This window comes from Nonomuraea sp. NPDC050451 (assembly GCF_044458585.1).
The window spans coordinates 1-52,573 of the sequence record NZ_JBITHZ010000059.1 but is presented as its reverse complement, the minus strand read 5'-3'; the positions used below and the strand labels follow the sequence as shown (position 1 = coordinate 52,573).

Below are 52,573 nucleotides of genomic sequence, written 5' to 3'. Positions count from 1 at the left end.
CCCGTCCCACACTCAACGAGAAGGCGATCGTCCTCCGAGGTCAGAGCCTCGAGAAACTGAATCATCGCCGAGGAACCCTCTTCTTCACCGCTGCGGCAGTAAAAGGTCAGGCAATATGCCACGGTCACGATTCTCAACTTGCACCGAAGAGAGCGCAACTGTAACGACCCTATCCACGGTCAACCTTCCGCCTTGGATCCAGTCTCACGGCGCTCACCAGTTGACGTGCCATTGCTTGCCCGGTCGTTCAGCGGTCAACGGGATCCTGGGCTTGAGGCCTTCTTTGACGATCTTCCGATCCCGACCCTTCGCGACGTGCAGGGCTCTCGGGCCTTGTCGAGGTTGTGCCGCCGGAGAGCACCGCCGCGCTGCGCGTAGGGGATAAGGGTCGTTTTCGCGGGGCATTGGCCGAAGCATCAGCACGTCGTACCACCGAACTCGCCGACCGAGCGCCGCACCGCCGCTCACCCGCCAGGGCGCAGCTCCTCCACGGCCAACTCGACCGTCTCGCGGAACGGGAACGCCCGATCCAGCCTTATCCGTCGGCAGTGCGCCCGCAGGTCGGCGGGAGCTGCCGCGACGACCAGGGCTCCACCACCTGTCATCACCCGCTTCACGCTCGAAAGAACCGCTCCGATGGTCCAGCTGTCCCAAGAGACAACGCCGGCCAGGTCGAGGATCACATGGGGCGGATCCGGCATGGGCAGTCCCGCCATCGCGTCGCGAAGACGAGCCCCCAAGCGAGCATCGCCGCAGAACTCACCTCTCACGTGCAGGACCGCATACCAATCGTGCAGCGCCCCACGAATATCCAGCGCAGCACCAGGTTGCTCGATCATGCTGCAACCCCTGTCTCTGGCGGTTGCCCTCCATTCTGCCTCCGGCGGGGCGCTCCAGCTCCGGGGTGGTAGGCGTCAGGTCGTAGGTGGCTGAGGCGGAAGTCTGATCATCCCGCCCGCCATCAACCTGGACAAGCCGAGCAGGCCAGGGTCATGGGGCCAAGGTTGTTCAGTGTGATGAGCGGCCGAATCCGATGTCTGAAAACCACGCGTAGCGCCCTGGTCGGGGTTGATGAACATGGGCTTGGCCGTGTTCACATCACCGGACGAGCCTGACAGTACGGCCACTGCCGACTCGGTCGGGATCGCAAGCGCGAGGTCCGCCCGGCCGTCCTTACGACAACTGCAGTGAAGCGCCGAACGACCGAACGTGCTGCGCGTCGAGCACATCGCCCAATGCGACTCCTGCAGCAAGGCCGCGCCCTTGCCGGATGCGTTCCTGTCAGGTTTTACGTGGAGCCGCAGGTGCTCTTTGAGAGCCGGGATTATCGCTTGGGGGGATGCCGATGATGCGCCCGTCTGCCTGAGAGCGTCCCCCTGTGCCGCTGAACCGGATGCGACACTCCTGTCGGCCCAGTCCTTTACCGCCTGGCTGTCGAGCATGCGGACGGTGACCCGGTCGGCCCGGTCGCCTGAAGAGCATCGCCGTGTCGGGGATGGTGGAGACGATGCGGTGCGGCTCATCGCCAGACCTCCTTTTGAAACAGTACGCTGGAGCCCTTCCAACCATGTCGCGTGAGTGGAAGACCGGGGCCGCCGGAAGTTGCTGCTTCCTGCGGCCCCGCTGAACATCCAGCCGCCTCGCCAAAGTGTCCTTGGCTGCTGGTGAGCGCTCGGAATGCAGCCGGTCGCAGTCGGTCAGCTATCGAGCGGCCGCGTTGAAGATCTCGCGAACCTTGATCGAGTACGCCGGACTCTTGGCCTGGTTGATGTACGGCGTGACGGCCATGTGCGAGCAGGAGGAAGCGGCTGCGTCGGGCTGGAGATCTTGACGGAGAGGGCCCTTTTGAGAGACAGGTCCACGTCGATGGCACTCGCCTGCCAGACGAACTCACCGCTCTGTTGCAGCGCCATGAGTTGTCGCGAAGGTGCGTCCCGGCTCCGAGCGCTCGACAGACAAACGGGAGATTGTCGTACGGGACGGCTACGGTTCTGGGCGTGGCGTATCCCGAGGTCATTCCGATTTCATATGAGCCCGACTATCACACCGACCGCATCGGCCAGTGGCGCGAAGGTCAGTTCCTTGGCGGGGTTGTGCCTGCCTTCCGGGAGGGCTACTCAAGAACAGAGGATTGGTTGTCCCACAAGCGGTGGTATGCCGTCCTTCACCGCTTCAGTCCTGAAGGTCACTACCTTGACTCGCGCATCGAATGTACCGGAGCCGATGACAGGCACAGGGAGTCGGTAGATGCCGCCGATCGGCGTCTGAGCGAATGGCTCGTGGAACTGCCCGATCTAGAGTTCGGCGACATTGCCATTCGTCCGTTTCAGTTGGAATTCGATGGCGTGGTGTTCGGCCTGATGCTGGAAGACCACGAGGGCGAGGAGTGTGCGGAGCTGTACCCCGACAACCTTGGGTTCTATGCACCCTGGGACGGCCTCTACGACACCTGATCAGCCGAGTATGCCTCGAGACCGCTCTCCGGCGCACGTCAGCGCCGCTACGAGCCAAGGTCCTGCGATTTCCGCGCTGGCAGCGGGGGTTCGATGCTCAGGCGCACCGCTTCGGAAAGCATGCGGGATGTCTCCCGATCTGGTGAGGCGGTCTTTCGTCGCTAAGGAGAAATGTTCATGAGTGGTGCGACGGCGGCCGACTATGCGTGGCTGGCGGAGGAGTGCACTGATGGCTGTGGCGAGTCGGGACTGTGCCTGACCTTCGTACGGGGGTTACCTCCCGACGAAGCCTTTCGGCGGATCGGGGCCGTCCATGGAAATACCGGCGAGTTCGGAATCGCGGCCTATGCCGTACAGGGCGGGACCGTTCTTGAGTACGGATGGGCGAGGATGTTATGGGAGCAGTCGGTTCCCTTGTCCGCCGGCACCGTCGTGGCCACCGTATTCGTTGACGTCATGCACGATGACTTCTTCTATCTGGTCGACGGCCGGCGGATCAGCTCATTCAGCTGGTATGCCTACTCCCTTCGAGACGGTCTCGACCCTGATCCGCTCCTGGCCGACGTACACGAGTTGGGGCTCGACCTCGACGATGGCACCGAAGAACCGCTGGCGAGCGCGCTTGCGCTGGCCGAGCGTGCCACCGGAGTGCGGTTGCACCGCGCCGACTACATCAGACCTTCCCTGATCGGCTCGGTTGGTCAGGCCTGAGTGCGGTGCGAGGAGATCGCGACCGTCTGCACAGGAACCGACGACGGACGCTCATCGAATCCCGATGGCCTTCCAGCGACTCGGCGCGGTGGGCGAGGTCATCGGCGGACGCGGTAGCGGAGGTGTGTGGCTTCCCGTCCTCGGATGACCTGGATGGTCTCCAGTTCGATGTGGTCGGCGCCGAGGTGTTCGAAGAGCCGTCGGCCCTCACCGAGCAGGACCGGGACCAGGTGGATCTGTATCTCGTCGAGGAGCCCCGCCAGGAGACAACCCTGGGCGGTACCTACGCCATGGACCAGCACGTTCTTCTCGCCGGCGGCCTCCTTGGCGCGGCGTACGGCGTCCTTGAGATCGCTCAGGTAGGTGACGTTGGGCCACTGCGCGAATTGAGGGGCGGGCTGATGGCGGCTGAGGATGAAGATGGGCACGCCCTCGTGATGGTCTCCGCCCCAGCCTCCGGCCGGTTCGAAGGTGCCGCGGCCGGCGAGCACTGCTCCAGTGGACAGAAAATCGTCAAGGACCTCACGATCGGCCCCGTCGCCGACGCCTCCGGTCCATTCGTGGAGGCGGTGTCCGCCGTCACCCAGGCCGTTGTCGGGTCCCTCATTGGGGCCGGCGACGAAGCCGTCGAGGGACATGGACATGTAGAGGACGGTCGACGACATGACGAGGTTCTCCTTTGTTCGACGTGGTCCCTTACTTGCAGCGCTCGGGGATGGCGCAAATCTGATATCGCTTCACCGCCGGGCCGCGCACAGCGCCGTGCGACGCCAGGTGTGATTCTCTTCGCGATCGGTGGCGTTCAGAACGAGCTGAAGGGGCGTGCGTCTGGAAGGTTGGGATCCTTGTCGGCCTTGCTGGTGTCGGGTGCCCGTTCGTAGCGGGATCAGGGCCTCTCTCAGCATGAAAACCCAGGTAGAGCGATGATCGCCGCCCAGACGCCCAGACGCCCAGAGGCTCGAAGAGCGGTCGCTTGCCAGGCCGGGGGCAGGTCAGGCCATTCGCCAGGTTCGTCGAGGTTTGTGGTGTGGGCGTCCGGGGATGCCGGGGCGTTGTTGCCATGGGCGAGGGCCATCGGGTGGGCGGTAGGCGACCCCCAGCGCGTCCAGGCGGGCGTAGTGTGCCGCGTTCATCCGGCGCTCGAAGTCGTCGAAGTCGCGTTCGTCGGGAGCCGGCAGGTCCGACCAAGCCACTTCGGCGAACGCGACCAGCCGGGGAAACGCCTGGTAGTCCACTCGCCCGCGACTTTCGACGACTTCTGTCCACAGGTTGGCCTGGGTGCCGATGACGCGGGCCGCGTGAGCCGTTCCCGCCAGCCGGGGCGGTACGGGCTCGAACCGGTAGACGTCCTCCAGCGTGTGCACCCATCCGAACGGCACGGGCTCCCGGGCATCGTGGGACTGGACGTGGTCGAGGTAGACCTCCTGCTGAGGGCACATCACCACGTCGTGCCCGGCCTCGGCAGCGGCGATGCCGCCCGTGTACCACCGCCAGCACGCGACGGCGGCGCCCTCCGCCAGGCCGCCCTCCAAGATCTCGTCCCAGCCGATGAGGCGACGGCCACGTTCGGCGAGCCAGCGATCGAAGTGGCCGATCAGCCAGGACTGGAGCCCGTTCTCGTCCTTGAGTCCCAATTCCCTGATGCGTGCCTGCGCTGTGGGTGACTCGCGCCATTGGCCTTTGAGGCACTCGTCGCCGCCGATGTGGATGAACAGGCTGGGGAAAACCTCCAGCACCTCTTCCAGAACACCCTCATAGAAACGCAGTACGGCGTCGGTGGGGGCGAGCACATTGGGGCTCTTTCCCCATTCGGTCCACACCTCCAGCGCGGTGGTGTCGATGACGTCGGTGTTTCCCAGTTCGGGATAGGCGGCGATGGCCGCCTGCGAATGACCTGGGATATCGATCTCCGGGACGACCGTGATGTGCCGCTCCCCGGCGTACGCGACGATCTCGCGCAAGTCATCCTTGGTGTAGAACCCGCCGTGCGGCCGTTCCTCCCAGATCGCCGGCTCGCCCCAGCCCATGCGGGTACGCGGTCGCCACGCGCCGACATCGGTCAGCCTGGGATACCGTTCGATCTCGACGCGCCAGCCCTGGTCATCGGTCAGATGCAGGTGGAACACGTTGAGTTTGTGAGCGGCCAGCAAGTCGACGTACCGCATCAGGTCTTCCTTGGGCAGGAAATGGCGCGCGACGTCGAGCATGAATCCCCGCCAGGCGAAACGCGGCTCGTCGTGCACGGTCACGTACGGCACCGTGACCGGCTCTCGTGCGATGGGGGCACGGCGAAAGGCGTCCGGACCCTGGATCTGCCGTAAGGTCTGACGCCCCCAGAAGACACCGGCCTCGTCACCGCCCACGATCTCGGCGCCGTCGGCCGACACGGTCAGTCGATATGCCTCAGGCCGGAGTGACGGATCGAGGCGGGTACGCACGACCCCTGTGAACAGCCCGTAACCTCCGGCCCATTCGAGCCGGCTCGGTGCGGGAATCAAGCCCAGTTCGATGGTCACCGGCCCATTCTGCGCTCGGCCGCCGGCATGAGGAAGGCAGCCGGCCCGGGCAGAGATATCCACTGGAAATTTCGCCACCGGACCGCGAATCTGGCGAGCAGCCATTAAGGCCACGGCGAAAAAACCTCTGGAAGGCGTACCCGATGACACAGACCTCCCAACGGCAGGCCGAGCATCCGGACCTGCTGGTAAAGGGGCATCCTTTCCGGCAGTGGAAGACATGGCGGATCCCCGGCACCGCGTTCACCCTCACCGGCTACTCCCGGGCGAACGACAAGACCTTCTTCCACATACCGGAGTTGCGATGCGCCCTGGACGCCGGATTGTGCGAGGGGCGGCAGCCCGAGACGGTCTTCTTGACGCACACGCACCACGACCACGCCAAGGATCTCGACTATCTCGCCGCCAGGGCATCCGGCGCCGACATCTATCTGCCGGCCGAGGCGCTGCCTTATGTGGAGGCTTTCCTGCGCGCGTCCGCCGAACTGAATCACGCGGCGCCGTACGATCCGGCGCTGGCCCCGGCCTATCGCCTTCACGGCGTGCGGCAGGACGACGAATTCACTTTCGGCCCGCGTGGCCACCACGTCCGCGTGGTGCGATGCGAGCACAAGGTGCCCTGCGTGGGTTACGCGTTCAGTGAGAACGTCAAGGAACTGCTGCCCGAATTCCAGGAACTGCGGGACGACCTCGTCCGGGACGGACGCGGCGAGGCGTTCGGGCGGATCATGACCCAGAAACGGCGAGAAGGCGTGGAGGTCGACCGGCAGGTGCGCCGCCCTCTTTTCGCCTTCCTCGGCGATACGCATGTGTCGGTGTTCGAGCGGAACCCCTGGCTGTTCAGCTATCCGGTCATCATCACCGAGTGCACCTTTCTCCACGACAGTGAGCTGCCTCGCGCCGACCGGGTCGGGCACACGGTCTGGAGCCGGCTCAAACCCGTGATCGAGGCGCACCCGGAGACGCTGTTCGTGCTGACCCACTTCAGCCTGCGCCACTCCGACCAGGAGGTGGTCGCTTTCTTCCAGCGGGAACGGCACGACAACGTCCTGGTGTGGGCGCACTCGGAAAGCCATCTGCCCGAGCAGCACCAGTCCGTATCCGCCGATCAGTAGACGGGGAGTCCCGAAACGTTCATCAGTCCGGCAGGGCTTCAGGGGGAAGGCGAGAGCGGTCTGCGGGCAACAACAGGTGACCGATGTCCCGCTAACCACAAGGCATCTGAATGAATGAGCCATATCTGGCCGATCCCCCGGGCGTCGTCCCGCCGCCGCAGGACGACGCCGAGGTGATCGAGCGGTCGTGGGACGAGCCCGAACGCTTCGGCGCGGTCTTCGACGCGCACTACGCGGAGATTCACCGGTACGTCTCGCGCCGGCTCGGTCCGCACGCCGCCGACGACGTCTCCGCTGACACGTTCGCCCTTGCCTTCCGTCAGCGTCGGCGCTACGACACGAGCCGTCGCAGCGCCCGCCCCTGGCTCTACGGCATCGCGACCAACCTCATCAGCCGATACCACCGCGACGAGGTGCGTCTCCTTCGTGCCATGGGCCGGCTGCATCCGGAGGCCGAGCCGGCCCCGGGCCACGAGGACGAGGTGACGGCGAAGGTGAGCGCGCAAGGCGTCAAAGGCGCGCTGGCCAGGGCCATCGCCGGCCTGTCCGCGGACCAGCGTGACGTGTTGCTGCTGGTGGCGCTCTCGGGGCTGAGCTACGACGAGGTGGCGCAGGCTCTGGACGTGCCCTTCGGCACGGTGTCCTCGCGGCTCAACCGGGCTCGCAGGAAGCTGCGCAAGGCGCTGGGCGGCACGAATCCCCTGCTTGATGAGGAAGAGACACATCGATGAACGAACTGCATCTCGTACGTGGGGTGTACGACGACCCGCCCCCGCCGTCCAAGGAGGTCGCGGCGGCCGCCCGCGACCGGATGTTGAGCCAGGACGACACCGCGCGGCCGCGTCCTCGCCGTACGTGGCGCATGCCCATCGGCCTGGTGGCCGCCGCCACGGCCGCGGCCGTGGTGGCGGGCATGGCGCTCACCACCGACGACCCCGCGCGACCCCGGACCGGCGTGGAGGCCGCCCCGCCTGCCCTGTCGCCCCGCGGCATGATGCTGGCCGCCGCCTCCCAAGCGGAGCTGCAGCCGCAGGGTCGCTACTGGTACACGCACCAGCGCACCGCCTACGCGGCGCTCGCGCTCGGCAGGACCGGCGGGTACGTCGTGGAGGAGCGCGACGAGTACTTCAGCTGGACGGGAAGAACCCGCGGCGACGGCGAGTCCTTCTACGGCCGCACCTTCGCGGGTAAGCCCCAGACCCGCGCCGACGCCGACGCCTGGCGCGCGGCGGGCTCCCCCTCAAGCTGGACGGTACGCTCGTCGGGAGTGACCAGGACTCTCAGGACGAAGTCGGGCGCCTGGGAGGTGGACGATCCGAGCGAGAACGGCGGCGGCACGTTCGCCATCGCCGGCGTCGGCCTTTTCAGCTACCAGGAGCTCCAAGAGCTCCCCACCGATCCCGAAGAGCTGCGCAAGCTCCTGTGCGAGGGCTCGGTCAGGCTCGCGTCAGGCCGGACGGGAGCGCCGAGACACTGCGACGGCCCCAAAGACGTGCTGGACCGGGTCTTCTACGTCCTCATGGACACACCCGTGCCGCCCAAGGTACGAGCCGGCCTCATGCGCCTGATCACCGATTATCCCGGCGTGCGGCAGCTGGGCACCGTCACGGATCCGCTCGGCCGCACCGCGGTCGCCCTCGCGGCCCCGTTCAAGAGCGCCGACGGCCGCGGGACGATCCAAAATGAGGTGTTCTTCGACCAGCGAACCGGCAAGGTCCTGGGCAACCGGGATGTCCAGCTCAAACCGGGCCCCGACAGCGAGAAGTGGCAGGTTCCCGGCAGGATGCTGGACTATTGGATGGTCGTGGACTCTGGCTGGGACGACGCCAGGCCCGACCTTCCCGACTGACCCCGAGCCGGCTCGAGCGTCTGCCCGGCGGGAGCAACGGCGTTCACGCTGTCCGACGTCACTTCGCCGTGAAGTACTTCGCCGCGATCCGGGTGTGCAGCGGGAACGCCAGCTCCTGCGGCCGGTCGATCGCCAGCCACTCCGTCGTCTCGGCCGTGGCCGTCATCGGTGGGAGGTCGGCCGAGCTCGTACGCGGCCCCAACCCGAAGATCAGCACCGTGCCGTCGGGGGCGCTGAGCACGTCGAACAGCCGGACGTCGTCCGCCTGGACGATGATGCCCGTCTCTTCCCGGAGCTCTCGGGCGGCCGCTTGCTGCCAGGATTCGCCGATGTCGATGAAGCCGCCGGGGAGGGCGAGCTCGCCGCGGCGAGGCTCGACGTCACGGCGGATCACCAGCAGGCCCTCGTCCACCGGCAGCACCATCACGGCGACGGGCAGCGGGTTGAGGTAGCTGGTGTTGCCGCAGCCGGCGCAGGTCCGCGGCCATTCCTGGTCCGGGAGGTAGGCCGTGCCGCAGAAGGAGCAGTGCGAGTTTCTGGTCGTCACGATCATGAGGCTAACGCTGTGACCGGAACGGGCCGATGGCGAGTGGGTGACCGCAAGGCGCTCCGGGCCGCCCGGCTCGCGGCCGGCGGGCCGACCACCGTCGAGAACGCCTCCCACCTGCTGCCGGCCGAGCAGGACGACGCGCTGCAGGGGTTCACCTACCTGATCGCGCAGCCCGGCGGCCGGGTCCTGCTCGACAACCTCCACGTCCGCCCTGCCCGCAAACGCTCGGGTATCCGCGCCTTCGGCTGGGCGGCCGCCCACCACCCCGGCAAGGCGGTCCATCTGGAGGTGCTCAGGGACAACGCCCCGGCCGGCGCTAAATGCGTTGCCCGCCCGAGCGGTGGCCCGGCAGGATCGCGACTGATGCCGGAACGAAGGAGGAGATCATGAACGAGGTCTTACTCGATGCGATCCGCCACAACAATTGGGCGACAAAGCGGCTCGTCGAATTCTGCCAAGGACAAGACCTCTCGGCGGAACAACTCGAAGTTCGCGGCGTCGGCACCTTCGGCGGCATCCTTTCGACTCTCCGCCATGTCATCGCCGCAGACGGGAGTTACGTACGGCGCCTGGCCGGAGCCGAGCCGGCCTGGGTCGACAGCGACGAGGACGCCGACCTGCGGAAACTCCTCGGCTGGGCGTCGGAGGCCGAGCAGCTCTGGGAGGAGGTGCTGGCCAAGCCGATCGACGTCGAACGCGTGGTCGTCGTGGACGACGGAGACCGCGAGGTCCGCGCCGGCATCTTCGTGGCTCAGGCCCTCAACCACGCCAACCATCACCGCGAGCAGGTCTGCGCCATTCTGACCGGCCTCGGCATCGAGCCGCCGGACATCCAGGCGTGGGAGTACGCCTGGGCCACAGGGCGGATCCGGGACCGGAACTGACACCGGGTTCAGGGGCTCAACCAGGAGAACCCTGTGTTGACCAATTCCGCGAGCGCCTGCGGTCGGGTGAGAACGAGGAACCCGATGAAAAGGAATGCCGGTACGACCACGACGTAGCCGAGGACGAGGCCCGCCACGGCCATTCCGTGGCCCGGCCTGATGCCGCGTTTCGTCTTGCCGGTGGCCGCATGGCCCAGAACGATGGCCGTGATGGACGGGATGCCCAGCAGGAACCAACTGCCGAGGAGCCCGATTATCCCGAAGACGAGGCTGGCGACGGCGAGACCTGACGTCGGCGCCGGATTCCCCAGCGGCGGAAGGTGGCGCTCGCTGCCTTGGTGCGGAGGCTGCATTTCGTCTCCGTCCTGAATGGGCTTCGAGTCGCCACGATCTCCCACTTCTCCTCGCCAATCAAGAACCGCTATTCCTTGATGACGTTGTCGCGCGGACCGCCGTAGACAGGGTTTCTGTCGTAACGCTTGTCGGTGACGAGCAGGCGGATCACTCGGGGCTCGCGGATGGACTCCTCCGCCTCCCACACGACCCAGTCGTCGCCCACGGGAGTGGTCTGTGTGGGGCCCTCGCCGAAGCCGCCGGGGTTACCCGGCGCGATCTCCATGATGAGGAACGTGACCTTCAGCCCGCGCTTCCTGAGCTCGGGCAGGACCTCGCCGACGGTCTTCTCGTCCACCCGGAGCCCGTCGAGCGAGCTGGGCCATCATTTCGCGTCAGAGCGGAGAATGTTCAGCTGAGAGGGAGCGAAAGCCGGCCGGGGAAGCGATCGGCGAGACCCGCTAGGAAGGCGATCCGTTCGCGCGGTCGAAGGCGCTGAGCACGCGGGCGGTCGGGTCCGGCGCACCCTCGTCTCTGAGGCGGTCGGTGAGGAGGAAATCGGTCAGCTCGAACTCGGCGGCGTGCTCGTCCTCGCTCAGGAAGAAGACCCCGCCGCCGGCGTCAGGGTCCCAGCCATGCGTCAGGGCATGGTCGATGACCTCCCGCACGTCCTTCGGCGTCGGGTAGGAGTTGTCGCTCGCGCAGCCCCACGGCAGGACCGCCTTCGACAGCAGGTCCGCCTGGAGCACGCGGCTGTTCTTCCCGGCGCCCCAAACGCGCAGGCGGACGCATCTGTGGCAGTCTCGCTCGCCGGACACGTGGTGGAGCTCGCCCTTCCACACGAACTCCCGCCCGCCCGCGCGGAGCTTCCGCAACCTCGTTCGTATGGTGCCCACCTCCGCGTCGAAGCCTAGCCGCGCGCGGGCCCTGGCGGTCATCCTTCGAAACGGATCGTCGCCCCCTGGTCGGTGATCGACAACACGCGGAAGTTGAGAGTGCGCTTCTTTCCGTACCGGAACTCGCCCCTCGCGCCCTCCCCCAGTGACGAGGTGAGGCCGGGGGCCCGCACGACGACCATGTCCTGGTTGAACATGCCGCCCATGTACTCCTTGGAGACGTAGACCCTGCCGAGGCCGTACCTGCTGGAGACGCGGAAGCTCACGGGCCTCGTGAACGTGAACTTGCACTTCCCGTCGTAGCAGGCCCGCAAATTGGGTTTGGCGGAGGCGGCGGCCGGGGCCGCGGTGAGGACCGGCGGCGCGACCATGGCGCAGGCGAGGGTCAGGGCGGTGATGGCCTTCCGGGGGTGCATGGTCTCCCTTTCGTCGGCTGTTGCGGCCCGGTACGCCGTGCTCGCGTAGCTCGGCCGCAGGGGGTGAGGCCTTTGTACAAGCCGTGCGCCGGGAGGGGTCCCGAAAGGAGGCACTAGCGTCGGCGGGCGAGGTCGTACACGGCGGCCGACAGGGCGATGAGGATGAACAGCAGGACCACCATCAGGCCGTGACGGAAGGCGGTCGCCCAGCCCGCGCCGAGCGAGCCGAAGAACGTGGAGCCGGCCGTCGCGATGCCGATCGCCGAGCCCAGCCGCTGGCCCGTCTGCAGGACCCCCGCCGCGCTCCCGCCACCCTCGGGCGGGACCTCCGACAGGGTGATGGCCTGGTTGGGCGAGATGACCAGGCCGCTGCCGATGCCCGCGACCAGCAGGGGCAGGGCGGTGGCCAGGCCCGCGCCGGGCCCCGGCACCAGTGCGGTGGCGGCGATGGTCGCCGACAGGCCGGCGACCACCGTGATCAGGCCGATGACCACCACGAGACGCCCCGCGCGGGACACCAGCCGCCCGCCCACCACGCTGGCCGAGGCCGAGCCGAGGGCGAACGGCGTGATCGACAGGCCCGCCAGCAGGGGGCTGTAATGGAGGCCGCTCTGCAGGTACAGGGTGAAGATGAAGAAGATGCCGGTGAATCCGGCGAAATAGAACAGCCCTATGGCCGTGCCGAGGCGATAGGAGCGTTTCCTGAACAGCGCCAGGTCCACGAGTGGCTCACGGCGGTAGAACCGCTCCCACGTCACGAAGCCGGCCAGGATCAGCAGCGAGACGGGGATGAGCAGCCATCCGGCGTTCCCCTCCCACTGGTGGCGCTGGATGAAGGGCAGCAGCACGCCCGCCACGCCGACGCCCAGGAGGAGCACGCCCACCGGGTCCATGCTCTCCCGCCGCCGCGGCACGTCCTGCCGCGGGGCCGGCAGGACCCGCCAGGCCAGGGGCAGCAGGGCCAGCCCGATCGGCACGTTCACCAGGAACACCCACCGCCACCCCAGCTCGGGTCCGGACAGCGTGACCAGGGCGCCGCCGATCAGCGGCCCGGCGGCCGTCGAGAGGCCGATGGTGGCGCCCAGCGCGCCGAACGCCCGGCCCCGCTCGTGCCGCTCGAACATCTGCTGGATCAGCCCCGACACCTGCGGGTTCACCGTTCCGGCCGCCATGCCCTGCACGAGCCTGGCCGCGATCAGCACCTTCATGTCCCAGGCGAGGCCGCACGCCGCGCTGGCGAGCGTGAACAGCGCCACGCCCCACATGAACAGCGTCCTGCGGCTCCTGGCGTCCCCTATGCGCCCGGCCGGGACCAGCAGCAGGCCGAACGTCAGCGCGTAGCCGGAGACGGTCCACTGCAGGCCGTCCTCCGTCGCGTGCAGGCCCGCGCGGATGGACGGCAGCGCCACGTTGACGATGCTCACGTCCAGGCCGGTCATGAACGCCGACACCAGGCACACGGCCAGTGCCTGCCGCCGCCTGGCGAACCCGGTCTCCGCGCTCATCCCGTCCAGACTCTCACCGCCCTCTGAGGGTTCTCTTACCGGGTATGGGGCGAGTAACGTCCGATCATGGACACGATGACCGTCGAGCAGAACGGCATCAACGCGGTCCCCGAGGCCGAGCGGCGCGGCCGGCCGGGGGACCTCTTCTGGCCCTGGGCCGGCTCCAACCTCTCCTTGTTCGGTGTCGCCTTCGGCGTGTACATGGTGGGTCTCGGCCTGGGCGTGATCCCCGCGATCATCACCGGGGCGGTCGGGTACGCGCTGTCGTTCCTGCTCGTGGGCCTGGTCGCGGTCGCGGGGACGCGGTCGGGCGTGCCGACGATGACGCTGGGGCGGGCGCCGTTCGGGTACCAGGGGAACAAGCTGCCCGCCGTGTTCTCCTACATCTCGAACGTCGGCTGGGAGATCGTGCTCGTCACGCTCTCCGCGCAGAGCGGCGCGGCGATCCTGGCGCGAATCGCGCCCGGCGTCCCCGCCGCCACGGCCACCGCCGTGTGCTTCGCCGTCGCGGCCGTCGTGGTGATCGCGGTCGGCGTGTACGGCCACGCCATGATCATGGCGGTCCAGCGGTACCTGACGTACGCGTTCGTCGTGCTGACCGTCGTCTACATGGCCCTCATGCTGCCGAAGCTCGGCGGGTCGCTGAAGGGCGGCGCGGGTCCCGGCGAGTGGGTCGGCGGGGTCGTCTTCGCCATGACGCTGCTGGGCCTGGGCTGGGTCAACTGCGGCGCGGACTACTCCCGCTACCTGCCCGCGAACTCCCGGGCGAGGTCGGTGGCGCTGTGGACGACGCTGGGGGGCGCGGTGCCGCCGATGGTGCTGCTCGTGTTCGGCGTGCTGCTGGCGGGCGGCGATCCGAAGCTCGCCGAGGCCGCCGGGGGCGACCCGGTGGGCGCGCTGGCCCAGGCGCTGCCGACGTGGTTCCTGCTGCCGTACCTGCTGACCGCCATCGGCGGTTTCCTGGCCGGGGCGATCATGGACATCTACTCGTCCGGGCTGTCGATGCTGGCGCTCGGCGTCCCGATCAGGCGGCACTACGCGGTGCTGATCGACGGCGTGCTCATGGTGCTCGGCGGCTACTACCTGCTGTTCGTCTCCAGCAGCTTCCTCGGCACCTTCCAGGCGTTCCTGGCGATCATCGGGGTGGTGATGGCGGCCTGGGTGGCGATCTTCCTGGTGGACATGTGGCGGCTGCGCGCCGGCGGCAGGTCGTACGACGAGCGGCTGCTGCGGCCGGGCGCGCCCGCGCTCAACTGGGCCGGGCTGGTCTCGCTGGTCGTGGCGTCGGCCGTGGGCCTCGGGCTGATCACGTCGGGCGACCCGAACATCGCCAGAATCGTCGGCTTCCTGATGAGCGACGAGATGAAGGCGGGCACGTTCGCGGGGGCGAACATCGGCGTGGTCATCGCCCTCGTGCTGGCCGGGCTGCTGTACTTCCTGATCACCGTCTTCACCGGGCGGCGCCGCCAGGCGTGACGGCGCCGAGGTCTTGTGGTTACTCTTGGTGAGTAATGATGGACATTCCGTCGCGGTTGCTGCGGTGGGCGGTGCATGCCACGGCCTGCGGGCTTCTCGTGCTCGCGGTGGTGAGCTCGCTGCGCGAGGACCGGGTGGCCGTGGCCGTCGGGGGGCTGGTGCTCGGCGTCGTCTATGCCGCCGGTCCGGTGATGTCCGGAGGCCGGCGGGTCGTGTGGCTCGCGCTCGTGACGGCCGGATGGGTGGTGCTGGCGGTGGCGGCGCCGCCGTTCGTGTGGCTGGCGTTTCCGCTGCTGTTCGCGTATCTGGACGTGCTGCCGCTGTGGGGGGCGATGTTCGGGGTGGCGGTGCTGACCTCGGCGGCGATCCTGGCGGCGGTGTGGCACGCCGGTGAGCTGACCCTGCCGCTGGTGCTCGGGCCGGGCGTCGGGGCCGCGGTGGTGACGCTGCTGGCGCTGGCCTGCAAGGCGCTGCACCGCGAGGTCGAACGGCCGGAGTGAAAGATCTCGATCAAGCCGTCACGATGGCGAAGTCGGGCGCCGGGCGGTCGAGCACGGCGACCAGCCGCTGCAGCGCCCCCGTGTCCCCCTCGCGCTCCACGCCCCCGACGCCCTTGCCCGCCAGCAGCCCCACGAGCTGGTCCTTCGTCAGCCGGAGCGTCAGGTCCGCGCTCTCGTCGGCAGGCTCCCGCTGCTGGATGAGCGCGCCGTTCGAGAGCGTCGTACGGTAGCGCTCCCCCAGGTCGGTCAGGTACCAGTCGATCGACAGCCGCTCGTGCCAGGCCCGCGGCCCGTCCACGCGGATGGCGAGCGAGTCGAAGATCTGCTCGACGGACAGCGCGGCGAGCAGGTCGAGCGAGGCGGCGTCCACGGTGGCGGGCACGATGCCGTCGGACAGCTCCAGGGCGCCCATGAGGTAGAAGTTGCGCCACACGGCGTTCTCGGCGCCGTGGCCGAGCCGGGTGTAGACCTCGGCGAGCAGGTCACGGGCCTCCTTGTTGCCCTCGTCGGCGAAGACGGCGTGGTTGAGCAGCTGGGCGGCGAAGCGCAGGTCGTTCTCGTCGATGTAGCGCCTGGCGAACGCGACCACGGCCGAGCCGCCGCCCAGGCAGTCGACGTACCGGACGGCGCTCTCCCGTGGCGGGTGCTCCCACAGATGCGCCGGGTTCCCGTCGAACCATCCCAGGTAGCGCTGGTAGACGGCCTTGACGTTGTGGCTGACCGAGCCGTAGTAGCCGTGCGTGTGCCAGGCCTGCTCCAGCTCGGGCGGCATGTGCATGGCCTCGGCGATCTCGGGCCCGGTCAGGCCCTTGTTGAGCAGCCGCAGCGTCTGGTCGTGCAGGTACGCGTACATGTCCCGCTGCTGTTCGAGGAAGCGGACGATGCCGCCGCTGCCCCAGGTGGGCCAGTGGTGCGAGGCGAAGGCGACGTCGGCGCTGTCGGCGAACAGCGTGACGGCCTCGTTCAGGTAGCGCGCCCAGGCGCGGGCGTCGCGGACCATCGCGCCGCGCAGGGTGAGGACGTTGTGCTGGTTGTGCGTGGCGTTCTCGGCCAGGCACAGGGCGCGGCGGTCGGGGAAGAGGAAGTTCATCTCGGCGGGGGCCTCGGCGCCGGGCGTGAGCTGGAAGACCATCCGGATCCCGTCGACGGTCTCCTCCTGGCCGGTACGGGTGACCTCCACCGTGGGCGGGATGAGCGACACGGTGCCCGTCGAGGTGGTCATGCCGAGGCCGCAGCCGATCTGGCCCTCGGGCGAGCGGGGCAGGGCGGGGCCGTACATGTAGACGGCCCGGCGGGTCATGGCGGGGCCCGCGTAGACGTTCTCCGACACCGCGTGCTCCATGAACCCCTCCGGGGCCAGGATCGGCACGCCTCCCCCGGTGACGCCGCGTACGCCGCCGAAGTGGTCGACGTGCGAGTGCGTGTAGACCACGCCGGTGACCGGGCGGTCGCCGCGGTGCCCGCGGTAGAGCCGGAGCGCGGCGGCGGCGCACTCCGTGGAGATCAGCGGGTCGATCACGAGGACGCCGCGCTCGCCCTCGACCAGGGTCATGTTCGACAGGTCCAGGCCGCGGACCTGGTAGACGCCCTCGGCGACCTCGTACAGACCTTGCCTGGCGCACAGCTGACCCTGCCGCCAGAGGCTGGGATGGGCCGTTGCCGGGCACTCCCCCTGGAGGAAGCCGTAGGAGTCGTTGTCCCAGATGACCCGGCCGTCCACCGTTTGGATCACTGCCGGACTCAGCTTCGCGATGAACCCGCGGTCCGCGTCCGCGAAGTCGTCCTTGTCGTGAAATGGAAGGTCTGCCATGCCTAGCCGAGTGCCCGGGAATCACTCCACATAGCTCAACAAACACCCCTAATAGGATGAATCTCGGGCAATAGGGACAGGTCTGGCTCGGCTCCTCGACGCCGTGTGGTTGGCTTGTCGGGTGGAAGCGTGCGTGTTCGACCTCGATGGCGTGCTGGTGGACTCCGAGCCCGTGTGGGAGGAGGTGCGCCGGGCGTTCGTCGCCGAACACGGCGGCACCTGGCAGCCCGACACGCAGTCCAGGCTCATGGGCATGAGCACCGGGGAGTGGGCCGCGTACCTGCACTCGCTGGGGGTGTCGCTGCCTCCCGACGAGATCGCGCGGGGCGTGGTGGACCAGATGGCCGCCCGCTACCGCGACGGGGTGCCGCTGATGCCGGGGGCGGTGGAGACGGTGCGGCGGTTGTCCGACGCCGTCACGCTGGGGCTGGCCAGCTCGTCCCCGCGCAGACTGATCGACGTGGTGCTGGACGCGGCCGAGCTCAAGGAGTGCTTCGCGGCCACGGTCTCCACCGAGGAGGTCGACCGCGGCAAGCCGGCGCCCGACGGCTACCTCGAGGCCGCCCGGCGGATCGGGGCGGACCCGCGCAAGTGCGTGGCGGTGGAGGACTCGAGCAATGGGCTGCGTTCGGCGCACGCGGCGGGCATGCGCGTGATCGCCGTGCCGCACCCGCACTACCCGCCCGCTCCCGACGCGCTGGCCCTGGCCTGGCGCGTCCTGCCCGGCCTCGACGAGCTGACCTCCGATCTGCTGCTCGTTTGACCGCACCGCCGGGTCGCTCTCGTGAATGCCAAGGTCGGGTGGCTATGCTTACGGAATCGTGCGAGACATCACGGTTTTCAGCGGTAGCGCCCATCCTGAGCTGGCCGAAGAGATCTGCAGGCATCTGGGTACGCCACTCCACCCGGTACGCATCGAGCGCTTCGCCAACGATGTCCTCGAAGTACAGCTCCAGGCCAACTGCCGTGAACGCGACGTGTTCCTCATCCAGCCGCTCGTGCCGCCCGTACAGGAGCATCTGGTCGAGCTGCTGCTGATGCTGGACGCGGCGCGGGGCGCGTCCGCGGCGAGGACCACTGTGGTTCTTCCGCATTACGCCTATGCGCGGTCGGACAAGAAGGACGCCCCGCGCATCTCGATCGGCGCGCGGCTGGTCGCCGACCTGATGGTGTCCGCGGGCGCCAGCCGGGTGCTGGCGATGACGCTGCACTCGCCGCAGGTGCACGGCTTCTTCAGCGTCCCCGTCGACCACCTGCACGCGCTGCGCGAGCTGGCCGCGCACTTCCGCCGGTACGACCTGTCGAACACGGTCGTCGTCTCCCCCGACCTCGGCAACGCCAAGGAGGCCGCCCACTTCGCGCGCCTGCTCGGCACCGGGGTCGCCATGGGCGCCAAGCAGCGCTTCAGCGACGACCGCGTGGTGATCAGCTCCGTGATCGGCGACGTCACGGGCAAGGACGTGATCATCCTGGACGACGAGATCGCCAAGGGCAGCACGGTCATCGAACTGCTCGACCGGCTGCGCGAGCAGGGGGCCCGCTCGGTGCGGGTGGCCTGCACGCACGGGCTGTTCGCGGGCGGGGCCGTGGAGCGGCTGAGCGCGCTGCCGGAGGTCGAGGAGATCGTCTGCACCAACACCGTGCCGTCGCCCAAGCCCAGCGACAAGCTCACGGTGCTGTCGATCGCGCCCGCGCTGGCCGAGGCCATGCGCCGCATCCACGACGGGGAGTCGGTGAGCGCGCTGTTCAACGCGTTGTGACGACCTGACCGGAGCCGCGTAGACCCGCTGTGATCTGCGCGGCTTTCCCACCCGGCGGTTTATCGATCATAGTTGCCAGTATGCACGCGGCGACCGAACGACTGCTGAGCGACTTTCTCCGGGGCGTCGAACCGGCCGTGCCTTTGGTCGCCTTATGGGCACACGGTTCGCTCGCCACCGATGACTACCAGCCCGGCCGCAGCGACCTGGATCTGATCGCGGTCGTCGACACGCCGGTGACGATGGAGCAGTGGCGCCGGATCAAGGCCGCCCACCGGGCGCTCGACGGGCCGCTGGCCGCCCAGCTGCACTGCTCGTACATGGCCAGGCAGGAGCTGGCCGACCCCTCGGTCGAGCACGTGACCTGGGCGCACTCGCGCATCTTCCGCCGTCCCGTCGGCGCGGTCACCCGCCGCGAGCTGCACGAAGGGGCTCTGGAGCTGTACGGCCCGCCGCCCGCCGGGCTGCTGCCGCCGGTGTCGGACGAGGAGCTGACCGACTTCGTACGCGGCGACCTGCGCGACTACTGGCTCGTCAAGACGCGGGCCCGGCGGCGCTGGCTGCGTGACATCTGGGTGGACCTGGGCCTGCTCACGGTCGCCAGGGCCACGGTCACGCTGCGGGAAGGGCGGATGATCAGCAAGCGGGAGGCCCTCGACGTGCTCGCCGAGCTGGGGGCTCCGGAGAACGTGGTGGCCGACATCCGGGCGCGGAGGTACGGCACGGCGAGGCCGGTGCTGAGCCGGTTCAGGAGGGGCAGACTGGCCCGCGCGTTCGTCAGGTCCGCCATCAGGAAGGCCCTGACCTGAGGGTCGCCGTGAGCTTGGCCAGCGCCTGCGCGATCTGTTCCGGGGTCAGGCCGAGCGCCGAGCGCTGGTAGCCGTACACCTCGGGGGCCAGGGGCGCGAGCAGGACGTCCACCAGCGCGTCGGGATCCGGGGTGCGGGCCGCGACCAGGAGCGCGCGCACGTGCGCCCGCCAGAAGCCGTACGCGCCCGTCTCGAAGCGCGAGCGGCCCACTTCCGAGCCGAGGACCAGGTGCCGGTGGTCCTCCAGGAGGCGCACCATCGCGGCGTAGAAGGCGGCGAGCCGCTCGCCGGGCGGCGCTCCAGGGCCGAGCGGCGGGTCGCCGCGCAGCAGCCGCTCCTGCAGTGCCCGCTCGTGCTCGTCGAGGAGCGCGACGGCGATCGAGGCCCGGTCGGGGTAGCGGCGGTAGAGCGTGCCCCGGCCCACCCCGGCCTTCTTCGCGATGTCGTCCATCGTCACGTCCTGCGGGAGCCGCTCCGCGAAGAGCTGCGCGGCCGCCTCCAGGATGCGCGCGCGGTTCCGCGCGGCGTCGGCTCTCTCCATGCGTCCGATTGTATGTGGACATGGCGTCCGGTTATATTGAAGTGGACAGTGTGTCCGGTTAACGCCTTCAAGGAGAGATCATGCTGCTGCATCTGGACGCGAGCGCGCGCCGGGCGTCGTTCTCGCGCAGACTGTCCGCCGTGTACGCCGACACGTGGCGGGCGGCGCATCCCGATCGCCCGTACGCGTACCGGGACCTGGCCGCGCGGCCGGTGCCGCACATCGGCGAGGCGTGGACCGAGCTCTGCGACCACATCCTCGAACACGAGATAACCGACATTTCGAGATATCGGGAGGCGGTGCGGACGCCCGCCCAGCGGCAGGCGTGGGCCGTCGTGGAGCCGCTGCTCGACGAGGTGGTGGCGGCCGAGGTGATCCTGATCGGCACGCCGATGTACAACTACTCGATCCCCTCCTCGCTCAAGGCCTGGCTCGACCAGATCACGTTCCCGAAGATGTCGCTCGAAGGCCGGTCGTTCGTGGTGACGAGCGCGCGGGGCGGCGCGTACGGGCCGGGCACGCCGCGCGAGCCCTACGACCACCAGGAGCGCTACCTGCGCGACTTCTTCAAGGGGCACTTCAGGGTCGAGGACGTGACGTTCATCCACGCGGAGCTGGTCAACGCGCTGCTCGACCCGGCCCTGGCGCACCTGCGCGACAAGCACGAGGAGTCCCTGGCCGCGGCGCTCAAGGAGGCGGCCCGGTGAACTGGATCGTCCTGCTCCTCGCCGGCCTCGTGGAAGTGGCGTGGTCGCAGAGCATCAAGCCGACGCAGAACTTCACCCGGCCCGTGCCCACGCTCGTGTCCCTCGTCCTGATGGCCGCCGCCGTCTGGCTGCTGTCCCAGGCGATGAACACGCTGCCCGTCGGCACCGCGTACGCCGTCTTCACCGGCATCGGCGCGGTCGGCGCGATCACCCTGGGGATCGTGCTCAACGACGACCCCGTCTCGATCGGCAGGATGGCGGCGCTCGCCCTGATTGTCGGAGGGATAGTCTTGGCGCGAGTTACCACCTAAACCAGGGGAAGGGCGGCAAATGGGGGAAATCAGGCAGTCCTATCTGGTGGCCGCGACGTCGGCGGTGTCACTGCTGCGCGATCCCGCCGTGGCGGCGGCCTGGGACAAGCCGAGCGCGCTGACCGAGTTCAGCGTCGCGGGACTGGCGGGGCACCTGGCCCACCAGCTCGTCCGCGTACGTGACGTGCTCTCACCGGACGGGGCGGCCGGCGAGCCGATCGGGCTCCTGGAGCACTATTCGAGGTCGCCGTGGGTGCAGGCGGGGCTCGACCACGAGAGCAACGTGAGCGTCAGGCGCGGCGGCCAGGCCGCCGCCGCGGACGGGCCCGCGGCGCTGGTGGACCGGACGCAGGCGCTGCTCGACCTGCTGACCGCCGCCCTGTCCGCCGAGCCCGACGACCGGGTCGTGGGCCTGCCGTGGACGGGCTGGTCGCTGCGGCTCGACGACTTCCTGCTCACGCGACTCGTGGAGCTGGTCGTGCACTCGGACGACCTGGCGGCGAGCGTGGGCCTGGACACGCCGGAGCTGCCGTCCTCGATCATCGATCCCGTGGTCGAACTCCTGGCCCGGCTGGCCGTCCACCGGCACGGGGCCACGGCGGTCATCCGCACGCTCAGCCGCACCGAACGCGCCCCCGCCACCATCAGCGCCTTCTGACCCGCACCGGCCCGGCCGGCACCCCAGGACGGCTCGCGGACGCGGCCACCGTAGCGCCACACGCCCACCACCCTCGTGACACCGCACCGCCGGCCGAGGGCGCGCCGACAGGGCGGCCGACCGTCGCATCGGCGGGTGCCGACCGGGGCTCAGGGGCGGGCGGAGGGTGTCAGGAGGCGAATGAGCGTAGGGCCGTGACGACCTCGCGGCCCGAGAGGGCGCTGTCCGGGTCGAGGAGCCACTGCGACAGGAAGCCCGTCAGCAGCGCCTGGTAGAGCGTCCCCGCCAGCCGCTCACGCTCCGGATCGCTCCCCAGCTCCACCCCCTCGAACAGCTCGGCCAGCCCCAGCCGCGCCTCCCCGGTGGCCTGCACCAGTTGCTCGCGCACCTCCGGCAGGTGGTCGATCTGCCCCAGCAGCTCGAACTGGGTCAGCCACAGCGGCCGCAGGCGGGTGAACGACTCCACCACCCGGTCCCAGGCCGCCTCGAACCGCTCCAGCGGCGTGGCGCCCGGTTTGACGTCGGCCGTCAGGGTCGCCGCCAGGTCGTCGCCCCACTCCCGCATCGCCTCGAAGAGCGCCTCGTTCATCAGCGCCTCCTTCGACTTGAAGTGGTAACCGATGCCCGCCAGGCTCACCCCGGACGCGTTGGCGATGTCGCGCGCCGTCGTACGCGAATAGCCCTTCTCGATCAAGCATCGCTTGGCCCCGGCCAGCAGATCTTCCCTGTTTCCCATGCTCGGAGCCTAGCACAAATGTCTTGAAAATCCGTCCTAGACAAGCGTCTGAGACATGTGTACCGTCATGGCCATGACGAAGAGCATCCTCATCTCAGGCGCGAGCATCGCCGGCACCGCTACCGCGTACTGGCTCAGGCGGCACGGCTTCGACGTGACCGTGGTCGAGCGGGCCCCCGCGATCCGCGAGGGCGGCTACAAGGTGGACATCCGGGGCGCGGCCCTCAAGGTCATCGAGCGCATGGGCCTCATGGAGGCGGTCCGCGCGGCGAGCACGGACATGCGGATCGCCACCCACTACGACGCCAGGGGCAGGAAGGTCGCGACCATGGACGCCGACCTGTTCGGCGGGCGCACGGGCGACGACGCCGAGATCATGCGCGGCGACCTCAACGAGCTCCTGTACGACCTCACCCGCCACGACGTCGAGTACGTCTTCGGCGACTCCGTCACGGACATCGCGGAGGACGGCACGGTGACGTTCGAGCGCTCGGCGCCCCGCAGGTTCGACCTGGTCGTCGGGGCCGACGGCGCGCACTCCAACACCAGGAGGATCGCCTTCGGCGAGGAGTCCGAGTACGCCCGCGACCTCGGCTACTACATCTCCATCTGCACCGTCCCCAACACCCTGGGCCTGGACCGCGAGGAGGCCGTGCACGCGGCCCCCGGCCGGACCGCGAACGTCTACAGCACCCGCCAGGACACCCGCGCCAAGGCGCTGTTCATGTGGTCGTCCGAACCGCTGGCCTACGACCACCGCGACACCGAGGGCCAGAAGGAACTGCTGGTGAAGGCCATGGCGGGGGCCGGCTGGGAGGTGCCCGCGCTGCTGGAGTCCGTACGCGACGCCGAGGACTTCTACTTCGACTCGGTCACCCAGATCCACATGGACCGCTGGTTCAAGGGACGCGTCGTGCTGGTGGGCGACGCCGCGTACTGCGCCTCCCCGGCCTCCGGGCAGGGCACGAGCCTGGCGCTCGTGGGCGCGTACGTGCTGGCGGGCGAGCTGGCCAAGGGCGGCGGGGCGGAGGGCTACGAACGCGAGATGCGCGGGTTCGTCGAGGCCAACCAGGCGCTCGGGCCGGCCAACGTCAAGGGCATGGTGATCGGCTCGCCCGTGGCCATCTGGTTCCAGACCAGGATGATCAGGCTGCTCCCGCACCTGCCCGGCCGCGACCGGATGATCGACAGGATCGCGGGCCCCATCCACCGCGCCGCGAACGCCATCTCGCTCAAGAGCTACATGGAATGAAGCGTTCCGTTCTGCTATAGTAAGAGCAGAACGTTCCGTTCCGAAGAAAAGGGGTTCGCCATGACCATCCTCGTCACCGGAGCCACCGGGACCGTCGGCCGTCTCGTCGTCGAGGAGCTCCTCGCGGCCGGGCAGCACGTACGCGCCCTGAGCAGGAACCCCGAGAAGGCCGGACTTCCCGAGAGCGTCGAGGTCGTCGCCGGTGACCTCGCCCGGCCCGAGTCGCTGAAGGACGCCTTCGAGGGCGTCACCGGCGCGCACTTCATCAACTTCGCGGGCGACGACTACGCGCCCCTGCCGGACGGCGCCGCGATCGTGGAGCTGGCCGTCAAGGCGGGCGTGCGGCGGGTCACCGTGCTGGGAGGCCGCGAGGACGGCCCGCTCGAGCAGGCGCTGGCCGCGACCGACCTGGAGTGGACGCTGCTCCACCCGGTCGAGTTCATGTCCAACACGCTGCGCTGGTGGGCGCAGACGGTGAAGACGGAAGGCGTCATCAAGGAGCCGTTCGGCGACCGGCTGAGCGCCCTCGTGCACGAGCGCGACATCGCCGCCGTGGCCGCGACGGTGCTGGCCGAGGGCGGCCACGGCGGCCGGACGTACGTGCTGACGGGTCCCGAGGCGATCACGCTCAGGCAGAAGGTCGAGATCCTGGGGACGTCGATCGGCCGCCACGTCGAGTACGTGGAGCTGACCGTGGACGAGGCGCGGGCCAAGTGGGCCGCCGACGGCATGGGCGAGCAGACCATCGAGTTCCTCGTCCAGGCCCTGGGCAACACCCCGGAGGTCGGCTACACGGTGGTCCCGACCGTACGCGAGGTCACCGGCCGGGACGCGCGCAGCTTCGCTCAGTGGGCCTCGGAGAACGCCGACGCGTTCCGGGTGTGATCGGTGACCTCGGGATAGTCCTCGACCGGGGTCCGCTTACCGAGCAGGTGCCGGTCGAGGAAGCTGACCAGGTGAGCGCGGGTGATCCGCAGCGCCCGCGCGCCGTCCAGCTCCTGCGCGGGGAGGCCGAGCGCCGGCCTGAGCACGGCGTAGTCGACGAACGCCGAGTGGTCGGTCCCCGCCACCGTGATCCAGCGCTTCCAGCCCTTCAGATTGACCCAGGCCTTGTCCCAGGAGCCGTAGCCGGGCGCGTGCCCCGGCGCCCCGACCAGCATGAACGGCCGGTCGAGCGGCTCGTCCAGCGCGAACGTGCCGTCCAGGTTGACGCCGGCCTTGATCCGGGTGTCGGCCAGCATGGTCTGGGCGGTGGCGTACCCGCCCATGGAGTGGCCGGCCATGGCGATCCTCGACCGGTCGATCACCTTGCCCCACCGGCCCTTGACCAGCTCGCCGAGCACGAACCGCACGTCCTTGACCCGGCTGGCGGCCACCTTGACGTTGTCCTGGCCCTTCACGCAGGCCAGGCAGGTGGTGGTCCGGCCGTCGGGGAACGTGGTCGCGACCGACTCGTACGTGTGCTCCACCGCCGCCACCAGGTATCCCCTGCTCGCCAGCTCCTCGGCCAGCGAGGTCAGGGTGGCGCGCGGGAAGGAGAAGCCCGGCGACATGACGACCAGGGGCAACCTGCCCCCTCTCACGGGGGCGTCGAGCCTGGCGTACGTCCTGGTCTTCGTGAGCGCGTCCGGGGAGACGTCCGGGAAGCTCTTCAGGATGGCGGCCGACTCCTGGGGCGTCACGTACGGCGCGGGCCGCCCCACGGCCTTCCTGGCCGGATACCAGAGCGAGACCATCAGCTCGCGCCGGGACGCTTCGGGGTTCCAGGGGTCGGGGCGGCTCGAGTCCACCAGGTGCAGGCTGGTCGTGCCGACGGACCTGGGCCCGGTCGGCTTCGGAAGAGCGAGGTCGGCCGCCTGCGCCGGAGCGGCTCCGGCTCCGGCGAGGACGGCCAGTGACATCACGACTGTCGCAAGGGTTTTACGCATGGGCCCAGGCTGGTGCCGGGGACCGCCGACCCGGACGCCCCGATCGTCGATCGGCTCTTACTACTTTCGTCGTAATGTCCCTTTCCGGGTGGCCCATACGCTGTGAGGCATGCGGTTCGTGCTGCTCGGCGCAGGTGTGTTCGCGGCCTCGCTGTTCGTGGTGAAGGGGCAGGCCGGGGTGCCGTCGAGCCTGCCACTCCCGGTGCTCGCCGCGGTCGCCGCGGTCGCGGGCCTGGCCGCGTGGCAGGCGCGGCGGTCCTGGTGGCCGCTGGCCGCGGTGGGCGCCGTCGGCTACGTGTGGCTGGTGATGTGGCCGCCGCTGCTGGTGGCCTCCTACTTCGCGGGCCTGACCCTGAGCGGGCGGCGCCTGGCCGCCTACCTCGGCGGCTGCCTGGCCGTGTGCGGGGTCGCCGCGCTCGTGGGCGCGCAGCGGAGCGGCCCGTACGAGCTGATGACCGCCACCACGGGCAACGCCCTGTTCCTGGCGCTGGCCGTGATCGGGCTGCCGCTGGCGCTCGGCCTCCTGGTGCGCGCCCGCCGGGACGCGGCCGGGGAGCGCGCGGAACGCCGCGAGCACGAGCAGGTCATGCGGGCCGAGCAGGCCAGGGCGCAGGAGCGGGCCAGGATCGCCAGGGAGATGCACGACGTGGTCGCGCACCGGGTCTCGCTCATGGTGCTGCACGCGGGGGCGCTGGAGATGCGGGCAGCCGACGAGGAGACGGAACGGGCCGCCGCCCTGATCGGCGGGATCGGGCGGGAGGCGCTGGCGAACCTGCGCGACGTGCTGGGCGTTCTGCGGACACCCGAGAAGTCCGCGCTGCGGCCGCCGCCCACCCTGGAGGACCTCGACCGGCTGCTCGACCAGTCCCGCGCCCTGGGCATCGCGGTGACCAGGCACGACGAGGGCGCGGCGCGGCCGGTCGAGCCGGCCGTGGAGCGGACCGCGTACCGGGTGGTCCAGGAGGCGCTCACCAACGTGCACAAGCACGCGGGCGACGCCGCCACGGACGTGCTCATCCGTTACGGGCCCGAGGAGCTGGAGGTGGAGGTGCGCAACCGGGCGCCGGGGTCGCCGCCCACGGAGCTGCCCGGCGCGGGCTGGGGCCTGGTGGGGCTGCGGGAACGGGTGGAGCTGCTCGGCGGCACGCTCCGTACCAATGTCCAGGACGGCGGCGGCTTCCTCGTGAGCGCCAGGATCCCGGCATGATCAGGGTCCTCGTCGTGGACGACGAGGAGCTCGTCCGTTCGGGGCTGCGGCTGATCCTGGAGGCGGCGGGCGACATCGCGATCGCCGGCGAGGCCCGCGACGGCGCCGAGGCCGTCTCCGCCGTGCGGCGGCTGCGGCCCGAGGTCGTGCTGATGGACGTCCGCATGCCGGGCATGGACGGCCTGACCGCCGCCGCGCGGCTCCTGTCCGAGCCGGACGCGCCCAAGCTGATCATGCTGACCACGTTCGACCTGGACGAGTACGTGCACGAGGCGCTGCGCCTGGGCGCGGTCGGGTTCCTGCTCAAGGACACCCCGCCGAGAGAGCTGGCCGCCGCCGTCCGCACGGTCGCCGCCGGCCAGGCCATGCTCTCGCCCTCGGTCACCAGGCGCCTGATCGCCTCGTACGCCGACCGCGCCCCCTCCCGCGCCGAGGTGGCGCGCAGGCAGCTCGACCGGCTCACCGGGCGGGAGGAGGACGTGATCAGGGCTCTCGCCCGCGGCCTGTCCAACGCCGAGATCGGCCGCGAGCTACGCCTGACGGAGGCGACGGTGAAGGCGCACGTCAGCCGCGTGCTGGCCAAGCTGGGCCTGGCCAACCGCGTCCAGGCCGCCATCCTGGTCCACGACGCCGACCTGGGCTAACCGCCGACGGCGTCCGCGTAGTAGCAGGCCGCCTGGGCCTCGGGCACGGCCGGCAGGATGTCCAGCAGCTCCGAGCGGCACCTGGCGTCCACCCCCGCCTCGGCCGCCTTCCCGGAGGCGAGCACCTGGCAGCGGGCGTGGAAGCGGCACCCGCCCGGGATCCTGGTCGGGTCCGGCGGCTCGCCGGTCAGCACCACCCGCTCGGGAGACTCCGGCAGCACCGACATCAGGGCCTGCGTGTACGGGTGCCGCGGCGCGGTCAGCACCTGCTCCACCGGCCCCGACTCGACGATCCTGCCCAGGTACATGACCGCCACTCGGTCGGCGATGTTCCAGGCCAGACCCAGGTCGTGGGTGACGACCAGCGCCGACAGTCCCAGCTCGTCGCGCAGCCGCAGCATCAGGGCCAGGATCTCGCCGCGTACGGAGGCGTCCAGCGAGGCCACCGGCTCGTCGGCGACCAGCACCTTCGGGTTCAGCGCCAGCGCCCCGGCGATCACCACGCGCTGCCGCTGCCCGCCGGACAGCTCGTGCGGGTAGCGCAGGAAGAACCGGTCAGGCGGCCGCAGCCCCGCCCTGGACAGGGCCTCGGCCACGATCTCCCGCTCGTCCGGCAGGCCGTGGATGCGCGGCCCCTCGGCGACCGCCTCGTACACGGTGTGCCTGGGGTTGAGCGAGCCGGTCGGGTCCTGCAGGACGAGCTGCACCTGCCTGCGGTACGCCTTGAGCGCCTTGGAGCCGTAGTCCAGGGCGGCGCCGCCGTAGCGGACCTCGCCCGAGGTGGGGCGTTCGAGGCCGAGCAGCGTGCGCGCCAGCGTGGTCTTGCCGCAGCCCGACTCGCCGACCAGGGCCACGATCTCGCCCTCGCCGATGGCCAGGTTCACGCCGTCCACGGCCTTGGCGCGGCGGCCGCGCGAGGGGAACTCCACGCGCAGGTCGCGGGCCTCCAGCAGGCTCGGCCGGGCCGTCGAGACCGTCTCGGCGGTGGTCTGCGTCTCGGTCATGAGGCCCCCTCCTTCTCGCGTACGTGCACGCAAGCGGCGGTACGGCGCTCACCCGCGGGCCACAGCTCCACGTCCAGCGTGGCGCATTCGTCCAGCGCGACCGGGCAGCGCGGGTGGAACGAGCAGCCGCCCGGGAGCCGCATCGGGTCGGGCGGGTCGCCCCCGAGGCCCTTCGGCGCCAGCCGCGAGGCCGGGTCGCCCACCGTGGGGAACGCCGCCGCCAGCGCCCGGCTGTAGGGGTGCTTGGCGTCGTGGAACACCTCTGCGGACGGCCCGTACTCGACGACGCGGCCCGCGTACATGACCGCGAGCTGGCCGCACACGTCCGCCAGCACCGACAGGTCGTGCGAGATCATGATCAGCGAGATGTCGTGCTCGGCGACCAGCTCCTTGATCAGCGTCAGGACCTGGGCCTGCACCATCACGTCGAGCGCGGTGGTCGGCTCGTCGGCGATGATCAGCCGGGGCGAGCAGGCCAGCGCCATCGCGATCATCACACGTTGCCGCTGCCCGCCGGACAGCTCGTGCGGGTAGCTGCGGGCCCGCCAGGCGGGCAGGCCGACCTGTTCGAGCAGCTCGGCCACGCGCTTGCGGGCGGCCTCCGGCTTGGCCAGGCCGTGGACGAGCAGCGGCTCGGCGATCTGGTCGCCGATCCTGCGCACCGGGTTGAGCCCGTGCTGCGCGCCCTGGAACACGATCGAGGCCTCGGCCCACCGTACGGCGCGCATGCGGCCCCACTTCATGGTGAGCACGTCCTCGCCGTCGAGCAGGATCCGGCCTTCGACACGCGCGTCGCGGGGCAGAAGCCGCAACAGCGCCATGGCCAGTGTCGATTTGCCGGATCCCGACTCGCCGGCGACTCCGAGTGCCGCTCCGGAGTCGAGCTTCAGCGACACACCGCGTACGGCGGGCACCTCGCCCGAGGCGATGCGGTACGTCACCGACACATCGTCGAGTTCAAGCAAACTCATGCCGCCCTCCTGAGCCGCGGGTTCAGCACGGCCTCCAGCGCCCGCCCGACCAGTGTGAACGCCATGACGACGACCAGGATGGCGAGACCGGGGATGAGGATGTACCACCACGCGCCGTGCGTGGCCGCGCCGTAGTCGTAGGAGGAGCGCAACATGGTCCCCCATGACGTCTTGTTCGCGCTGGCGCCCAGGAAGGCCAGCGTGGACTCGGTGACGATCGCGCTGGCCACCTCCAGCGTGGTGCTGGCCAGCAGCAGCGGCGCCACGTTGGGGAGCACGTGCCGGGTGGTGATGTGCCAGTGCCCGCCGCCGAGCGCCTTCGACCGCTCGATGTACGGCCGGGCCTCGACGGCGAGCGTCTGCGCCCTGATCAGGCGGGCGGTGGACGGCCAGGAGGTGACCGCGATCGCCATGATCACCGTGAACGTGGTGCCGCCCAGGATGGCCGCCAGCACCAGCGCGGTCACCAGCGAGGGCAGCACCAGGAACCAGTCCGTGACCCGCATCAGCACGCCGCCGACCCACCCGCGGAAGTGTCCCGCGGCGATGCCGATGACCGTGCCGATGACGATGCTGAGCAGGGCGGCGAGGAAGCCGATGAGCAGCGACGTGCGCGAGCCCCACCAGACCATCAGCAGGATCGAGCGGCCGGACTCGTCGGTCCCGAAGGGGAAGTCCAGGCTCGGCGCGGCGAATTTGTCGCCAGTGGCATCGACGACGCTGGTCACGCCCTCGTCGATGAACAGCGGCGCGATCAGTGCGAGCACCACGGCTACGAGCAGGACCACCGTCCCGGCGACGCCTGCTCTGTGAGTGCGGAAATCGGCCCAGAACCGGCTCAGGGCGAGCCGCCTGCGGGCCGCGGCGACGCTGGTCATGCCGACCTCACTCTCGGGTCGAGCATGTGGTAGACCACGTCGGCCAGCGTGTTCATGAGGATCACGGCCACGGTGATCAGCAGGAACGTCCCTTGCATGAGGGTGAAGTCAGGCACCTTGATCGCGCGGTAGAACAGCTGCCCCAGGCCGGGCCAGGTGTAGATCGTCTCCACGGTGACCGCGCCGCCGACCACGAAGCCGATGCGCATGAACACCAGGGTCACCGTGGGCAGCAGGGCGTTGGGCACCGCGTGGCGCCGCCGGACCTCGTCGTCCCGGAGCCCCTTGGCCCTGGCCACGGTCACGTAGTCCTGGCTGACCTCCTCCAGCAGCGACGAGCGCATGATCAGCAGGTACTGGGCGTAGACCACGCCCACCAGGGTCAGGCACGGCAGGACCATGTGCGAGGCCACGTCCAGCACGTACGCGAAGCCGTCCGGCGCGTCCACGCTCTCGATGCCCCTGAACGGGAAGAGGCCGGGAATGGGCCCGATGCCGACGCCGAGCACCATCATCAGCAGCAGTCCCAGCCAGAACGTCGGCACCGACCAGAGCACCAGCGACACGCCGGTGGAGACGCGGTCGGACCTCGTGCCCGGCCGCCATCCGGCCCGCGTGCCCTGCCAGATCCCGAGGCTGACGGCGATGACGAGACCCGTGCCCGCGAGGAGCAACGTCGGGCCGATGCGCTCGCCGATCAGGTCCAGGACCGGGCGCTTGTACTCGTAGGAGGTGCCCAGGTCGAGCCTGAGCGTGTTGCCCACGAAGTCGAAGAACTGCTGGAGCACCGGCTTGTCCAGCCCGAGCCGGTGGCGTTCGAGGTTGAGCTGCTCCGGCGTCATGTTGCGGCCCTGCGCCAGGTTGCGCACCGGGTCGCCGGGCAGCAGCCGGAACACGAAGAACGTCCCGACGATCACCATGGCGATGCTGAACAGCGCCCCACCGGCCTTGGACAGCGCGTACTGCAGCGTGCCGCGGTGGGTGGGGCGCTCGTCACCAGGGCCCGCCGCCTGGACGGCGGGCTCTGCTGCTTCTAGCGGAGTGGTCATTCGCGCTCGTCGGCGACGCTCTTACGCCGCCTGCTCAGGAGGAAGCCCGCCAGTCCGATGACCACGACGCCGCCCACGATGCCGGCGATGAGGCCGGTGTTGGAGCCGCCGCCGCTGCCGCCGCCGCTCGCCGCCGCGGCCTTGACGTCCACGGTGTAGAACGGCCAGTAGCCGCTGCCGCCGTACAGGAGGCCCTTGTCCTCAGGAATCGGGGTGATGCTGGTGATCCGGTCCTTGCGGTAGCCCTCGAGGTCGTTCGGGTAGTAGATCGCGATTACCGGGGCCTCGGTGTAGAGCCGCTCCTCCATCTTCTTGATGGTCTCGGCGCGCTTGGGCCGGTCGAGCTCCTTCAGCTGCTCCTGGTAGAGCTTCTCGAAGGTCTCGTCGCAGAAGAACGACTCGGTGCCGCCGCCCTCGCCGCCCGGGGCCGGCCTGCGGCTGCACAGGTGCGTGGCCAGGACCTCCTCGGGGTCCGGGTTGACCGACCAGCCGCTGATCGCGATGTCGAAGAGACCGGTGACGCCCGTCTCCTCGGTGAACTTGCTGGAGTCGAGCTTCTTGGTGGTCAGCGTGATGCCGACCTCCTTGAAGAAGCCGGTCAGGTACTCGGCGAGCTTGTCCTCGACCGGGGTGTCGGTGTGGATGCTGAAGCGGAGCTCCAGCTTGCGCTTGCCGTCGGGCATCGTGCGGATGCCGTCGGAGCCCTTCTTGTAGCCGGCGTCGTCGAGGATCTTGTTGGCCTTGGCGGGGTCGTAGGTGACCTTCCCGTCGCCCGTGGCCTCCCAGAAGAAGTCCTTGTACATCGGCGGCACGATCGAGCCGTCGGCGGGCTTGGCCAGGCCGTTCTGGACCTCGTCGACCAGCTTCTGCTTGTCGATGGCGTAGTGCAGCGCCTGGCGGACCTTGACGTCCTTCAGGGCCGGGTGACCGTCACCGACGGGCTTGTTGTCGGTGGTGGTGGCGCCGTGGTTGATCTGCAGGTACGCCGCGCGGCGGCCCTGGGTGTTCCACGCCTCGATGTTCGGGTCGTTCTGGACGGCCTCGAACTCGGCCGGGGCCATGCGGCCGAGCAGGTCGATGTCGCCGTTCTTGAGGCCGGCGACGGCGGCCTGCGGGTTGTCGTAGAAGATGACCTGCAGCTCGTCGATCTTGGGCTTGCCCCGCCAGTAGTTGGGGTTGGCCTGCAGCTTGACGTACTGGTCCTTCTTGTGCTCGATCGCGATGTACGGGCCGCTGGTGACGGCCGGGTACTTCTCGGCGTCGTAGTTGGCCATGTCGGTGACCGACTCCCAGACATGCTTGGGCATGATCGGGATCGGGTTGTCCAGCATGGACGCCTGCGGCGACTTGAGCTTGATCGTCAGGTCCTGGCCGCTGGCGGTGACGCTCTCGAAGTTCTCGACCGCCGGGCCGTTGGCCGTCTTGGCGGCCTCGTCCGTCATGATCTTGTTGAACGTCCAGGCCGCGTCATCGGCCGTGATCGGCTTGCCGTCCGACCACTTGGCCGCACGGATCTTGAAGATCCACGTGAGCCCGTCGGGCGACGTGGTCCACGACTCGGCGAGGTCCGCGCTCGGCTGCAGCGTCTTGGAGTCGGGCACCGTGAGGAAGCCGTACATCCAGCGGTGGATCGACGTCGAGACCAGGCGGACCGCCAGGAACGGGTTCATCGAGTCCATCGACTGCGTGGCCCCGACGCGCAGTGTCTTCTTCCCCGCCGCGGGCTCCTGGGCATGGGCCGCTGTCGCGCCCTGACCCGCCACTAACAGCGCGACACCCAGCGCTGCCAGGCGCGCGATCCATTTGCTCATATGTGCCTCACCTTCAGGCGGGGGTTTTCCTGTGTAGAGAAAGGCACACCATAGGGAGTCCGCGTGTCAACGCGCTGCGGAAAATTGTTTCATTCTCGTTTCCTTTTGCGGTGTAAATTTTCAGTCCCCTTGGGGCTGCCGTGATGCGGCACCCCCGAGGGGACGATGAGGCATCCTACGGGGCGGTCAGTGGCAGCCGCCGGAGCCGCAGCACGAACCCCCCGCCTGCGGCAGCAGCTCGATCGTGCCCGCCAGCTCGTAACCGGCCTCCACCACCGCCGCGTCGATCAGCTCGCGCTCGATCGGCGCCTCGCTCGTGACGGTCACGGCCTTGGCCGCCAGGTCCACCTGGACCCCGCTGACGCCCGCGACCTTGCCGACCTCCTCGGTCACGGCGCTCACGCAGTGGCCGCAGGTCATGCCCTCAACCTGGTACGTCGTGACGGTCATGCCTCGCTCCTTCACTTCTTGATCCTTGGCCGCCCACTATACCCCCTAGGGGTAAAGGTGCATACTACGGGCACGCCCGGAAAGGGGGAAGGGAAGCACTCAACCCAAGGGAGGTCACATGTTGGACGGCAAGACCATCGCGTTCCTCGTCGCGCCCGAGGGAGTGGAGCAGGTGGAGCTCACGGAGCCGTGGAAGGCGGTCAAGCAGGCCGGCGGCACGCCCAAGCTGGTCTCCACCAAGCAGGGCCAGATCCAGGCGTTCCACCACCTGGACAAAGGCGACCGGTTCGCCGTGGACGCCACGGTGGAGGACGCCGACCCGGCCTCGTTCGACGGCCTCGTGCTCCCCGGAGGCGTCGCGAACCCCGACTACCTGCGGATGGACCCGCAGGCCGTCCGGTTCGCCCGCGCGTTCTTCGACCTGGGCAAGCCCGTGGCCGCCATCTGCCACGCGCCCTGGACGCTGATCGAGGCGGACGTCGTGCGCGGCCGTACCATCACGTCCTGGCCGAGCCTGCAGACCGACCTGCGCAACGCGGGGGCGACGTGGGCGGACCAGGAGGTCGTGATCTGCACGTCAGGGCCGAACACCCTGGTCAGCAGCCGCAAGCCGGACGATCTCAAGGCCTTCTGCCAGGCCGCTACCGACGCGTTCGCGGAGTAGCCGCGCCCTGGAGCAGGGTCTCGGCGAGGCCCTTGACCGCGGACTTGAGCCGCGCCACGCCGCCGTCCGCCATGACGTGCCGGGCCAGGTCGGCGTCGAAGGAGCCCAGCAGCGCATGGGCGGCGAACTCCGCGTCCAGGCCGCCGTCGCCCTCCGGCCGGGCCTCGGCGACCAGGGCGGTCACGTGCGCGTGCCAGCGCAGGTAGGTCGGATCGCCGTACTTGTCCTCGGCGCAGGCCCGCTCGTGCGCGGCGAAGAGCGCGAGGTTCCGCTCGGCCAGCTCGGACAGCTCGTCCAGGAAGGCCAGCAGCCGGTCCACGGGCGGCGTGCCGGGCCCGAGCGCGGAGCCGGGCGTCTCGATGGCCAGCGCCAGCGCGGCGGCCCGCTCGGCGAGCAGCTCCTGGAACAGCCCGGTACGGCTGCCGAAGCGGCGGAACAGCGTCCCCTTGCCGACCCCCGCCGCCGCGGCCACCCGGTCGAGGGAGATGTGCTCGGCGCCGTGGGCGGCGAGCAGCTCCTCCGTGGCCCGCAGGATCGCCTCCCGATTACGGGTCGCGTCTGACCGCACCGACCTTACCTCCTCTTGCAAGCGGACCGTCGGTCCTCATACTATCCCTGCCATCGAAGCGGACCGACAGTCCGCATCCTGATGCCAGGGAGGATGAGCATGCGCGCTTTGGTCGTGGGCCCAGGAGCCGAGGGACGCTTGGTGGAGGTGCCCGAACCCGCGCCGGAGCCCGGGCAGGCGCTCGTCGAGGTCCGTCACGCGTCCGTCAACTTCAGCGACCTGCGGCACATGGGCCGCCTGCCGGAAGGCACCGTGCTCGGCTACGACGCCGCCGGCGTCGTCCTGCGCGCCGCCGAGGACGGCACGGGACCGCGCGAGGGGGCGCGGGTGGCGGCGTTCGGGGCGGGCGCGTGGGCCGAGCGGGCGGCGTTCGACACCGGCTCGCTCGCGGTGGTGCCCGACGGGGTGGACCTGGTACAGGCCGCGGCGCTCCCGATGGCCGGCCTCACGGCACTGCGTTCCCTGCGGGCCGCCGGACCCGCGCCGGGCTCGCGCGTCCTGGTCACCGGGGCGTCGGGGGCCGTGGGACGGCTGGCCGTGCAGCTGGCCAGGCGCGCGGGCGCCCACGTCATCGCCTCCGTCAGCAGGCCGGAACGCGCGGAGCGACTGGCGGCCGGCCTCGAAGCTCCCGTCGAGATCGCGGTGGGCCTGGACGGCGTCGAACCGGTCGACGTCGTGATCGAGACGGTCGGCGGTCCGGCGCTTGTCGCCGCCTGGGCCCTGCTGAAGCCCGGCGGCAACCTCCAGAGCGTCGGCTGGGCCTCCGGACAGCCCGCCGTCTTCCCCCCGAACTCGACCTTCTCCCTGGGCCGGGCCAGGTCGCTCAACTCCTTCGGCGACGTGACGGCCCCCGCCGACGACCTCGCCCACCTGCTCGCCCTCGTGGCCGCGGGCGACCTTTTCCTCGAAATCGGCCTGACCGGCTCGTGGGAGGACCTGGACGACGCGAAGGCCGCCCAGCTCGGCGGTTCCGTCACCGGGAAGATCGTCCTGAAGGTTGGCCGAACACCCTGACGAGCCCGAAACCCATCTGTAACGCCTTGTCCTGACGAAGGAAATGGTCTAGATGTAGTCCAAATGGAGCGTCCTCCGCGCCCCCCAGGGAGACCTCAATGACCACTGAAGAGGATTCCAGGCGACTCGCCGAGCTCGGCTACAAGCAGGAGCTGGCCCGCACCTGGAGCGGTTTCTCCAACTTCGCCATCTCCTTCTCGATCATCTCCATCCTCGCCGGCTGCTTCACCACCTTCGGACAGGCCTGGAACTACGGCGGCCCGATCGCCATCTCCTGGGGCTGGCCGCTGATCTCCGCGTTCATCCTGATCATCGGTTTCTGCATGTCGGAGCTGGTGTCGGCGTACCCGACGGCGGGCGGCATCTACTGGTGGGCCGCCACGCTGGGCAAGCCGATCCACGGCTGGTTCACCGGCTGGCTCAACCTGATCGGCCTCATCGCCGTCACCGCGTCGGTCGACTACGGCTGCGCCACGTTCCTCAACACCACGATCAAGCTGCTCACCGACGGCGCGTGGGAAGCCACGCTGTCACAGGCGTTCCTGCTGTTCGTGATCATCCTCGTGGCCCACGCGCTGATCAACATCTACAGCCACAAGCTCATCTCGCTGCTGCAGAACGTCTCGGTCTGGTGGCACGTCGCGGGCGCCGCGATCGTGGTCGGGATCCTGATCTTCGCGCCCGACCACCACCAGTCGCTCGGCTTCGTCTTCGGCGGCACGAACAACAACTCCGGCTTCAGCTCCGGCTCCGACGGGCTGTCGTTCTGGTTCTACGTGCTGCCGCTCGGCTTCCTGCTCACCCAGTACACGATCACCGGCTTCGACGCCTGCGCGCACGTGTCGGAGGAGACCCAGGGCGCAGCCAGGACCGCCGCCCGCGGGCTGTGGCAGTCGATCTTCTACTCGGCGATCGGCGGCTGGATCCTGCTGCTGTCGTTCCTGTTCGCGGCCACGAACGTGGACGAGATCAACAAACAAGGCGGGTTCGTCGGGGCCATCTTCGAGACCGCGCTCTCCGCCCCGCTGGCCACGGCGGTCTTCGCGATCTCCACGATCGGCCAGTTCTTCTGCGGGATGAGCTGCGTAACCTCGATGTCGCGCATGACGTACGCGTTCTCCCGCGACCGCGGCGTGCCCGGCTGGCGGCTGTGGTCGAAGGTGGACCGCAACCGCACCCCGGTCAACGCGATCATCGGCGGCTGCGTCGTGGCCGCCCTGATCACCCTGCCCGCCCTCTACGCGCCTCCCGGACTGACCACGCCGGTCGCGTTCTTGGCCGTCGTGTCGATCGCGGTCGTCGGCCTCTATCTGGCCTTCCTCATCCCGATCTGGCTCCGGCTCCGCGCGGGCGACGCCTTCAAGCCGGGCCCGTGGACGCTCGGCCGCAAGTACAAGGTCCTCTGCTGGATCGCCTGCGTCGAGATCGTCGTCGTCTCGATCTACTTCATCCTGCCGATCTCGCCAGCCGGGGTCCCCGGCGACAAGACCTTCACCTGGACCTCGGTCAACTACGCCCCGATCGCGGTCGGGGTGGTGCTGATCGGCATCGCCCTGTGGTGGACGCTGTCGGCCAAGCACTGGTTCACCGGCCCCCGCCGCACGGTCGACGAGGTCCCGATCTCCTGACCCGGCACGCGGGTACGGCCACCGCGGCCGTACCCGCCGCTCAGGAGGCTTCGAAGGCGGCGGCCACGACCGTGCGGACCTCGTCCATCGAGGCCGTGCCCAGCTCGCGCTTGAGCGAGGTCATGTCCACGTCGGGCATCCCGCAGGCGACCGCCCAGTTCCACGGCTCCAGGTCGCCGTCCACGTTGAGCGCGAACCCGTGGCTCGTGACGCCCCGGCTCTGCCGCATGCCGATCGAGATGATCTTGCGGCTGGTCTCGGTGGTCCAGACGCCGGTCAGCAGCTCCGAGCCCGGCGGCGTGTCACGGCGCTCTGCGGGCAGCCCCAGCTTGCCCAGCGCCTCCACCAGCCGCAGCTCCACCTCACGCACGTAGTCGACGATGCCCTGGTCCTCGGCGAGCTTGACGATCAGGTAGCCGACGAGCTGGCCCGGCCCGTGGTAGGTGAGCTGGCCCCCGCGCCCGGTCTCCATGACGGGGATGCCCCGATCGGGGGCGGGCAGGTGGGACATCGGCGTACGGCGCCCGATCGTGTAGACCGACGGGTGGCTGAGCAGCCACAGCGTGTCCGGCCGCTCGTCCCGCTGGCGCTGCCCGACGAGGTCGGTCATGCGCTCCATCGCGGCGTCGTAGTCGACGAGATCGTCCTGGACGAGTGTCAGCGGCCTTGCCCTCATCCTTCGAGGATAAGCCGCATCCCGGGCATCGGCGCACGCAGCCCCGAGCCGCCCGGAAACGTGGTCTTGTAACCCTTTTCCGGTTTCTCACCAAGCAGGGGCGTGAACCGACGAAGGGAGCTTGGCCGGTGCGTCTCAAACAGCCGAAGATCGCCACGGACCCCGTGGCGTTCGAGGCCTTCTACCGGCGGCACGTCGACGCGGTCACCCGGTTCCTCGCCCGCCGCGTCGAGGATCCGCACACGGTCGCGGATCTGGTCGCAGAGGTCTTCGTGGCGGTGCTGGACTCGGCCCACACCTACCGGGCCGACCTCGGCACCGAGATCGCCTGGCTGTACGGCGTGGCGCGCAAGACCATCTCGGCCGAACGGCGGCGGGCGTACAAGCAGTACCAGCTGACCGACCGGGTGAGCGGGCGGCGGCCGCTGGACACCGACGACGTCGCCCGGCTCGAGGAGCGCATCGACGCGGAGCAGCCTGCCCGGCGGGCCTTCGAGGCCATGGCCGGCCTGCCCGAGGGGGAACGCGCCGTGCTGGAGCTGGTCGTCATCGACCAGCTCACGGTCACCGAAGCGGCGCACGCCCTCGGCATCCGGCCGGGGACCGCCAAGGTACGCCTGCACCGCGCCCGCCAGACGCTGCGAAACCTGCCCTTCGTCATGGATGGAGCACCAGGATGAGATTCGAGGAGCAACTGCTGATGGAGCTGAAAGCAGAGATCGGCGCGCGGACCGAACGGCGTCGCCGCGTCACCCGCCGGCTGCTCGCCGGTGGCGCGGTGGCCGGGCTGGCCGCCGCCGCGGCGATCGCGGTCCCCCTGCTGACCGGGGCGGAGACGCCCGCGTACGCCGTCACCAAGCAGGGCGACGGCACGATCCGGGTCGAGATCAACGAGTTCAGGGACGCCGACAAGCTGGAGCAGGACCTGAAGGAGGCGGGCGTCACCGCCGACGTCACCTACCTCAAGCCCAGGACGACGTGCGCCCCGGGAAGAGGCGAACCCGTCGGAGGCGAGCCCGCCAACGCTGAGGAGTGGCGCAACTCCGTCTCCTACAAGGCCGCCCGCCCCCGGACTTCCGGGGTGGACATCAGTCCCCAGTACGTCGGCGCGGGCCAGACTCTGGTGCTGGAGTTCGCCGAGAAGCCGTACTGGAAGCTGAAGGCTCAGGTGATCACCGGCCAGGTCAAGCCCTGTACCGAGATCGACGACCCGAGCTGGGGCGACCAGGACGGCTCAGGGGGGCAGCCGCCCATGGGGGACTAGTGACTGGTCGAGCAGGCCGTCCGCCCATCCGTGGCGGGCGGCCCGCCGGCGCCTGTGCCGGACGTCACGCCGCCGAGCGGTAACCCTTCGGCTCCTCCGGGACGAGGATCCACATGGCGACGTAGACGACCCACAGCGGCCCGGGGATGAGCGAGAGCAGCAGCCACAGGATCCGGACGAGAGTGGGCGGCAGGCCCATCTTGTCGGCGAGACCGCCGCAGACGCCGGCCAGAATCCTGTGCTCTCGTGAGCGGTACATGATGTTTCCTCCGTGTGTGACGACCTACCTGTTCAACGGGCAGCCAGGCCGACGGACTCCCGTCAGGAACCCTGAGAAAACCCTGTAAGGGTCAGCCATTCATGTGCCATGCCCAGATGTCGGCTGGTCAGTCCCCGTACCGGGTCCACGTGGACGAGCAGGAAGTCATCCAGACCCTGATGCACCCTGAGATACTCCTCGTCCTCCGCCCACACCTGGTCGTCGAACCAGACGAACGGCCGCCGGCCCACGTACCGGGCCACGTGCGGCGTCTTGAACATCTCCCCGCGCTCCGAGACCACGTCCGGGTTCACGGGGATGACGGGCAGCGAGGGCAGGCCGATCCTGGGAGCGATCCATTCGTTGGCGTGCTGCTCCCAGGTCGTCGCCCAGACCAGCTCGGAGCCGGTCGCCAGGGCCAGGTCGAGGAGCCTGCGGCCGTGGCGCGGGTTGAGGTGCACGGTGTAGACCTCGCTGTCGATCGTGCACCGGTAACGCCGGAAGTCGGGAGTGGGCCGGCCCATGGGGTTGAGCACGCCGTCCACGTCCAGCAGCAGCAGTGGTTTCATCCGGCCCGGTACTCCTGCGGGCTGACGCCCCGTACCCGCTTGAAGGCCGCGCTGAGCGCGAACGGGCTCCCGTACCCCACCTTCCTGGCCACCGAGCCGATCGTCGCGTCCGGCTCCCGCAGCAGGTCGGCGGCCAGCGCCAGGCGCCAGTCCGTGAGGAAGGACATCGGCGGCTCGCCGACCAGCTCGGTGAAGCGCCTGGCCAGCGACGCCCTGGACACGCCCACCTCGGCGGCCAGGGCCGCGACCGTCCACGGGTGCGCCGGGTTGTTCTGCAGCAGGCGCATGGCCCGGCCCACCACCGGGTCGCCCATCGCGCGGTACCAGCCGGGCGCCTCGTTCGCGTGGGTGGCGAACCACGAGCGCAGCACCGCGATGAGCAGCAGGTCGAGCAGCCGGTCGAGGACCGCCTCCTGGCCCGGCTCGTCCTTGACGATCTCGGCGCCGAGCAGCGAGCTGATCGGGTCTCCCGGCTGGGTGAGCAGCTGCGGCAGCGCGTCCAGCAGCCGCCGGCTGACCTCGCCCTCCAGGTTGTACGTGCCGGTGAGCAGCACGGTGCCCCCCGACGGGTCGTTGCCCCACGTGCGCACGCCCATGGACATGGTGTCGTAGGGCGACTCGCCGTCGATCGTCTTGCACTCCTGGCCCGGAAGGATGGCGACCTGCGGCGTGAGGCCGGGCTCCGAGGCCACCGTGTACGGCTCCGGCCCCCGGGCGATCGCGACCTCCCCCGGCGACAGCCGCACGGGCTCGCCCGAGTCGAACGCGATCCACGACTCCCCGCGCACCTGCGCGATCAACGACAGCGGGGCCTCGTCCTGGATGCGCATCGACCAGGGCGGATCCAGGATCGAGCGGAGCAGGAAGGCGCCACGAGCCCGCGGGCCGTCCAGTAGCGCCGCCAGCTGATCCATGGGCTAGACGATCGCATATGCCATTGCGCTTCTCAACCATGGAGAGTCTTATGGGTATGGCGGCTTACTAGATATATGACGATTCTGGTTCTGGGCGGCACGGGCAAGACCGGCCGCCGTGTGGTTGACCGCCTCAACGCTCTCGGCCTGCCCGTGCGGATCGGGTCCCGCCCTCTCTTCGACTGGCAGGACCGCTCCACGTGGCCGAAGGCCCTCGACGGCGTGACGGCCGTCTATCTCGCCTATGTGCCCGATCTGGCCTTCCCCGGCGCGTACGAGGACGTCAAGGCGTTCACCGAGCTGGCCGTGAGCGGCGGCGTGCGGCGGCTGGTCCTGCTGTCCGGGCGGGGCGAGCCGGAGGCGGAGGCCAGCGAGCGGACCGTGCGGGAGTCCGGGGCCGAGTGGACGATCGTCCGCTGCAGCTGGTTCATGCAGAACTTCAGCGAGGGCTTCTTCTACGACCAGGTGCTCGAAGGCGTCATCGCGCTGCCGGTCGCCGACGTGCCCGAGCCGTTCGTGGACGTGAACGACATCGCGGACGTGGCCGCCGCCGCGCTCAGCCGGGACGGCCACGCGGGCAGGCTCTACGAGCTCACCGGGCCGCGGCTGCTGACGTTCGCGCAGGCGGCCGGGGAACTGTCCGGGGCCACCGGCAGGGAGATCTCGTTCGTGCAGGTGACGCCGGAGGAGTACGTGACCGCGGCCGTCAAGAACGGCGTGCCCCAGGAGGAGGCCGAGGGCCTGGCCGCGCTGTTCACCGGCATCCTGGACGGCCGCAACGCCTCCGTGTCGGACGGCGTGCGGCAGGCGCTCGGCCGCCCGGCCCGCGACTTCACCGACTACGCCGAGGCCGCCGCCGCGATGTGGCAGCGCCTGTGAGGTCTCATCCGTACTCGCGGTCGGGGTAGCCGGGACTCTGTACGCTACGCGAGCAACTCACCGGCCCCGGCATCCGCTAGCCTCACCCTCGTCACTCCCGCGTTCTCGGAAGGTTGTCGTCGTGATCGGCTGGCTAGAAGCGGTGGTTCTGGGGTTGGTCCAGGGGCTCACGGAGTTCCTGCCGATCTCCTCCAGCGCCCACATCCGGGTGGTCTCCGCCTTCGCCGGCTGGCAGGACCCAGGGGCGGCGTTCACCGCCGTCATCCAGATCGGCACCGAGCTGGCCGTGCTGATCTACTTCCGCAAGGAGATCTGGGAGATCATCTCCACCTGGACCAGATCCCTGTTCAACAAGGACCTGCGCGGTCACTGGGCCGCCCGCATGGGGTGGTACATCATCGTCGGCTCGCTGCCGATCGTGGTGCTCGGCGTGACGTTCAAGGACCAGATCGAGACCGTCTTCCGCGACCTGCGCCTGGTGGGCACCACGCTGGTCGTCTTCGCCGTCCTCCTCTGGTTCGCCGACCGCACCGCCCGCAACAAGCTGACGCTGGAGAAGCACCTCAGCTTCACCCACGCCATCGTGTACGGCTTCGCCCAGGCGCTCGCCCTGATCCCGGGCGTGTCCCGCTCGGGCGGCACCACGACCGCGGGCCTGCTGCTCGACTACCGCCGCGAGGACGCCGCCAAATACTCGTTCCTGCTGGCCATCCCCGCCGTGCTGGGCTCGGGCGTCTACGAGCTGAGCGAGATCGGCGAGGGCCCGGCCCCCGAGTGGGGGCCGACGATCCTGGCCACGGTCATCTCGTTCGTCGTCGGATACCTGGCCGTGGCCTGGTTCCTGCGTTACATCAGCACCCACCGCTTCACCGGCTTCGTGATCTACCGGATCATCCTGGGCTTCTTCCTCATCCTCGCGGTCACCGCGGGCTGGATCCCGGCCCTAGGCTGACACGAGGGCCGGAGCCGGATAGTACGCCGCCCACGCCTCGTCGCCCATGCGCAGGATCTTCAACCCGGTCCAGCCCAGGGCGACGACGGGCAGGATCCAGAACACCACGGTCAGGGGCCCGTACGGGACGGGGAACGAGGCGACGTAGCCGACGAAGACGAGCAGCGGCACCCACCAGCCGACGAAGCCCGCCCGCCACACGGCCGCGGTCAGCAACGGCAGGCCGAGGACGGCGAAGAAGATCCACGGCATCTGGAAACCGATGACGACCCCGGGCAGGTTCAGCATCTCGTCGAGGATCCGCTGAGCCTCCTCCGGCGAGTGGTGCTGCCCCAGCCACCACTCCACGGGGTCCGTCATCAGCAGCGCGGACACCGAGAGGTAGCCGATCACCGTCATCGCCGTCGCCACGTGGCCGAGCCGCGTGGCCCTGCGCCGGGTGAGATGGGCCAGGCCGAACGCGGCCACGGCCATGAGCATCCAGCTCCAGTGGTAGAGCGCGGACTCGGTCTGGGCCAGCGCGGGGTTCGCGCCGTAACTGACCGCCTCCCGGTCGTCGCCCCAGGTGCCGGGATCGACGACGACGGCGACGGCCTGGAGCAGCGGGGCCACGATGAGCAGTACGCCCGCCGCGATGCGCCGAAAGGTCACCTGGTCGTTCAACATGCCGCCGACGGTAGGCGCCGCGCCCGCCGCCCGTCGTCCGCCTGCGGACCGACCCGGCGTCCCCTACGCGGCGGAGAAGATCACGTCGCCCGGAGGGTCCGGGGATAGCGGCTGCAGAGGGCGAAGACGACGGCGAAGAGGGTCCAGGCGGCGACGTACGCGACGGGGTGGGCCCAGGTGTCGCCGACGAGGTCGCTCAGCGCGGCGCGACCCTCGAAGTAGAGCGCCAGGCCCGCCACCGCGCCGGGGATCGCGCCCCACCAGCGCTGCCACCACACCTCGTGGACGACCACCTCGAACGCCACGAGGGCGATCGGGCCGAACAGGAGGATCTTCAGGGCGGGCGGCTGGGACAGGAACGCGCTGAGCCCCATGACCGCCACCGCCGAGGCGGCCGTCAGGAGCACCACGGCCCCGAAGGGGGCGGGCTCGTTCCGGGGGTCGACGTCTTCGGACATGATCACCATTCTGGCCGACGGCGCGCTACCCGACGGACACGCCCTCCTTCGGGGAGACCGCCGCCGGGCGGTAGGTGGCCAGCGTGAACAGCAGCGCCACCAGCCCGAACGCGGTGGCCAGCACGGTCACGCCCGTCCTGCCGTACCAGTCGAGCGTCGCGCCGCCGGCCAGCCCGGCCAGGAACAGCCCCACGTACTGGGCGGACGACAGCAGCCCCAGGCCGATCGGCACGTTGTCAGGCACCACGGACACGGTCCTGAACTGCTGCGCGGGGGCCACCAGCCAGCCGAGCGCGCCCCACAGGAACGCCCACACCAGGGCGACGGGCAGGGCCAGGTTCGCGACGGGGATGAGGGCCAGGAACAACGTGCTCGCGCCCAGGGCGAGCAGCACCATCCTGCGCGGCCCGTACAGGTCGGTGAAGCGCCCGCCGAGCTGGTTGCCCACGATGCCGCCGATCCCCCACGCCCACAGCACGGCGGGCAGCGGCAGGTCGATCAGCGACCCGATGTAGGTGTACGCGGTGAACCCCGCAGCGAACAGCAGCAGCTGCGTCATCAGCACCGCCAGCACCTGCCGGTCGCCCAGCGGCGCGAGACGCTCCCGCAGCCGCCCCGACGTCGGGATCCTGACGGCCGGCACCACCGTCGCGACCCAGGCGAACCCGACCACGCCCAGCCCCGCCACCAGCCACAGCGTGGACCGCCAGCCCGAGACCGAGCCCAGCCAGGTGCCCAGGGGCACGCCGATCGCGTTCGCGACCGTCATCCCGCCCATCACCAGCGCGAGCGCCCGGCCGCGCCGCTCGGGCTCGGTCAGCGCGTTCGCCACGCCCGACGCGGTCGGCGTGAACATCGCCGCCCCCGCCGCCGCGACCACCCGCGTGGCCATGACCAGCGGGTACGTCGGAGCCAGCGCGGTCAGGACGTTGCCCAGCACGAACACGCCGAGGGCCACCAGCAGCAGGGTCCTGCGCGACAGGCGGGCGGTCAGGGCGGCGAGAATCGGCGACAGCACCGCGTACGCCAGCGCGAAGACGGTCATGAGCTGCCCCGCCGCGGAGGACGAGATCCCCAGGTCCTTCGAGATGGGCGGTAGGAGCCCGGCGGTCACGAACATGCCCGTACCGATGGCGAAATTTCCGACAGCAAGCGGGTAGAGCCGCGAAGTCATGGAGCCTCCAGGCAAAAGTTGGACACGCATCAAACTGACCTATAGTTGGATTGTTGTCAAACAATAAAACGAAGGTAGGGTTTGACCATGCGCCTGCTACCTCACCCGGCGACGGAGGACATCCAGCTCACAGAGGTCCTGCGGGCGCTGTCCGACCCCGTCCGCCTGGAGATCGTCGTCCGGCTCGCCCTGAGCGGCGTGATGAACTGCGGCGAGGCGGGCGACGACCTGGGCGTGCACAAGTCGACGGCCTCGCACCACTACCGGACGCTGCGCGAGGCGGGCGTGGTCATCACCAAGCAGGAGGGACGGCTGAAGTTCATGAGCCTGCGCCGCGACGACCTCGAGTCCCGCTTCCCCGGCCTGCTCGACTCGGTCCTCTCCGCGGCCGGGATCCCGAGCGCCGCCCTGGGCCCGAGCGCCGACGTCCCCGCCCAGCGTTGATGCGCCACGACTCGCTGCCCATCCGGCACGTCCTGCCCGAGCTGCTCGCCGCGCTCGACCGGCACGGCAGCGCGGTGCTCACGGCCCCGCCCGGCACGGGCAAGACCACGGTCGTGCCGCTGGCGTTGGCCGAGGCGGGCATGCGGGTGCTGGTCGCCGAGCCGCGGCGGCTGGCCGTGCGCGCGGCGGCCAGGCGGATGGGCGTGAGCTACACGATCAGGGGCGAGCGCCACACGGGCGCCAACCCGATGGTCGAGGTCGTCACCACCGGCGTCCTGCTCCAGCGCCTCCAGCGGGACCAGGAGCTGGCCGGGGTGGACGCGGTGGTGCTCGACGAGTGCCACGAGCGGCACCTGGACGCGGACACCTCGCTGGCGTTCCTCCTGGACGTACGCGACACGCTCCGGCCCGACCTGCGCCTGCTGGCCACGTCGGCGACCGCCGACGCCGAGCCGTGGTCCCGGCTGATCGGCGGCCCGATCGTCGCGGCCACCGGCGCCGCGTACCCCGTCGAAACGGTGTGGGCCCCGCCGGCCCGCCCGGTCGCCCCGCCGCACGGCCTCCGCGTCGACCCCGCGCTCCTGTCCCACGTCGCCTCGGTGGTCCGCAGGGCGCTGGCCGAGCGGGACGGCGACGTGCTGTGCTTCCTGCCCGGCGTGGCCGAGATCGCCAGGGTCGCCGGGATGCTGGACGGCGTGGAGGTGCTCCAGGTGCACGGGCAGGCCCCGGCCCACGTCCAGGACGCCGTGCTCGCGCCGGGCTCGGCCCGCAGGGTGGTGCTGGCCACGTCGGTCGCCGAGTCGAGCCTGACCGTGCCCGGCGTCCGGGTGGTGGTCGACTCCGGCCTGGCCCGCGAGCCCCGTACCGACCACGCCCGCGGCCTGGGATCCCTCACCACGGTCAGGGTCTCGAAGGCGTCGGCCGGCCAGCGCGAGGGCCGGGCGGGGCGCGAGGAGCGGGGCACGGTCTACCGCTGCTGGTCGGCGGCCGACCACGACCGCCTCGCCGACCACGCGCGGCCGGAGATCGCGCTCGCCGACCTGACGGGGTTCGCGTTGCAGACGGCCTGCTGGGGCGCGCCCGACGCGTCGGGGCTGGCCCTGCTGGACCCGCCGCCGCCCGCTGCGATGTCCGCCGCCACCCGCACCCTGGAGGCGCTGGGCGCGCTGGACCCGGCCTCGCGGGTGACGGAGCGCGGGCGCCGGATGGCGCTCGCGGGCGTGCACCCCCGGCTGGCCAGGGCCCTGCTCGACCTCGGCCCGAGCGCGGCCGAGGTGGTGGCCCTGCTGTCGGAGCAGCTGCCGCGCGACGCGGGCGACGACCTGGTGGAGGTCTGGCGCGCGGCCCGCCGGGGCGGCACCGGCTTCGCCGCCCGCTGGCGCCAGGAGACCAGGCGCCTCCAGCGGGCCGCCGGCACGGGCCGCTCGGACCTGGCCGGCGACGTGCTGGCCGGGACGGCGGTGGCGCTGGCGTTCCCCGAGCGGGTGGCGCGCCGGCGGGGCGGCGGCTACCTCATGGCGTCCGGCACGCAGGCCCAGCTCGCGGCAGGGTCCAGGCTGCACACCGCCGAGTGGCTGGCCATCGCGGTCGCCGACCGGCAGACGGGCTCGGCGTCGGCCCGCATCAGGCAGGCCGTGGAGATCGACGAGAAGACCGCCAGGCTGGCGCACCCCACGACCACCCAGGACGAGATCGCCTGGCACGTCCCTCCGGGCGAGCGCCACGGCGACGTGCTCGCCCGCCGGGTCGAGCGCCTGGGCGCGATCGAGCTGTCCGCCGCCCCGCTCAAGGACGCCGACGTCCGCGAGGCAGTTCTGTACGGCCTCCGTACGGAGCCCGACGTCCTGACCTGGACGAAACAGGCCAAAGACCTGAGAGATCGCCTGGCCTTCTGCCACCGCGCCATCGGCGCCCCGTGGCCCTCGACGGACGCGCTCATCGACCTGGCCGACCAGTGGCTGGAGCCCGAGCTGTCCAGGGCCCGCCGCCGGGCCGACCTGGAGCGCATAGACGTGGCCGCGGCGCTGAAACGCCTGATCCCCTGGAGCGAGCGCCTGGAGCAGGCGGCCCCCGAACGCATCGAGGTCCCCAGCGGCTCCCACATCCGCGTCGACTACTCGGGCGACCGGCCGGTGCTGGCGGTGAAGCTGCAGGAGCTGTTCGGCCGGCAGGAGACGCCCGAGATCTCCGGCGTGCCCGTCGTGGTGCACCTGCTCTCCCCGGCGGGCCGCCCGGTGGCCGTCACCGCGGACCTGGCGTCGTTCTGGCGTGAGGGCTACCGTTCGGTACGCGCGGAGCTCCGCGGCCGCTACCCCAGGCACCCCTGGCCGGAGGACCCGCTGACCGCGCCTCCCACCCGCCGCGCCAAGGAGAGGCGGGCATGACGCTCTCGCCCGCTACGCGTCTGGAGCGAGATCGTCCAGGGTCGGGTTCTCCAGGACCGGGAAGCGCTCGGCCCCCACGCCCACGTCCTTGAACCCGCTCGACGTGGCCACGCACACGACAGGCCCGTCGAAGTCCCGCCCCAGCTTCCGGTATCCGGCCAGCCCTGCCGCGCCCGACAGCTCCTGCCACAGCCCCTGCCCGGCCAGGTCCCGCTGCGCCGCCCGCAGCTCCTCGTCGGTCACCAGCAGGGCCTCGCCGCCGCTGTCGCGCACGGCCACCACCCCGCGGTGCCCGCCGACCTGCCCGGCGATGCCGTACGCGTCGCTGGCCCCCAGCTCGCGGAGCTCGACGATCGCGGCCGGAGCACCGGTGGCCAGCGCCCGCGCGTGGGGGCCGCCGGCCGCCGTCTCGCAGGAGAACATCCGCGGCACGGCGTCGGCCAGCCCCAGCAGCCGCAGCTCCACGAACCCCTTCCACATCCCGTAGAGCAGCTCGGCGTATCCGGTGGGGGTGAAGACGGCCGCGGGCACGCCTCCGAGCTGCAGGAACAGCTCGTAGGCGATCGTCTTGTAGCCCTCGGGCCCGAACGGGTGCCCGGTGTGCGTCACGGTCTGGTTGCTGACCGGGTGGTAGCCGAGCCGGTCGACGACCTCGCGCAGCAGCGGCCAGCGCGCCTCGGCGGGCACGGAGGCGACCTTGGCCCCGTACGCCCGCACGAACGCCTGCACGGCGGGCGGCGAATCCGCCGAGGTCAGCACGATGGCGGGCAGCCCGGCCCGGGCGGCGTAGGCGGCGGCCGAGGCCCCGTGGTTGCCGGACGAGGCCACGACCACGCCGGGCGCGCCCGAGGCGACGGCGGCGCTGACCGCGACCCGGTTGAGGCGGTCCTTGTGCGACCAGGTCGGGTTGCGGGACTCGTCCTTGACGTGGATCCCGTCGAACTCCACCAGCGGCGTCCCGCCCTCTCCCAGCGTGGGCGCCTCCAGCGGCGGCAGCAGCGGCGACCAGCGCGCGAGGTCCGTGCCCGGCTCCTGCTCGAACAGGCGCGGATCCACCCGCCCGTAGTCGTACGTGATCTCCAGCGGATAGGCGATCTCGTCGGTGCTGGTCTTGGGACAACCCCGCGTCAGCGGCGGGAACAGCGGGAACTCGGTCGCGGGGTCACCCAGCGAGCGCTGACGGAGGGCAAGGGAGGGTCCGTTCACGTGTATCGACCCTATCGAGCCGCGCGGCCAGGATGCAGACTCTAGTCATGTTGTGGGCAGGCAGGTCCGCTATCGAGATCGCGACGGCCGTCCGGCGTGGGGACGTCACGGCCACGACCGTCGTCGAGGAGCACCTTCACGCCATCTCGGAGCGGGATTCCAAAGTAGGGGCGTTCCGGCGGATCAGACAGCAGGCCGTGGAGGAGGCGCAGGCCGTACAGAAACGGCGCGACCTGGCGGAGCTGCCGCTGGCCGGCGTGCCGGTGGCGGTGAAGGACAACCTGGAGGTCGCGGGCGAGGCCACCCGCGGCGGGTCCGCGGTCACGGCGGACGCGCCCGCGCCGCAGGACCACGTGACGGTGGCGCGCCTGCGGGCCGCGGGCGCGGTGGTCGTCGGCCTGACGAACCTGCCCGAGTTGGGCCTCGTCGCGCTCGGCGACAGCGCGTACGGCATCGTACGCAACCCCTGGAACCCGGCCAGGACAGCCGGCGGGTCGTCGTCGGGCAGCGCCGCGGCGGTGGCGGCGGGCATGGTGCCGTTGGCGCTGGGCAACGACGGCATGGGCTCGCTGCGCATCCCGGCCGCCTGCTGCGGCGTGCTGGCCGTCAAGCCCGGCACCGGGCTCGTGCCCCCGCCGACCGACCACTGGGACGGGCTGTCGGAGAACGGCCCCCTGGCGACGACCGCGTCCGACCTGGCGCTGGCGCTGTCCGTACTGGCCGCCGACCCGGCGCTGGCCGAGTCCTGGCGCGGCGGCCGGCGGGTCGAGCCGCGGCCGCCCATGCTGCGCTCGGTCTGGGCGGACGACGACGAGATCTGGGAGCCGCAGCCGCCCCAGGACAGCCCCGAGCCGTTCGACCTGCGGGTGGCGTACGCGCCCCAGCCGCTCCCCGCCGGCCTGCCCGTGGACAGGGAGTTCCAGGCCGCGGTGCGCGGGGCGGCGGAGACGCTGCGCCAGGCCGGGCACACGGTGGTCGAGCACCGCGACAGGCTGCCCGCCTGGCTCGGCCCCGCCACGATCGCCACCTGGCTCACCAGGGCCGCCGCGTCGGCCGACGGCCTGGACCGGCGCCGGCTCGAACGCCGCACCCGCGGGCTGGCCCGCGCGGGCCGGGTGCTCGGCGCGCTCAAGCTCGACGGCGTGCGCGGCCGGGAGCGCTGGAGCGGCTACGGGGCCGACCAGTGGTTCGGCGACGCCGACGTGCTGATCACGCCCGCCCTGGCCGCCGTCCCGCCGAAGGCCGAGCGCTGGGGCGAGCGCGGCTTCCTCCGCAACGCGCTGACCAACGTCAGGTACGCCCCCGCCACCGGCCCCTGGAACATGTGCGGCTGGCCCGCCATCACGGTCCCCCTGGCCACGCACTCCACCGCGCTGCCCATCGGCGTCCAGATCGTCGCCCCGCCCGGCGGCGAACCCCACCTCCTCGGCCTGGCCGCCCAGCTCCAGGCCGCCCATCCCCCGGTCAGACCGCCCGGCTTCGCGTTCTGAGCCGCTGAGGGTGCACCTGGCAGGTGTACCTCCAGCGGGGCGCTGGTCGGCGTGCGGGCCGTGCCGCAGCCTGGTCCGCATGAACACGTGAATGGCTCGTGCTCGTCACGCCACCGCCCAGGCCGGCACCTCGGCGAACGACTCGACCATGCGCCTGATGCCGTGCCTGAGCAGCTCCGGCCCCACCGGTGGGCGGGACCGGACGGCGCGGGCCAGGCGGTGCAGGTGGGCCCGCTCGTCGCCGTCCAGCCGCAGCGCGCGGGCGAGCGAGTCGAGCACCTCGTCGGAGACGTTCGGGCTCTGCCCCTGCTCCAGCCGCGTGTAGTAGCCGACGCTCAGGCCCGCCAGCGGCGCCAGCTCCTCCCGGCGCAGCCCCGCCACGCGCCGGTGCCGCACCCCCGGCCCGAGCCCGACGTCCTGCGGCTTGAGCCGGGCGCGCCGGGCCCGGAGGAACTCACCGAGACTCATCGATCCCCTTTCCCGGTGTGCTCCCGTTTGCCGTGCTCAGGCCCCGACCGGGTGCCAGACGGTCTTGGTCTCCAGGAACCGCGTCATCCGGCCGGTCCCCGGGTCGGCCGTCCAGTCCTGCCGGGAGGGGCGCAGGACGCGCTTGAGGTTTTCCGCCGCCGCCTGCTCGCAGCTCAGCGCCAGGTCGGCGTCCTCGACCCCGGTCAGGTCGAGCCCGTTGACGTCCATGTGCGCCGCCAGCCAGGGCGCCAGCTCGGCCTGGTGCCCGGTGAGGACGTTCACCACGCCCCCGGGCAGGTCGGACGTGGCCAGGACCTCCGCCAGCGTGATCGACGCGAGCGGCGCGCGCTCGGACGCCACGACGACGCACGTGTTGCCGGTCACGATCACGGGCGCGACCACCGACACCAGCCCGAGCAGCGGATCGGCGGGCGCGATCACGGCCACCACGCCGGTCGGCTCGGGCGAGGACAGGTTGAAGTACGGGCCCGCGACCGGGTTGGCCGCGCCGTGCACGGCGGCGATCTTGTCGGACCACCCCGCGTACCAGACGAGCCGGTCGATCGCGGCGTCCACCTGCTCCAGCGCCGCCTTCTTGCCGCCGCCGAGCTCCTCGGCGAACTGCGCGCGCCGCCCCTCCAGCATCTCGGCGACGCGGTAGAGGATCTGCCCCCGGTTGTAGGCGGTGGCGCCCGACCAGCCGGGGAACGCCTTGCGGGCGGCCACCACGGCGTCGCGGGCGTCCTTGCGCGAGGCGCGGGAAGCGTTGGCGAGGAATTCGCCCTTGGCCGAGGTCACCGGGTAGGACCTCCCACTCTCCGAGCGCGGGAACGCCCCTCCGATGAACAGCTTGTAGGTCTTTCTGACGGACAACCTACTCATCGCCCCGCCCTCTCCACGTGGACTCCTGCGACATCTGGACCGGCACGAAGACCTGGCCGCACCGGCTCACGCCGCAGCGGTGGGCGTACCAGCCCGTGCGTACGGGCCGCCCGGCCCTGGCGAAGGCGTGACCCCTGGTGGCCTGTGCCCGCCGCCTGGCGCGGCGGGGACGGCGATGCTCACACGTCAAGGTAGGCCTCCAATCCGTGCAAACCGCCCTCGCGGCCGTATCCGGACTCCTTGTAACCGCCGAACGGCGAGGCCGGGTCGAACTTGTTGAACGT

The 52,573-nt window shown here is 70.4% G+C and carries 61 protein-coding genes (1 of these 61 cut by a window edge); 29 read left to right on the top strand and 32 right to left on the bottom strand.

Translation table 11 applies throughout. The features are described from left to right. Together ACIBI9_RS63925 and ACIBI9_RS63920 are read right to left on the bottom strand one after the other, a co-directional pair. Positions 1-128, bottom strand: the start of a protein-coding gene (locus ACIBI9_RS63925) for a hypothetical protein (RefSeq protein ID WP_397238263.1). The gene continues 310 nt to the left of window position 1, outside the view; only the first 128 of its 438 coding nucleotides appear in the window; its start codon is at positions 126-128; its stop codon lies off the left edge, out of view. 336 nt (positions 129-464) lie between these two features. Continuing rightward, positions 465-839, bottom strand: a complete 375-nt coding sequence (locus ACIBI9_RS63920) for an STAS domain-containing protein (RefSeq protein ID WP_397238261.1) — start codon at positions 837-839, stop codon at positions 465-467. Positions 840-1,997: 1,158 nt separating this feature from the next. On the opposite strand from ACIBI9_RS63920, the gene ACIBI9_RS63915 reads away from it, so the two are divergent. Both ACIBI9_RS63915 and ACIBI9_RS63910 read left to right on the top strand, forming a co-directional pair. Then, positions 1,998-2,453, top strand: coding sequence for a hypothetical protein (locus ACIBI9_RS63915; RefSeq protein WP_397238259.1), 456 nt, complete (start codon positions 1,998-2,000; stop codon positions 2,451-2,453). A 177-nt stretch (positions 2,454-2,630) separates the two neighbouring features. Continuing rightward, positions 2,631-3,164 (top strand): DUF6461 domain-containing protein, encoded by a 534-nt coding sequence (locus ACIBI9_RS63910; protein WP_397238257.1) that lies wholly within the window; start codon positions 2,631-2,633, stop codon positions 3,162-3,164. A gap of 98 nt (positions 3,165-3,262) precedes the next feature. Here ACIBI9_RS63910 and ACIBI9_RS63905 read toward each other — a convergent pair whose 3' ends face one another. Beyond that, on the bottom strand, positions 3,263-3,829 hold the full coding sequence (locus tag ACIBI9_RS63905) for a dihydrofolate reductase family protein (protein WP_397238255.1): 567 nt from the start codon (positions 3,827-3,829) through the stop codon (positions 3,263-3,265). 327 nt (positions 3,830-4,156) lie between these two features. Further along, complete coding sequence (locus tag ACIBI9_RS63900; protein ID WP_397238253.1) at positions 4,157-5,785, bottom strand: beta-N-acetylhexosaminidase; 1,629 nt, start codon at positions 5,783-5,785, stop codon at positions 4,157-4,159. A gap of 38 nt (positions 5,786-5,823) precedes the next feature. On the opposite strand from ACIBI9_RS63900, the gene ACIBI9_RS63895 reads away from it, so the two are divergent. The 3 genes from ACIBI9_RS63895 (at position 5,824) to ACIBI9_RS63885 (ending at position 8,644) form a co-directional block, all read left to right on the top strand. After that, positions 5,824-6,795: an MBL fold metallo-hydrolase gene (locus ACIBI9_RS63895; RefSeq protein WP_397238251.1), complete on the top strand. Its 972-nt coding sequence runs from the start codon at positions 5,824-5,826 to the stop codon at positions 6,793-6,795. 110 nt (positions 6,796-6,905) lie between these two features. Then, positions 6,906-7,526, top strand: a complete 621-nt coding sequence (locus ACIBI9_RS63890) for an RNA polymerase sigma factor (RefSeq protein ID WP_397238249.1) — start codon at positions 6,906-6,908, stop codon at positions 7,524-7,526. Beyond that, positions 7,523-8,644 (top strand): CU044_5270 family protein, encoded by a 1,122-nt coding sequence (locus ACIBI9_RS63885; protein ID WP_397238247.1) that lies wholly within the window; start codon positions 7,523-7,525, stop codon positions 8,642-8,644. Before ACIBI9_RS63890 ends, ACIBI9_RS63885 begins: the two co-directional genes overlap by 4 nt. A 58-nt stretch (positions 8,645-8,702) precedes the next feature. Here the strand turns inward: ACIBI9_RS63885 and ACIBI9_RS63880 are convergent, their stop codons facing one another. Next, positions 8,703-9,191: an NUDIX domain-containing protein gene (locus tag ACIBI9_RS63880; RefSeq protein WP_397238245.1), complete on the bottom strand. Its 489-nt coding sequence runs from the start codon at positions 9,189-9,191 to the stop codon at positions 8,703-8,705. An 18-nt stretch (positions 9,192-9,209) separates the two neighbouring features. Between ACIBI9_RS63880 and ACIBI9_RS63875 the strand changes: the two genes are divergently transcribed. Together ACIBI9_RS63875 and ACIBI9_RS63870 are read left to right on the top strand one after the other, a co-directional pair. Then, positions 9,210-9,584, top strand: coding sequence for a hypothetical protein (locus ACIBI9_RS63875; protein ID WP_397238243.1), 375 nt, complete (start codon positions 9,210-9,212; stop codon positions 9,582-9,584). Beyond that, positions 9,581-10,078, top strand: coding sequence for a DinB family protein (locus tag ACIBI9_RS63870; protein WP_397238241.1), 498 nt, complete (start codon positions 9,581-9,583; stop codon positions 10,076-10,078). The genes ACIBI9_RS63875 and ACIBI9_RS63870 overlap by 4 nt, the downstream gene beginning before the upstream one ends. 8 nt (positions 10,079-10,086) lie before the next feature. On the opposite strand, the gene ACIBI9_RS63865 is transcribed toward ACIBI9_RS63870, so the two are convergent. From ACIBI9_RS63865 to ACIBI9_RS63845, 5 genes are all read right to left on the bottom strand, one after another. Then, positions 10,087-10,476, bottom strand: coding sequence for a DUF4190 domain-containing protein (locus ACIBI9_RS63865; protein WP_397238239.1), 390 nt, complete (start codon positions 10,474-10,476; stop codon positions 10,087-10,089). 23 nt (positions 10,477-10,499) lie between these two features. Continuing rightward, positions 10,500-10,769 carry a hypothetical protein gene (locus ACIBI9_RS63860; RefSeq protein WP_397238237.1) on the bottom strand — a complete coding sequence of 90 codons (270 nt, stop codon included), beginning with the start codon at positions 10,767-10,769 and terminating at the stop codon, positions 10,500-10,502. A gap of 103 nt (positions 10,770-10,872) precedes the next feature. Then, a complete protein-coding gene (locus tag ACIBI9_RS63855; RefSeq protein WP_397238235.1) occupies positions 10,873-11,286 on the bottom strand; it encodes a hypothetical protein in 414 nt (137 codons plus the stop codon). Between the two features lie 59 nt (positions 11,287-11,345). Then, positions 11,346-11,723: a hypothetical protein gene (locus tag ACIBI9_RS63850; protein ID WP_397238233.1), complete on the bottom strand. Its 378-nt coding sequence runs from the start codon at positions 11,721-11,723 to the stop codon at positions 11,346-11,348. Between the two features lie 113 nt (positions 11,724-11,836). Beyond that, entirely contained in the window at positions 11,837-13,228 is a 1,392-nt protein-coding gene (locus ACIBI9_RS63845; protein WP_397238232.1) for an MFS transporter, read from the bottom strand. Between the two features lie 66 nt (positions 13,229-13,294). On the opposite strand from ACIBI9_RS63845, the gene ACIBI9_RS63840 reads away from it, so the two are divergent. Together ACIBI9_RS63840 and ACIBI9_RS63835 are read left to right on the top strand one after the other, a co-directional pair. Next, a complete protein-coding gene (locus tag ACIBI9_RS63840; protein WP_397238230.1) occupies positions 13,295-14,704 on the top strand; it encodes a purine-cytosine permease family protein in 1,410 nt (469 codons plus the stop codon). A gap of 35 nt (positions 14,705-14,739) precedes the next feature. Continuing rightward, positions 14,740-15,204 (top strand): hypothetical protein, encoded by a 465-nt coding sequence (locus ACIBI9_RS63835; RefSeq protein WP_397238228.1) that lies wholly within the window; start codon positions 14,740-14,742, stop codon positions 15,202-15,204. A 10-nt stretch (positions 15,205-15,214) separates the two neighbouring features. On the opposite strand, the gene ACIBI9_RS63830 is transcribed toward ACIBI9_RS63835, so the two are convergent. Beyond that, the gene (locus tag ACIBI9_RS63830; protein ID WP_397238226.1) at positions 15,215-17,014 is read right to left on the bottom strand and encodes an alkyl/aryl-sulfatase; all 1,800 of its coding nucleotides are present in this window, start codon (positions 17,012-17,014) and stop codon (positions 15,215-15,217) included. Between the two features lie 133 nt (positions 17,015-17,147). On the opposite strand from ACIBI9_RS63830, the gene ACIBI9_RS63825 reads away from it, so the two are divergent. From ACIBI9_RS63825 to ACIBI9_RS63815, 3 genes are all read left to right on the top strand, one after another. Continuing rightward, positions 17,148-17,777, top strand: a complete 630-nt coding sequence (locus ACIBI9_RS63825; RefSeq protein WP_397238224.1) for an HAD family hydrolase — start codon at positions 17,148-17,150, stop codon at positions 17,775-17,777. Positions 17,778-17,835: 58 nt separating this feature from the next. Then, complete coding sequence (locus tag ACIBI9_RS63820) at positions 17,836-18,774, top strand: ribose-phosphate diphosphokinase (protein ID WP_397238222.1); 939 nt, start codon at positions 17,836-17,838, stop codon at positions 18,772-18,774. A gap of 80 nt (positions 18,775-18,854) precedes the next feature. Further along, complete coding sequence (locus tag ACIBI9_RS63815; RefSeq protein WP_397238220.1) at positions 18,855-19,583, top strand: nucleotidyltransferase domain-containing protein; 729 nt, start codon at positions 18,855-18,857, stop codon at positions 19,581-19,583. On the opposite strand, the gene ACIBI9_RS63810 is transcribed toward ACIBI9_RS63815, so the two are convergent. Next, entirely contained in the window at positions 19,564-20,124 is a 561-nt protein-coding gene (locus tag ACIBI9_RS63810; RefSeq protein ID WP_397238219.1) for a TetR/AcrR family transcriptional regulator, read from the bottom strand. The two genes, ACIBI9_RS63815 and ACIBI9_RS63810, sit on opposite strands and share 20 nt — an antisense overlap. 80 nt (positions 20,125-20,204) lie before the next feature. Between ACIBI9_RS63810 and ACIBI9_RS63805 the strand changes: the two genes are divergently transcribed. The 3 genes from ACIBI9_RS63805 to ACIBI9_RS63795 are packed head-to-tail and all read left to right on the top strand — an operon-like array spanning position 20,205 to position 21,800. Beyond that, the gene (locus ACIBI9_RS63805; protein WP_397238217.1) at positions 20,205-20,831 is read left to right on the top strand and encodes an FMN-dependent NADH-azoreductase; all 627 of its coding nucleotides are present in this window, start codon (positions 20,205-20,207) and stop codon (positions 20,829-20,831) included. Then, positions 20,828-21,142, top strand: a complete 315-nt coding sequence (locus tag ACIBI9_RS63800) for a DMT family transporter (protein ID WP_397238215.1) — start codon at positions 20,828-20,830, stop codon at positions 21,140-21,142. The genes ACIBI9_RS63805 and ACIBI9_RS63800 overlap by 4 nt, the downstream gene beginning before the upstream one ends. 19 nt (positions 21,143-21,161) lie before the next feature. After that, a complete protein-coding gene (locus ACIBI9_RS63795; protein ID WP_397238213.1) occupies positions 21,162-21,800 on the top strand; it encodes a maleylpyruvate isomerase N-terminal domain-containing protein in 639 nt (212 codons plus the stop codon). Positions 21,801-21,969: 169 nt separating this feature from the next. On the opposite strand, the gene ACIBI9_RS63790 is transcribed toward ACIBI9_RS63795, so the two are convergent. Then, positions 21,970-22,536, bottom strand: a complete 567-nt coding sequence (locus tag ACIBI9_RS63790) for a TetR/AcrR family transcriptional regulator (RefSeq protein ID WP_397238211.1) — start codon at positions 22,534-22,536, stop codon at positions 21,970-21,972. A 73-nt stretch (positions 22,537-22,609) separates the two neighbouring features. On the opposite strand from ACIBI9_RS63790, the gene ACIBI9_RS63785 reads away from it, so the two are divergent. Together ACIBI9_RS63785 and ACIBI9_RS63780 are read left to right on the top strand one after the other, a co-directional pair. Next, positions 22,610-23,788 carry an FAD-dependent monooxygenase gene (locus ACIBI9_RS63785; RefSeq protein ID WP_397238209.1) on the top strand — a complete coding sequence of 393 codons (1,179 nt, stop codon included), beginning with the start codon at positions 22,610-22,612 and terminating at the stop codon, positions 23,786-23,788. 60 nt (positions 23,789-23,848) lie between these two features. Then, positions 23,849-24,673, top strand: a complete 825-nt coding sequence (locus tag ACIBI9_RS63780) for an NmrA family NAD(P)-binding protein (protein ID WP_397238207.1) — start codon at positions 23,849-23,851, stop codon at positions 24,671-24,673. On the opposite strand, the gene ACIBI9_RS63775 is transcribed toward ACIBI9_RS63780, so the two are convergent. Next, positions 24,634-25,716 (bottom strand): alpha/beta hydrolase family protein, encoded by a 1,083-nt coding sequence (locus tag ACIBI9_RS63775; protein WP_397238205.1) that lies wholly within the window; start codon positions 25,714-25,716, stop codon positions 24,634-24,636. The two genes, ACIBI9_RS63780 and ACIBI9_RS63775, sit on opposite strands and share 40 nt — an antisense overlap. A 109-nt stretch (positions 25,717-25,825) precedes the next feature. Between ACIBI9_RS63775 and ACIBI9_RS63770 the strand changes: the two genes are divergently transcribed. Both ACIBI9_RS63770 and ACIBI9_RS63765 read left to right on the top strand, forming a co-directional pair. Beyond that, a complete protein-coding gene (locus tag ACIBI9_RS63770; RefSeq protein ID WP_397238203.1) occupies positions 25,826-26,923 on the top strand; it encodes a sensor histidine kinase in 1,098 nt (365 codons plus the stop codon). Further along, on the top strand, positions 26,920-27,567 hold the full coding sequence (locus ACIBI9_RS63765) for a response regulator (RefSeq protein WP_397238201.1): 648 nt from the start codon (positions 26,920-26,922) through the stop codon (positions 27,565-27,567). The genes ACIBI9_RS63770 and ACIBI9_RS63765 overlap by 4 nt, the downstream gene beginning before the upstream one ends. Here ACIBI9_RS63765 and ACIBI9_RS63760 read toward each other — a convergent pair. The 6 genes from ACIBI9_RS63760 to ACIBI9_RS63735 form a co-directional block, all read right to left on the bottom strand. Beyond that, the gene (locus ACIBI9_RS63760; protein ID WP_397238199.1) at positions 27,564-28,571 is read right to left on the bottom strand and encodes an ABC transporter ATP-binding protein; all 1,008 of its coding nucleotides are present in this window, start codon (positions 28,569-28,571) and stop codon (positions 27,564-27,566) included. The genes ACIBI9_RS63765 and ACIBI9_RS63760 overlap by 4 nt on opposite strands. Continuing rightward, positions 28,568-29,542 carry an ABC transporter ATP-binding protein gene (locus ACIBI9_RS63755; RefSeq protein ID WP_397238197.1) on the bottom strand — a complete coding sequence of 325 codons (975 nt, stop codon included), beginning with the start codon at positions 29,540-29,542 and terminating at the stop codon, positions 28,568-28,570. Before ACIBI9_RS63755 ends, ACIBI9_RS63760 begins: the two co-directional genes overlap by 4 nt. After that, entirely contained in the window at positions 29,539-30,420 is an 882-nt protein-coding gene (locus ACIBI9_RS63750) for an ABC transporter permease (RefSeq protein WP_397238195.1), read from the bottom strand. The genes ACIBI9_RS63755 and ACIBI9_RS63750 overlap by 4 nt, the downstream gene beginning before the upstream one ends. Continuing rightward, complete coding sequence (locus ACIBI9_RS63745) at positions 30,417-31,469, bottom strand: ABC transporter permease (protein ID WP_397238193.1); 1,053 nt, start codon at positions 31,467-31,469, stop codon at positions 30,417-30,419. Before ACIBI9_RS63745 ends, ACIBI9_RS63750 begins: the two co-directional genes overlap by 4 nt. Further along, positions 31,466-33,280 carry an ABC transporter substrate-binding protein gene (locus ACIBI9_RS63740; RefSeq protein ID WP_397238191.1) on the bottom strand — a complete coding sequence of 605 codons (1,815 nt, stop codon included), beginning with the start codon at positions 33,278-33,280 and terminating at the stop codon, positions 31,466-31,468. Before ACIBI9_RS63740 ends, ACIBI9_RS63745 begins: the two co-directional genes overlap by 4 nt. A 186-nt stretch (positions 33,281-33,466) precedes the next feature. After that, complete coding sequence (locus ACIBI9_RS63735) at positions 33,467-33,730, bottom strand: heavy-metal-associated domain-containing protein (protein WP_397238189.1); 264 nt, start codon at positions 33,728-33,730, stop codon at positions 33,467-33,469. A 118-nt stretch (positions 33,731-33,848) separates the two neighbouring features. Between ACIBI9_RS63735 and ACIBI9_RS63730 the strand changes: the two genes are divergently transcribed. Beyond that, complete coding sequence (locus ACIBI9_RS63730; protein WP_397238187.1) at positions 33,849-34,394, top strand: type 1 glutamine amidotransferase domain-containing protein; 546 nt, start codon at positions 33,849-33,851, stop codon at positions 34,392-34,394. Here the strand turns inward: ACIBI9_RS63730 and ACIBI9_RS63725 are convergent. Further along, a complete protein-coding gene (locus tag ACIBI9_RS63725; protein WP_397238185.1) occupies positions 34,372-34,962 on the bottom strand; it encodes a TetR/AcrR family transcriptional regulator in 591 nt (196 codons plus the stop codon). The genes ACIBI9_RS63730 and ACIBI9_RS63725 overlap by 23 nt on opposite strands. Positions 34,963-35,061: 99 nt before the next feature. Between ACIBI9_RS63725 and ACIBI9_RS63720 the strand changes: the two genes are divergently transcribed. Both ACIBI9_RS63720 and ACIBI9_RS63715 read left to right on the top strand, forming a co-directional pair. Then, positions 35,062-35,976: a zinc-binding dehydrogenase gene (locus tag ACIBI9_RS63720; protein WP_397238183.1), complete on the top strand. Its 915-nt coding sequence runs from the start codon at positions 35,062-35,064 to the stop codon at positions 35,974-35,976. A 98-nt stretch (positions 35,977-36,074) separates the two neighbouring features. Then, a complete protein-coding gene (locus ACIBI9_RS63715) occupies positions 36,075-37,604 on the top strand; it encodes an amino acid permease (protein WP_397238181.1) in 1,530 nt (509 codons plus the stop codon). A gap of 40 nt (positions 37,605-37,644) precedes the next feature. On the opposite strand, the gene lipB is transcribed toward ACIBI9_RS63715, so the two are convergent. Continuing rightward, positions 37,645-38,280, bottom strand: a complete 636-nt coding sequence (gene lipB / locus ACIBI9_RS63710; RefSeq protein WP_397238179.1) for a lipoyl(octanoyl) transferase LipB — start codon at positions 38,278-38,280, stop codon at positions 37,645-37,647. Between the two features lie 128 nt (positions 38,281-38,408). On the opposite strand from lipB, the gene ACIBI9_RS63705 reads away from it, so the two are divergent. Both ACIBI9_RS63705 and ACIBI9_RS63700 read left to right on the top strand, forming a co-directional pair. Beyond that, the gene (locus ACIBI9_RS63705; RefSeq protein ID WP_397238177.1) at positions 38,409-38,960 is read left to right on the top strand and encodes an RNA polymerase sigma factor; all 552 of its coding nucleotides are present in this window, start codon (positions 38,409-38,411) and stop codon (positions 38,958-38,960) included. Further along, positions 38,957-39,544 carry a hypothetical protein gene (locus ACIBI9_RS63700; RefSeq protein ID WP_397238175.1) on the top strand — a complete coding sequence of 196 codons (588 nt, stop codon included), beginning with the start codon at positions 38,957-38,959 and terminating at the stop codon, positions 39,542-39,544. The genes ACIBI9_RS63705 and ACIBI9_RS63700 overlap by 4 nt, the downstream gene beginning before the upstream one ends. Before the next feature lie 64 nt (positions 39,545-39,608). Here ACIBI9_RS63700 and ACIBI9_RS63695 read toward each other — a convergent pair whose 3' ends face one another. The 3 genes from ACIBI9_RS63695 to ACIBI9_RS63685 form a co-directional block, all read right to left on the bottom strand. After that, positions 39,609-39,803, bottom strand: a complete 195-nt coding sequence (locus tag ACIBI9_RS63695; RefSeq protein ID WP_357752737.1) for a PspC domain-containing protein — start codon at positions 39,801-39,803, stop codon at positions 39,609-39,611. A gap of 62 nt (positions 39,804-39,865) precedes the next feature. Further along, positions 39,866-40,372, bottom strand: coding sequence for an HAD domain-containing protein (locus tag ACIBI9_RS63690; protein ID WP_397238173.1), 507 nt, complete (start codon positions 40,370-40,372; stop codon positions 39,866-39,868). Beyond that, a complete protein-coding gene (locus ACIBI9_RS63685) occupies positions 40,369-41,286 on the bottom strand; it encodes an AraC family transcriptional regulator (protein WP_397238171.1) in 918 nt (305 codons plus the stop codon). The genes ACIBI9_RS63690 and ACIBI9_RS63685 overlap by 4 nt, the downstream gene beginning before the upstream one ends. Before the next feature lie 75 nt (positions 41,287-41,361). On the opposite strand from ACIBI9_RS63685, the gene ACIBI9_RS63680 reads away from it, so the two are divergent. Both ACIBI9_RS63680 and ACIBI9_RS63675 read left to right on the top strand, forming a co-directional pair. Next, positions 41,362-42,165, top strand: a complete 804-nt coding sequence (locus ACIBI9_RS63680) for an NmrA family transcriptional regulator (RefSeq protein ID WP_397238169.1) — start codon at positions 41,362-41,364, stop codon at positions 42,163-42,165. A 121-nt stretch (positions 42,166-42,286) separates the two neighbouring features. Beyond that, complete coding sequence (locus ACIBI9_RS63675; protein ID WP_397238167.1) at positions 42,287-43,117, top strand: undecaprenyl-diphosphate phosphatase; 831 nt, start codon at positions 42,287-42,289, stop codon at positions 43,115-43,117. On the opposite strand, the gene ACIBI9_RS63670 is transcribed toward ACIBI9_RS63675, so the two are convergent. The 3 genes from ACIBI9_RS63670 to ACIBI9_RS63660 all read right to left on the bottom strand — a co-directional run bounded on the left by ACIBI9_RS63670 (position 43,109) and on the right by ACIBI9_RS63660 (position 45,415). Continuing rightward, positions 43,109-43,783, bottom strand: coding sequence for a hypothetical protein (locus ACIBI9_RS63670; RefSeq protein WP_397238165.1), 675 nt, complete (start codon positions 43,781-43,783; stop codon positions 43,109-43,111). The two genes, ACIBI9_RS63675 and ACIBI9_RS63670, sit on opposite strands and share 9 nt — an antisense overlap. Positions 43,784-43,863: 80 nt before the next feature. Beyond that, positions 43,864-44,241 carry a hypothetical protein gene (locus ACIBI9_RS63665; RefSeq protein ID WP_397238163.1) on the bottom strand — a complete coding sequence of 126 codons (378 nt, stop codon included), beginning with the start codon at positions 44,239-44,241 and terminating at the stop codon, positions 43,864-43,866. A gap of 25 nt (positions 44,242-44,266) precedes the next feature. After that, positions 44,267-45,415, bottom strand: a complete 1,149-nt coding sequence (locus ACIBI9_RS63660; RefSeq protein ID WP_397238161.1) for an MFS transporter — start codon at positions 45,413-45,415, stop codon at positions 44,267-44,269. Between the two features lie 87 nt (positions 45,416-45,502). On the opposite strand from ACIBI9_RS63660, the gene ACIBI9_RS63655 reads away from it, so the two are divergent. Next, positions 45,503-45,859 (top strand): ArsR/SmtB family transcription factor, encoded by a 357-nt coding sequence (locus ACIBI9_RS63655; protein WP_397238159.1) that lies wholly within the window; start codon positions 45,503-45,505, stop codon positions 45,857-45,859. Beyond that, the gene (gene hrpB / locus ACIBI9_RS63650) at positions 45,859-48,243 is read left to right on the top strand and encodes an ATP-dependent helicase HrpB (protein ID WP_397238157.1); all 2,385 of its coding nucleotides are present in this window, start codon (positions 45,859-45,861) and stop codon (positions 48,241-48,243) included. The genes ACIBI9_RS63655 and hrpB overlap by 1 nt, the downstream gene beginning before the upstream one ends. Before the next feature lie 12 nt (positions 48,244-48,255). On the opposite strand, the gene ACIBI9_RS63645 is transcribed toward hrpB, so the two are convergent. Beyond that, complete coding sequence (locus ACIBI9_RS63645; protein ID WP_397238155.1) at positions 48,256-49,449, bottom strand: pyridoxal-phosphate dependent enzyme; 1,194 nt, start codon at positions 49,447-49,449, stop codon at positions 48,256-48,258. Positions 49,450-49,496: 47 nt separating this feature from the next. Between ACIBI9_RS63645 and ACIBI9_RS63640 the strand changes: the two genes are divergently transcribed. Then, positions 49,497-50,939, top strand: coding sequence for an amidase (locus ACIBI9_RS63640; protein ID WP_397238153.1), 1,443 nt, complete (start codon positions 49,497-49,499; stop codon positions 50,937-50,939). A gap of 105 nt (positions 50,940-51,044) precedes the next feature. Here the strand turns inward: ACIBI9_RS63640 and ACIBI9_RS63635 are convergent, their stop codons facing one another. From ACIBI9_RS63635 to ACIBI9_RS63625, 3 genes are all read right to left on the bottom strand, one after another. Continuing rightward, on the bottom strand, positions 51,045-51,407 hold the full coding sequence (locus tag ACIBI9_RS63635; protein WP_397238151.1) for a helix-turn-helix domain-containing protein: 363 nt from the start codon (positions 51,405-51,407) through the stop codon (positions 51,045-51,047). Between the two features lie 36 nt (positions 51,408-51,443). Beyond that, the gene (locus ACIBI9_RS63630; RefSeq protein WP_397238149.1) at positions 51,444-52,289 is read right to left on the bottom strand and encodes an aldehyde dehydrogenase family protein; all 846 of its coding nucleotides are present in this window, start codon (positions 52,287-52,289) and stop codon (positions 51,444-51,446) included. Between the two features lie 179 nt (positions 52,290-52,468). Continuing rightward, on the bottom strand, positions 52,469-52,573 hold a 105-nt coding region (locus ACIBI9_RS63625), incomplete at its 5' end, for an aldehyde dehydrogenase family protein (protein ID WP_350735854.1).

What these genes read in the sequence shown, in the direction of transcription:
- ACIBI9_RS63920 (WP_397238261.1), bottom strand. Translation starts at nt 839, where the DNA reads ATGATCGAGCAACCTGGTGCTGCGCTGGATATTCGTGGGGCGCTGCAC.
- ACIBI9_RS63910 (WP_397238257.1), top strand. Translation starts at nt 2,631, where the DNA reads ATGAGTGGTGCGACGGCGGCCGACTATGCGTGGCTGGCGGAGGAGTGC.
- ACIBI9_RS63905 (WP_397238255.1), bottom strand. Translation starts at nt 3,829, where the DNA reads ATGTCGTCGACCGTCCTCTACATGTCCATGTCCCTCGACGGCTTCGTC.
- ACIBI9_RS63900 (WP_397238253.1), bottom strand. Translation starts at nt 5,785, where the DNA reads ATGGCTGCTCGCCAGATTCGCGGTCCGGTGGCGAAATTTCCAGTGGAT.
- ACIBI9_RS63895 (WP_397238251.1), top strand. Translation starts at nt 5,824, where the DNA reads ATGACACAGACCTCCCAACGGCAGGCCGAGCATCCGGACCTGCTGGTA.
- ACIBI9_RS63890 (WP_397238249.1), top strand. Translation starts at nt 6,906, where the DNA reads ATGAATGAGCCATATCTGGCCGATCCCCCGGGCGTCGTCCCGCCGCCG.
- ACIBI9_RS63885 (WP_397238247.1), top strand. Translation starts at nt 7,523, where the DNA reads ATGAACGAACTGCATCTCGTACGTGGGGTGTACGACGACCCGCCCCCG.
- ACIBI9_RS63870 (WP_397238241.1), top strand. Translation starts at nt 9,581, where the DNA reads ATGAACGAGGTCTTACTCGATGCGATCCGCCACAACAATTGGGCGACA.
- ACIBI9_RS63850 (WP_397238233.1), bottom strand. Translation starts at nt 11,723, where the DNA reads ATGCACCCCCGGAAGGCCATCACCGCCCTGACCCTCGCCTGCGCCATG.
- ACIBI9_RS63845 (WP_397238232.1), bottom strand. Translation starts at nt 13,228, where the DNA reads ATGAGCGCGGAGACCGGGTTCGCCAGGCGGCGGCAGGCACTGGCCGTG.
- ACIBI9_RS63840 (WP_397238230.1), top strand. Translation starts at nt 13,295, where the DNA reads ATGGACACGATGACCGTCGAGCAGAACGGCATCAACGCGGTCCCCGAG.
- ACIBI9_RS63835 (WP_397238228.1), top strand. Translation starts at nt 14,740, where the DNA reads ATGATGGACATTCCGTCGCGGTTGCTGCGGTGGGCGGTGCATGCCACG.
- ACIBI9_RS63830 (WP_397238226.1), bottom strand. Translation starts at nt 17,014, where the DNA reads ATGGCAGACCTTCCATTTCACGACAAGGACGACTTCGCGGACGCGGAC.
- ACIBI9_RS63815 (WP_397238220.1), top strand. Translation starts at nt 18,855, where the DNA reads ATGCACGCGGCGACCGAACGACTGCTGAGCGACTTTCTCCGGGGCGTC.
- ACIBI9_RS63810 (WP_397238219.1), bottom strand. Translation starts at nt 20,124, where the DNA reads ATGGAGAGAGCCGACGCCGCGCGGAACCGCGCGCGCATCCTGGAGGCG.
- ACIBI9_RS63805 (WP_397238217.1), top strand. Translation starts at nt 20,205, where the DNA reads ATGCTGCTGCATCTGGACGCGAGCGCGCGCCGGGCGTCGTTCTCGCGC.
- ACIBI9_RS63795 (WP_397238213.1), top strand. Translation starts at nt 21,162, where the DNA reads ATGGGGGAAATCAGGCAGTCCTATCTGGTGGCCGCGACGTCGGCGGTG.
- ACIBI9_RS63790 (WP_397238211.1), bottom strand. Translation starts at nt 22,536, where the DNA reads ATGGGAAACAGGGAAGATCTGCTGGCCGGGGCCAAGCGATGCTTGATC.
- ACIBI9_RS63785 (WP_397238209.1), top strand. Translation starts at nt 22,610, where the DNA reads ATGACGAAGAGCATCCTCATCTCAGGCGCGAGCATCGCCGGCACCGCT.
- ACIBI9_RS63780 (WP_397238207.1), top strand. Translation starts at nt 23,849, where the DNA reads ATGACCATCCTCGTCACCGGAGCCACCGGGACCGTCGGCCGTCTCGTC.
- ACIBI9_RS63775 (WP_397238205.1), bottom strand. Translation starts at nt 25,716, where the DNA reads ATGCGTAAAACCCTTGCGACAGTCGTGATGTCACTGGCCGTCCTCGCC.
- ACIBI9_RS63770 (WP_397238203.1), top strand. Translation starts at nt 25,826, where the DNA reads ATGCGGTTCGTGCTGCTCGGCGCAGGTGTGTTCGCGGCCTCGCTGTTC.
- ACIBI9_RS63765 (WP_397238201.1), top strand. Translation starts at nt 26,920, where the DNA reads ATGATCAGGGTCCTCGTCGTGGACGACGAGGAGCTCGTCCGTTCGGGG.
- ACIBI9_RS63760 (WP_397238199.1), bottom strand. Translation starts at nt 28,571, where the DNA reads ATGACCGAGACGCAGACCACCGCCGAGACGGTCTCGACGGCCCGGCCG.
- ACIBI9_RS63755 (WP_397238197.1), bottom strand. Translation starts at nt 29,542, where the DNA reads ATGAGTTTGCTTGAACTCGACGATGTGTCGGTGACGTACCGCATCGCC.
- ACIBI9_RS63750 (WP_397238195.1), bottom strand. Translation starts at nt 30,420, where the DNA reads ATGACCAGCGTCGCCGCGGCCCGCAGGCGGCTCGCCCTGAGCCGGTTC.
- ACIBI9_RS63745 (WP_397238193.1), bottom strand. Translation starts at nt 31,469, where the DNA reads ATGACCACTCCGCTAGAAGCAGCAGAGCCCGCCGTCCAGGCGGCGGGC.
- ACIBI9_RS63740 (WP_397238191.1), bottom strand. Translation starts at nt 33,280, where the DNA reads ATGAGCAAATGGATCGCGCGCCTGGCAGCGCTGGGTGTCGCGCTGTTA.
- ACIBI9_RS63735 (WP_397238189.1), bottom strand. Translation starts at nt 33,730, where the DNA reads ATGACCGTCACGACGTACCAGGTTGAGGGCATGACCTGCGGCCACTGC.
- ACIBI9_RS63730 (WP_397238187.1), top strand. Translation starts at nt 33,849, where the DNA reads ATGTTGGACGGCAAGACCATCGCGTTCCTCGTCGCGCCCGAGGGAGTG.
- ACIBI9_RS63720 (WP_397238183.1), top strand. Translation starts at nt 35,062, where the DNA reads ATGCGCGCTTTGGTCGTGGGCCCAGGAGCCGAGGGACGCTTGGTGGAG.
- ACIBI9_RS63715 (WP_397238181.1), top strand. Translation starts at nt 36,075, where the DNA reads ATGACCACTGAAGAGGATTCCAGGCGACTCGCCGAGCTCGGCTACAAG.
- lipB (WP_397238179.1), bottom strand. Translation starts at nt 38,280, where the DNA reads ATGAGGGCAAGGCCGCTGACACTCGTCCAGGACGATCTCGTCGACTAC.
- ACIBI9_RS63700 (WP_397238175.1), top strand. Translation starts at nt 38,957, where the DNA reads ATGAGATTCGAGGAGCAACTGCTGATGGAGCTGAAAGCAGAGATCGGC.
- ACIBI9_RS63695 (WP_357752737.1), bottom strand. Translation starts at nt 39,803, where the DNA reads ATGTACCGCTCACGAGAGCACAGGATTCTGGCCGGCGTCTGCGGCGGT.
- ACIBI9_RS63690 (WP_397238173.1), bottom strand. Translation starts at nt 40,372, where the DNA reads ATGAAACCACTGCTGCTGCTGGACGTGGACGGCGTGCTCAACCCCATG.
- ACIBI9_RS63685 (WP_397238171.1), bottom strand. Translation starts at nt 41,286, where the DNA reads ATGGATCAGCTGGCGGCGCTACTGGACGGCCCGCGGGCTCGTGGCGCC.
- ACIBI9_RS63680 (WP_397238169.1), top strand. Translation starts at nt 41,362, where the DNA reads ATGACGATTCTGGTTCTGGGCGGCACGGGCAAGACCGGCCGCCGTGTG.
- ACIBI9_RS63670 (WP_397238165.1), bottom strand. Translation starts at nt 43,783, where the DNA reads ATGTTGAACGACCAGGTGACCTTTCGGCGCATCGCGGCGGGCGTACTG.
- ACIBI9_RS63665 (WP_397238163.1), bottom strand. Translation starts at nt 44,241, where the DNA reads ATGTCCGAAGACGTCGACCCCCGGAACGAGCCCGCCCCCTTCGGGGCC.
- ACIBI9_RS63660 (WP_397238161.1), bottom strand. Translation starts at nt 45,415, where the DNA reads ATGACTTCGCGGCTCTACCCGCTTGCTGTCGGAAATTTCGCCATCGGT.
- ACIBI9_RS63655 (WP_397238159.1), top strand. Translation starts at nt 45,503, where the DNA reads ATGCGCCTGCTACCTCACCCGGCGACGGAGGACATCCAGCTCACAGAG.
- hrpB (WP_397238157.1), top strand. Translation starts at nt 45,859, where the DNA reads ATGCGCCACGACTCGCTGCCCATCCGGCACGTCCTGCCCGAGCTGCTC.
- ACIBI9_RS63640 (WP_397238153.1), top strand. Translation starts at nt 49,497, where the DNA reads ATGTTGTGGGCAGGCAGGTCCGCTATCGAGATCGCGACGGCCGTCCGG.
- ACIBI9_RS63635 (WP_397238151.1), bottom strand. Translation starts at nt 51,407, where the DNA reads ATGAGTCTCGGTGAGTTCCTCCGGGCCCGGCGCGCCCGGCTCAAGCCG.
- ACIBI9_RS63630 (WP_397238149.1), bottom strand. Translation starts at nt 52,289, where the DNA reads ATGAGTAGGTTGTCCGTCAGAAAGACCTACAAGCTGTTCATCGGAGGG.